This window comes from Maribacter arenosus (assembly GCF_014610845.1).
In the GTDB taxonomy this organism is placed as follows: Bacteria; Bacteroidota; Bacteroidia; order Flavobacteriales; family Flavobacteriaceae; genus Maribacter_A; species Maribacter_A arenosus.
Genome location: NZ_JABTCG010000010.1, coordinates 1 through 54,292 on the forward strand (window position 1 = coordinate 1; position 54,292 = coordinate 54,292).

48 protein-coding genes, 2 tRNA genes and 1 rRNA gene are annotated in these 54,292 nt (G+C 39.9%); 19 read left to right on the forward strand and 32 right to left on the reverse strand.

The window, feature by feature from the left end:
* Window positions 1-107 precede the first annotated feature (107 nt).
* Window positions 108-181: transfer RNA gene (locus HPE63_RS17685), tRNA-Arg, on the reverse strand.
* A 66-nt stretch (window positions 182-247) separates the two neighbouring features.
* A tRNA-Met gene (locus HPE63_RS17690) sits at window positions 248-320 on the reverse strand.
* 330 nt (window positions 321-650) lie between these two features.
* Here HPE63_RS17690 and HPE63_RS17695 point away from each other — a divergent pair.
* On the forward strand, window positions 651-2,015 hold the full coding sequence (locus HPE63_RS17695) for an alanine/glycine:cation symporter family protein (protein ID WP_188315640.1): 1,365 nt from the start codon (window positions 651-653) through the stop codon (window positions 2,013-2,015).
* On the forward strand, window positions 2,002-2,889 hold the full coding sequence (gene era, locus HPE63_RS17700) for a GTPase Era (RefSeq protein WP_188315641.1): 888 nt from the start codon (window positions 2,002-2,004) through the stop codon (window positions 2,887-2,889). Before HPE63_RS17695 ends, era begins: the two co-directional genes overlap by 14 nt.
* Window positions 2,890-2,893: 4 nt before the next feature.
* On the opposite strand, the gene HPE63_RS17705 is transcribed toward era, so the two are convergent.
* A complete protein-coding gene (locus tag HPE63_RS17705; protein WP_188315642.1) occupies window positions 2,894-3,385 on the reverse strand; it encodes a GTP-binding protein in 492 nt (163 codons plus the stop codon).
* Window positions 3,386-3,675: 290 nt separating this feature from the next.
* On the opposite strand from HPE63_RS17705, the gene der reads away from it, so the two are divergent.
* Entirely contained in the window at window positions 3,676-4,980 is a 1,305-nt protein-coding gene (der, locus tag HPE63_RS17710; protein ID WP_188315643.1) for a ribosome biogenesis GTPase Der, read from the forward strand.
* A gap of 273 nt (window positions 4,981-5,253) precedes the next feature.
* Here the strand turns inward: der and HPE63_RS17715 are convergent, their stop codons facing one another.
* From HPE63_RS17715 to HPE63_RS17735, 5 genes are read right to left on the reverse strand one after another with little or no spacing between them, the layout of a single operon-like run.
* Complete coding sequence (locus HPE63_RS17715; RefSeq protein ID WP_188315644.1) at window positions 5,254-6,045, reverse strand: TPM domain-containing protein; 792 nt, start codon at window positions 6,043-6,045, stop codon at window positions 5,254-5,256.
* Entirely contained in the window at window positions 6,026-6,463 is a 438-nt protein-coding gene (locus HPE63_RS17720) for a TPM domain-containing protein (RefSeq protein WP_188315645.1), read from the reverse strand. Before HPE63_RS17720 ends, HPE63_RS17715 begins: the two co-directional genes overlap by 20 nt.
* A gap of 7 nt (window positions 6,464-6,470) precedes the next feature.
* Window positions 6,471-7,070 carry a LemA family protein gene (locus tag HPE63_RS17725; protein ID WP_188315646.1) on the reverse strand — a complete coding sequence of 200 codons (600 nt, stop codon included), beginning with the start codon at window positions 7,068-7,070 and terminating at the stop codon, window positions 6,471-6,473.
* A 22-nt stretch (window positions 7,071-7,092) separates the two neighbouring features.
* Window positions 7,093-7,422, reverse strand: a complete 330-nt coding sequence (locus HPE63_RS17730) for a MerR family transcriptional regulator (protein WP_188315647.1) — start codon at window positions 7,420-7,422, stop codon at window positions 7,093-7,095.
* Complete coding sequence (locus HPE63_RS17735) at window positions 7,422-8,399, reverse strand: M23 family metallopeptidase (RefSeq protein ID WP_188315648.1); 978 nt, start codon at window positions 8,397-8,399, stop codon at window positions 7,422-7,424. Before HPE63_RS17735 ends, HPE63_RS17730 begins: the two co-directional genes overlap by 1 nt.
* A 104-nt stretch (window positions 8,400-8,503) precedes the next feature.
* On the opposite strand from HPE63_RS17735, the gene alaS reads away from it, so the two are divergent.
* The 3 genes from alaS (at window position 8,504) to HPE63_RS17750 (ending at window position 12,819) form a co-directional block, all read left to right on the forward strand.
* The gene (alaS, locus tag HPE63_RS17740; RefSeq protein WP_188315649.1) at window positions 8,504-11,131 is read left to right on the forward strand and encodes an alanine--tRNA ligase; all 2,628 of its coding nucleotides are present in this window, start codon (window positions 8,504-8,506) and stop codon (window positions 11,129-11,131) included.
* A 4-nt stretch (window positions 11,132-11,135) separates the two neighbouring features.
* A complete protein-coding gene (locus tag HPE63_RS17745; RefSeq protein WP_188315650.1) occupies window positions 11,136-12,098 on the forward strand; it encodes a GSCFA domain-containing protein in 963 nt (320 codons plus the stop codon).
* A gap of 106 nt (window positions 12,099-12,204) precedes the next feature.
* Window positions 12,205-12,819 carry a DUF4230 domain-containing protein gene (locus HPE63_RS17750; RefSeq protein ID WP_188315651.1) on the forward strand — a complete coding sequence of 205 codons (615 nt, stop codon included), beginning with the start codon at window positions 12,205-12,207 and terminating at the stop codon, window positions 12,817-12,819.
* Window positions 12,820-12,847: 28 nt separating this feature from the next.
* On the opposite strand, the gene HPE63_RS17755 is transcribed toward HPE63_RS17750, so the two are convergent.
* From HPE63_RS17755 to HPE63_RS17765, 3 genes are all read right to left on the reverse strand, one after another.
* Window positions 12,848-14,611: an aromatic amino acid hydroxylase gene (locus HPE63_RS17755; RefSeq protein ID WP_188315652.1), complete on the reverse strand. Its 1,764-nt coding sequence runs from the start codon at window positions 14,609-14,611 to the stop codon at window positions 12,848-12,850.
* A gap of 112 nt (window positions 14,612-14,723) precedes the next feature.
* The gene (locus tag HPE63_RS17760; protein WP_188315653.1) at window positions 14,724-15,311 is read right to left on the reverse strand and encodes a DUF4136 domain-containing protein; all 588 of its coding nucleotides are present in this window, start codon (window positions 15,309-15,311) and stop codon (window positions 14,724-14,726) included.
* Between the two features lie 77 nt (window positions 15,312-15,388).
* Window positions 15,389-15,547 carry a DUF5522 domain-containing protein gene (locus HPE63_RS17765; protein ID WP_188315654.1) on the reverse strand — a complete coding sequence of 53 codons (159 nt, stop codon included), beginning with the start codon at window positions 15,545-15,547 and terminating at the stop codon, window positions 15,389-15,391.
* 207 nt (window positions 15,548-15,754) lie between these two features.
* On the opposite strand from HPE63_RS17765, the gene HPE63_RS17770 reads away from it, so the two are divergent.
* From HPE63_RS17770 to hemL, 4 genes are read left to right on the forward strand one after another with little or no spacing between them, the layout of a single operon-like run.
* Window positions 15,755-16,078: a hypothetical protein gene (locus tag HPE63_RS17770; RefSeq protein WP_188315655.1), complete on the forward strand. Its 324-nt coding sequence runs from the start codon at window positions 15,755-15,757 to the stop codon at window positions 16,076-16,078.
* Window positions 16,079-16,095: 17 nt separating this feature from the next.
* Window positions 16,096-17,001: a 1-aminocyclopropane-1-carboxylate deaminase/D-cysteine desulfhydrase gene (locus HPE63_RS17775; RefSeq protein ID WP_188315656.1), complete on the forward strand. Its 906-nt coding sequence runs from the start codon at window positions 16,096-16,098 to the stop codon at window positions 16,999-17,001.
* The gene (locus HPE63_RS17780; RefSeq protein ID WP_188315657.1) at window positions 16,998-17,837 is read left to right on the forward strand and encodes a glucosaminidase domain-containing protein; all 840 of its coding nucleotides are present in this window, start codon (window positions 16,998-17,000) and stop codon (window positions 17,835-17,837) included. The genes HPE63_RS17775 and HPE63_RS17780 overlap by 4 nt, the downstream gene beginning before the upstream one ends.
* Window positions 17,838-19,127 (forward strand): glutamate-1-semialdehyde 2,1-aminomutase, encoded by a 1,290-nt coding sequence (gene hemL / locus HPE63_RS17785; RefSeq protein ID WP_188315658.1) that lies wholly within the window; start codon window positions 17,838-17,840, stop codon window positions 19,125-19,127.
* 33 nt (window positions 19,128-19,160) lie between these two features.
* Here hemL and HPE63_RS17790 read toward each other — a convergent pair whose 3' ends face one another.
* Window positions 19,161-19,607, reverse strand: coding sequence for a hypothetical protein (locus tag HPE63_RS17790; protein ID WP_188315659.1), 447 nt, complete (start codon window positions 19,605-19,607; stop codon window positions 19,161-19,163).
* An 896-nt stretch (window positions 19,608-20,503) separates the two neighbouring features.
* Between HPE63_RS17790 and HPE63_RS17795 the strand changes: the two genes are divergently transcribed.
* Window positions 20,504-20,914, forward strand: coding sequence for a hypothetical protein (locus HPE63_RS17795; RefSeq protein WP_188315660.1), 411 nt, complete (start codon window positions 20,504-20,506; stop codon window positions 20,912-20,914).
* 55 nt (window positions 20,915-20,969) lie between these two features.
* Here the strand turns inward: HPE63_RS17795 and HPE63_RS17800 are convergent, their stop codons facing one another.
* Entirely contained in the window at window positions 20,970-22,400 is a 1,431-nt protein-coding gene (locus tag HPE63_RS17800; RefSeq protein WP_188315661.1) for an SLC13 family permease, read from the reverse strand.
* A 186-nt stretch (window positions 22,401-22,586) separates the two neighbouring features.
* Window positions 22,587-24,278, reverse strand: coding sequence for a lysine--tRNA ligase (gene lysS / locus HPE63_RS17805; RefSeq protein ID WP_188315662.1), 1,692 nt, complete (start codon window positions 24,276-24,278; stop codon window positions 22,587-22,589).
* A 250-nt stretch (window positions 24,279-24,528) separates the two neighbouring features.
* On the opposite strand from lysS, the gene HPE63_RS17810 reads away from it, so the two are divergent.
* From HPE63_RS17810 to lipB, 4 genes are all read left to right on the forward strand, one after another.
* Window positions 24,529-25,425, forward strand: a complete 897-nt coding sequence (locus tag HPE63_RS17810) for a hypothetical protein (protein WP_188315663.1) — start codon at window positions 24,529-24,531, stop codon at window positions 25,423-25,425.
* 161 nt (window positions 25,426-25,586) lie between these two features.
* Window positions 25,587-25,742, forward strand: coding sequence for a YqaE/Pmp3 family membrane protein (locus tag HPE63_RS17815; protein WP_188315664.1), 156 nt, complete (start codon window positions 25,587-25,589; stop codon window positions 25,740-25,742).
* A 7-nt stretch (window positions 25,743-25,749) separates the two neighbouring features.
* On the forward strand, window positions 25,750-26,487 hold the full coding sequence (locus tag HPE63_RS17820; protein WP_188315665.1) for a hypothetical protein: 738 nt from the start codon (window positions 25,750-25,752) through the stop codon (window positions 26,485-26,487).
* Window positions 26,488-26,519: 32 nt separating this feature from the next.
* Window positions 26,520-27,221 carry a lipoyl(octanoyl) transferase LipB gene (gene lipB / locus HPE63_RS17825; RefSeq protein WP_188315666.1) on the forward strand — a complete coding sequence of 234 codons (702 nt, stop codon included), beginning with the start codon at window positions 26,520-26,522 and terminating at the stop codon, window positions 27,219-27,221.
* Window positions 27,222-27,270: 49 nt separating this feature from the next.
* Here the strand turns inward: lipB and HPE63_RS17830 are convergent, their stop codons facing one another.
* The 5 genes from HPE63_RS17830 to HPE63_RS17850 all read right to left on the reverse strand — a co-directional run bounded on the left by HPE63_RS17830 (window position 27,271) and on the right by HPE63_RS17850 (window position 32,707).
* Window positions 27,271-27,876, reverse strand: coding sequence for a collagen-like protein (locus HPE63_RS17830; protein WP_188315667.1), 606 nt, complete (start codon window positions 27,874-27,876; stop codon window positions 27,271-27,273).
* 112 nt (window positions 27,877-27,988) lie between these two features.
* Window positions 27,989-28,627 (reverse strand): collagen-like protein, encoded by a 639-nt coding sequence (locus HPE63_RS17835; protein WP_188315668.1) that lies wholly within the window; start codon window positions 28,625-28,627, stop codon window positions 27,989-27,991.
* 127 nt (window positions 28,628-28,754) lie between these two features.
* Entirely contained in the window at window positions 28,755-30,263 is a 1,509-nt protein-coding gene (locus HPE63_RS17840; RefSeq protein ID WP_188315669.1) for a leucine-rich repeat domain-containing protein, read from the reverse strand.
* A 117-nt stretch (window positions 30,264-30,380) separates the two neighbouring features.
* On the reverse strand, window positions 30,381-31,430 hold the full coding sequence (locus HPE63_RS17845; protein ID WP_188315670.1) for a Kelch repeat-containing protein: 1,050 nt from the start codon (window positions 31,428-31,430) through the stop codon (window positions 30,381-30,383).
* A 143-nt stretch (window positions 31,431-31,573) separates the two neighbouring features.
* On the reverse strand, window positions 31,574-32,707 hold the full coding sequence (locus tag HPE63_RS17850; protein WP_188315671.1) for a collagen-like triple helix repeat-containing protein: 1,134 nt from the start codon (window positions 32,705-32,707) through the stop codon (window positions 31,574-31,576).
* 234 nt (window positions 32,708-32,941) lie between these two features.
* On the opposite strand from HPE63_RS17850, the gene HPE63_RS17855 reads away from it, so the two are divergent.
* The gene (locus HPE63_RS17855) at window positions 32,942-33,511 is read left to right on the forward strand and encodes an RNA polymerase sigma factor (RefSeq protein WP_188315672.1); all 570 of its coding nucleotides are present in this window, start codon (window positions 32,942-32,944) and stop codon (window positions 33,509-33,511) included.
* A gap of 3 nt (window positions 33,512-33,514) precedes the next feature.
* Window positions 33,515-34,249, forward strand: coding sequence for a tetratricopeptide repeat protein (locus tag HPE63_RS17860; protein WP_188315673.1), 735 nt, complete (start codon window positions 33,515-33,517; stop codon window positions 34,247-34,249).
* Here the strand turns inward: HPE63_RS17860 and HPE63_RS17865 are convergent.
* The 13 genes from HPE63_RS17865 to HPE63_RS17925 all read right to left on the reverse strand — a co-directional run bounded on the left by HPE63_RS17865 (window position 34,246) and on the right by HPE63_RS17925 (window position 51,246).
* Complete coding sequence (locus HPE63_RS17865) at window positions 34,246-37,008, reverse strand: CHAT domain-containing protein (RefSeq protein WP_188315674.1); 2,763 nt, start codon at window positions 37,006-37,008, stop codon at window positions 34,246-34,248. The genes HPE63_RS17860 and HPE63_RS17865 overlap by 4 nt on opposite strands.
* Window positions 37,009-37,109: 101 nt before the next feature.
* Window positions 37,110-37,715, reverse strand: coding sequence for a hypothetical protein (locus tag HPE63_RS17870; protein WP_188315675.1), 606 nt, complete (start codon window positions 37,713-37,715; stop codon window positions 37,110-37,112).
* 161 nt (window positions 37,716-37,876) lie between these two features.
* Complete coding sequence (locus HPE63_RS17875; protein WP_188315676.1) at window positions 37,877-38,320, reverse strand: hypothetical protein; 444 nt, start codon at window positions 38,318-38,320, stop codon at window positions 37,877-37,879.
* A 52-nt stretch (window positions 38,321-38,372) separates the two neighbouring features.
* Window positions 38,373-40,025, reverse strand: coding sequence for an OmpA family protein (locus HPE63_RS17880; RefSeq protein ID WP_188315677.1), 1,653 nt, complete (start codon window positions 40,023-40,025; stop codon window positions 38,373-38,375).
* Window positions 40,025-42,244: a hypothetical protein gene (locus tag HPE63_RS17885; protein ID WP_188315678.1), complete on the reverse strand. Its 2,220-nt coding sequence runs from the start codon at window positions 42,242-42,244 to the stop codon at window positions 40,025-40,027. Before HPE63_RS17885 ends, HPE63_RS17880 begins: the two co-directional genes overlap by 1 nt.
* Before the next feature lie 179 nt (window positions 42,245-42,423).
* Window positions 42,424-43,041, reverse strand: coding sequence for a hypothetical protein (locus HPE63_RS17890; RefSeq protein ID WP_188315679.1), 618 nt, complete (start codon window positions 43,039-43,041; stop codon window positions 42,424-42,426).
* A gap of 25 nt (window positions 43,042-43,066) precedes the next feature.
* Entirely contained in the window at window positions 43,067-43,414 is a 348-nt protein-coding gene (locus HPE63_RS17895) for a hypothetical protein (RefSeq protein ID WP_188315680.1), read from the reverse strand.
* Window positions 43,415-43,479: 65 nt separating this feature from the next.
* The gene (locus tag HPE63_RS17900) at window positions 43,480-43,914 is read right to left on the reverse strand and encodes a hypothetical protein (RefSeq protein WP_188315681.1); all 435 of its coding nucleotides are present in this window, start codon (window positions 43,912-43,914) and stop codon (window positions 43,480-43,482) included.
* A 206-nt stretch (window positions 43,915-44,120) separates the two neighbouring features.
* Window positions 44,121-45,656, reverse strand: coding sequence for a DUF11 domain-containing protein (locus HPE63_RS17905; protein ID WP_188315682.1), 1,536 nt, complete (start codon window positions 45,654-45,656; stop codon window positions 44,121-44,123).
* Between the two features lie 197 nt (window positions 45,657-45,853).
* Window positions 45,854-46,525 (reverse strand): TapB family protein, encoded by a 672-nt coding sequence (locus HPE63_RS17910; RefSeq protein ID WP_188315683.1) that lies wholly within the window; start codon window positions 46,523-46,525, stop codon window positions 45,854-45,856.
* A 39-nt stretch (window positions 46,526-46,564) separates the two neighbouring features.
* Window positions 46,565-47,893, reverse strand: coding sequence for an OmpA family protein (locus HPE63_RS17915; protein WP_188315684.1), 1,329 nt, complete (start codon window positions 47,891-47,893; stop codon window positions 46,565-46,567).
* A gap of 264 nt (window positions 47,894-48,157) precedes the next feature.
* Window positions 48,158-50,620, reverse strand: coding sequence for a ribonuclease HII (locus HPE63_RS17920; RefSeq protein ID WP_188315685.1), 2,463 nt, complete (start codon window positions 50,618-50,620; stop codon window positions 48,158-48,160).
* Between the two features lie 29 nt (window positions 50,621-50,649).
* The gene (locus tag HPE63_RS17925; RefSeq protein WP_188315686.1) at window positions 50,650-51,246 is read right to left on the reverse strand and encodes a ribonuclease HII; all 597 of its coding nucleotides are present in this window, start codon (window positions 51,244-51,246) and stop codon (window positions 50,650-50,652) included.
* A 151-nt stretch (window positions 51,247-51,397) separates the two neighbouring features.
* On the opposite strand from HPE63_RS17925, the gene HPE63_RS17930 reads away from it, so the two are divergent.
* Both HPE63_RS17930 and HPE63_RS17935 read left to right on the forward strand, forming a co-directional pair.
* Window positions 51,398-53,386 carry a putative porin gene (locus HPE63_RS17930; RefSeq protein ID WP_188315687.1) on the forward strand — a complete coding sequence of 663 codons (1,989 nt, stop codon included), beginning with the start codon at window positions 51,398-51,400 and terminating at the stop codon, window positions 53,384-53,386.
* A 532-nt stretch (window positions 53,387-53,918) separates the two neighbouring features.
* A 16S ribosomal RNA gene (locus HPE63_RS17935) occupies window positions 53,919-54,292 on the forward strand; the annotation flags it as partial.

The window sequence follows — 54,292 nt, forward strand, 5'->3', positions numbered from 1 at the left end:
GGCACTCCGTGCTGAAAATCAACAAAAGAAAACTTCACATTCAAAAAAACAAAAGCAAGCTATGTTTTTTAGCCTGCTTCGTTTTCAACTTTTTGTTGATTTATTCGTGATCGCGACAGGATTCGAACCTGTGACCGTCTGCTTAGAAGGCAGATGCTCTATCCAGCTGAGCTACGCGACCATATTTACCGAGTATTTTGGCCTTAAACAAAAAAGCTTCAAGTTTCCTTGAGGCTTCTTTATGTAGTAGCGGGGACTGGACTCGAACCAGCGACCTTCGGGTTATGAGCCCGACGAGCTACCTACTGCTCTACCCCGCGATGTATCGTAAAAGTACTACTAAAAGCACTATATTTTAATTTTTTCCCTCAATCCAAGTAGGTACCCTGTCCTGAGCTTAGTCGAAGGGTACTGCTCTACCCCGCGATGTATCGTAAAAGTACTACTAAAAGCACTATATTTTAATTTTTTCCCTCAATCCAAGTAGGTACCCTGTCCTGAGCTTAGTCGAAGGGTACTGCTCTACCCCGCGATGTGGACGGCAAATATACAACGGTTTTTTAGATCTATCAAAACTTGGGCAAAGATTATTTTTTCTTCTCAACTCTCATAAAATACTTAAAATCCATACCTTCGGATTTTAATAGCGCATGGAGCTTATCAATGATTTTATCGCCAAGATGTTGCCTTATACAGAATGGCCCATGTTCATTTTGCTGATTCTTGGCGGACTTTTTTTAGTCTTTTATTCTAGATTCTTACCCTATCGGTTTTTTGGGCACGCCATAGCTATAACTGCTGGTAAGTACGATAATGCGACTGCCAAAGGCGATGTTAGCTCTTTCCAGGCGCTTTCTGCTGCTGTTGCGGCAACGGTCGGGTTAGGTAATATATCGGGTGTGGCCATAGCCATACATGACGGTGGACCAGGGGTTGTTTTTTGGATTTGGATGACCGCCTTAATTGGTATGTGTATTAAATTCTATTCGTGCAGCTTGGCTATAATGTTTAGGAGTACCGATGCCAATGGTAACCTCCAAGGGGGTCCTATGTACTATATAACTCAGGGTTTGGGCGAAAAGGCCAGGCCATTGGCTATTTTTTTCGCTATTTGCGGATTATTTGGCTTTCTGGGGGTGTTTACGGCCAATCAGTTCACAGAAACATTTATGAACGTGGTAACGCCTTCTGAGACCATTTATGAAATGAGCGATAGTAATTGGAAATGGACTATAGGCCTTGTATTGGCAGTAGTTACCTCATTGGTTATTTTTGGAGGACTGACTAAAATTGCTAAAGTGGCTTCTGCTATCGTACCTTTTATGGTGGCTATTTATTTTGTCGCTGTAATTGTGGTCATGGCCCTGAATACTTCAGAGATTATACCTTCCCTCAAGATGATTGTCACCGAAGCATGGAATTTTAATACGGTCGTTACTGGTGGTTTTTGGGGCTTGGTGATTATTGGCGTACGCAGGGCCATGTTTTCCAATGAGGCCGGTCTTGGTAGTGCACCTATGTATCACGGACAAAGCAAGACCGATAATCCTATCAAGGAAGGTTTGGTTGCTATGCTAGGCCCTTTTATTGATACAATTATGGTCTGTACCTTTACAGCAGTGGTTATTATTCTTAGTGGTGCATATCTCGAAGATGGAAGTGGTATCGTAATGACCTTGTCGGCTTTTGAAAAGACACTTTTCGGCTATGGGGATGATTTATTGATGCTGATTGTTACCGCTTTTGCCTTATCTACCTTATTTACCTATTCGTATTATGGTGTAAAGTGTCTTTCGTTCTTGACCAATGCGAAAGTGGGTAAGCTTTATAATTGGTACTTTGTGATCATGATAGTTTTTGCTGCCGTTGCCTCATTGGAATTAGTTAAGAACCTGATCGATCTTTCTTATGCATTAATGGTGATTCCAAATATGATCGCAGTACTTTTATTGGCGCCCAAAGTAAATAAGGCGGCGAAGGAATATTTTAAAAGTTTGAAGAATGGTAGAGCATAAAGCCGGATTCGTCAATATTATCGGAAATCCCAATGTGGGAAAGTCTACATTGATGAACGCCCTTGTAGGGGAAAGGCTCTCTATAATTACCTCAAAGGCGCAAACCACACGACATCGTATTCTCGGTATTGTCAATGGGGATGATTTTCAGGTGATTTTATCAGATACCCCCGGTATAATTAAACCGGCATATGAGTTGCAATCCTCTATGATGGACTTTGTTAAATCTGCCTTTGAGGATGCCGATGTACTTTTGTATATGGTTGAGATAGGTGAAAAGGCTCTCAAGGATGAGCAGTTTTTCGAGAAGATAAAGAATAGTAAAATTCCCGTACTCTTATTATTGAATAAGATTGACGCTTCTACCCAAGAACAATTGGAAGAACAGGTCCAATACTGGCAAAAACAATTGCCTATGGTTGAAATACACCCGATTTCGGCCTTGAATAATTTTAATATAAAAGGGGTGTTCGAACGTATTTTAGAATTGCTTCCAGTCTCACCTCCCTACTATCCCAAAGATCAATTGACCGATAAGCCTGAACGTTTTTTCGTCAATGAAACCATACGTGAAAAAATACTACTTTTTTACAAAAAGGAAATTCCGTATTCCGTTGAAATCGAGACCGAGGAGTTTTTTGAAGACCCGGAAATAATCAGAATGCGAGCCGTAATTATGGTGGAACGCGATTCCCAAAAAGGGATTATCATAGGTCATAAAGGCAGTGCCTTAAAACGAGTTGGCGTTGAGGCCCGCAAGGATTTGGAGAAATTCTTTGGCAAACAGGTGCATCTCGAATTGTATGTTAAGGTGAACAAGAATTGGAGGAGCGATGCCCGTCAATTAAAACGTTTTGGGTATAATAAAAAATAGTGGTTTACCTACCCAACCTTTTATTCATGAACTGGTTCAACTCATGCATTTGTGGCTTTCCTTTACTTCTTCCGGCGCGTCCAAAAGCATAAAGAACAAACCATAGAATCACCATAAAAACCATTAATCCAACTTGTAGGCCATAATCCCTGCCTAATGCAACCGAGGAGTAGGCCCAGACGCCCAGCCCAATAAAAATTGTGGCCACCCCAAAATGAAGAAACATAAAAAAGGACCATAATGTAGGATTTGGGCCAAACAATCCGTAAAGCTGACTACCTCCTTCATCAAGATCATTAATTTCCAAATGTAATTGGGGCGACCAAAAATGAACCTCCTCTTTATTGAATTTTATGAATACATGATCATCAATTCGTTTGACTTCAAAAGGAGGCTGATCTACACCTTCGAACGATTTTAGAACCAGATCTTTGGTTTGATCCAATTGTAGTTGAAACCTAGGGCGTAATACTATCTCATTGGGTAAAAGACTCATTAATCTTCGGTTTTGATGGAATTATAATAAATATAGCAAAACATTTTAGTCATCTAGTATCTTTTTTATGTTCGAAACATTGATCAGGTGTTCAATTTCATCGAAGAAAGGCCAATAAACCTTATTTATCATTACAAAGACCTTTGATATTTCCAATGGTAAAATCCATGGCCAGCAATTTTTAGGTAAGGTCTTTTCTCCACTAAGACAAGAGCAACTTCCGTTTTTAGATCTTCGGTATCCTTATTGGCAGTTTAAATAGTACTACCTTTGCGGCAAAATTTAGACGTATGGGTGCTATTGTGGCTATTGTTGGAAGACCTAATGTAGGGAAATCGACCTTGTTTAATCGAATGATCCAGAGGAGGGAAGCCATTGTAGATGCCGTAAGTGGGGTGACCCGTGACCGGCATTATGGTAAGAGTGATTGGAATGGCAAGGAGTTTTCTTTGATCGACACGGGCGGATATGTTCTAGGCAGCGACGATGTCTTTGAGCAACAAATCGATAAGCAGGTCGAATTGGCCATTGAAGAGGCGGATGCCTTGATATTTATGGTAGATGTTGAGACCGGTATTACCGGTATGGATGAGGACGTGGCCAAATTATTGCGCAGGGTAAACAAACCCGTGTTTTTGGCCGTGAACAAGGTAGATAATGCCAAACGGGCAGAGGATGCAGTAGAATTTTATGGATTGGGATTAGGGGAGTATTACCCTTTGTCAAGTATCAATGGAAGTGGTACCGGCGAGTTGTTGGATGCCTTGGTTGCCGTATTGCCTGAAAATGAAGAGGAAGAGAGTGATCTGCCACGGTTTGCGGTTGTGGGCAGACCCAATGCAGGGAAATCTTCTTTTATCAATGCGCTGATCGGTAAGGAAAGATATATCGTAACCGATATTGCCGGGACGACCCGTGATAGTATTGACACCAAATACAATCTTTTTGGTTTCGAGTTCAATCTGGTGGATACTGCCGGGATAAGACGAAAAGCGAAGGTCAAGGAAAACCTTGAGTTTTACTCGGTTATGCGTTCCGTTCGCGCTATCGAGCATAGTGATGTTTGTCTTATATTGTTAGATGCTTCTAGGGGTTTTGATGGGCAAGTGGCGAATATATTTTGGCTGGCACATCGAAATAACAAAGGTATTGTGATCTTGGTGAACAAATGGGATTTGGTCAAGGATAAGGAAACCAATACCATGAAGCATTTTACTCAAAAAATAAAGGAAGCCATAGAGCCTTTTACAGATGTCCCCATTCTTTTTATCTCGGTTTTGAACAAGCAACGTATTTATAAGGCCATAGAAACGGCTGTTGAGGTCTATAAAAATCGAAGTAAAAAAATAGTGACTAGAAAATTCAACGATATTATGCTTCCGATCATTGAATCAAATCCCCCGCCTGCCTATAAAGGTAAATATGTGAAAATCAAGTTTTGTACACAATTGCCAACACCATATCCTCAATTTGCATTTTTCTGTAACCTGCCACAATACGTGCGGGAACCCTACAAACGATTTCTCGAAAATAAACTTAGGGAGAATTTTGACTTTACCGGAGTACCGATTACAATTTTTATGCGGAAGAAGTAATTTAGTAGACAGTAGACAGTAGACAGTAGACAGTAGACAGTAGACAGTAGACAGTAGACAGTAGACAGTAGACAGTAGACAGTAGACAGTAGACAGTAGACAGTAGACAGTAGACAGTGGTCGGAAAAGAGTAGTAGGTAATTAATGGTTCAGGGTTGTTGACCCCTTTTGTTAAGCTTACAATCGGTTTGCCAAAACCCAGATTCCCGTATTTTAGAACAGCTAATAGCTAAGATTTAACGCCTAGCAGCAAGTATCCATCAGCATCAAAAACTACCATCCGCCGGAAGCACCGCCTCCACCAAAGCCACCTCCGCCAAAGCCACCACTAAAGCCTCCACCTCCACCGAAACCACCACTGGAACGACCTCCTCGGCCAAAGCCCCCACGACCCATATTACTTAGTATGATAACATCCCAAAGATCTAGACCTGACTTTTTACCACCCCCTTTGCCACCCCCGTTTCTTCGGTTGCGACTTGAAAGTATGATCATAATGACAATAAAAATGATTATGGGCAAAAATGTTTCAAAAGGAAAACCTGTATTGTCATTAAATGTCCGTTCTTCTTGGAACTCACCACTCAAAACTTGAAAAATGGCATCCGCCCCGTTATTCAATCCAGCATAATAATCGTCTTCTTTAAATTTTGGAATGATGACATTTTCGATAATCCTCCTTGACATGGCATCTGTTAAGGTAGCTTCGACCCCATAGCCCGTATTGATGGCAATTCTACGATCATCCTTGGCCAAAAGCACTAAAATACCATTGTCTTTTTCAGCCTGTCCTATTCCCCATTTTTTACCCCATTGCGCACCTAAATACGTAATGGCCTCGCCTTCGGTGGAACTGATAATGGCTATTACGATTTGTGTGGAAGTACTATCAGAATACCGGATTAGTTTTTGCTCCAAACCTTGTTTCTGACTTTCGGTCAACAGGTTGATGTAGTCATAAACACTGGTTTGCACCGCCGGCTTTTCCGGAATCTGGAATTGGGCGTACGTACTTGTACACCAAAGTAGAATCCCTAGGAGTAAACTAATTTTTAGATATCTCATTGCTAAGTTCATTTACATCGCCATGGCGCCATGGAAAATGGGCTTCCAATTCCTTGCCGGCTTTCAATATGCCCTCGATGAGACCTTGTTTAAACTCCCCTTTTTTAAAATGTGATTCTATGGTATCCCTTGTAGTATCCCAAAATTTTTCAGGAACCACCTTGTCAATACCACGATCACCGTAGATGCAAAATTTTTTATCATTTACGGCAACATAGATGAGTACCCCGTTTTCTTCCTTGGTATTATCCATCTTGAGTAGATGGAATACTTCCTTGGCCCTCTCAAGAAGTGCCTTTCTTGTATGTGCCTCTAAATGAACACGAATCTCACCTGAAGTATTCTTTTCGGCATCGAGGATAGCCTGGATAATTTCCTGTTCTTCCTTTGTGGTCAAAAAATCTTCTACCCTCGACATGATATGATCACTCGAAGTTAAACTCTACATCCGGGGCCTGTTCCGACCCTGGATCTGCCTTATATCGTGCCATTTCTTTAAACCCGAACAATCCTGCCAAGAGCTTACCTGGAAACTTTGTGGTATGAATATCGTACTCATTGACTTTTTCGTTGAAATTATTTCGTTCAACATTAATCCTGTTCTCGGTGCCTTCCAGTTGGGATTGCAATTCCAAGAAGTTTTGGTTTGCCTTCAGTTCTGGATATCGTTCAACCACGACCATTAATTTACTTAATGCGCCAGTGAGTCCACTTTGGGCCTCTTGGAAAGCGGCCATATTATCGGCAGTAAGATTATTGGCATCGATTGTTGTTGAAGTGGCTTTTGCCCGTGCTTCGATAACATCGGTCAATGTACCCCGTTCAAAATCGGCGGCGCCCTGCACCGTTTTGACCAAATTGCCAATCAGGTCGTTTCTACGTTGATAGGCACTTTCTACATTCGACCAGGCGGTTTTTGCTTTCGCTTCATACTCAACCGCAGTGTTGTTAAAGCCTACGGCCCATTGATATAATCCAAAAACGATTACCGCCAATATGATCAATGTAATCAACCATTTTTTCATGATAGTGTGTGTTAGAAGTTATTTATAGTTGTTCTTTTATCTTAACAAGCTCATTCTTGATATATTCCAATTTTTGAATGATATCAAAATTCGATAAGGTCTTCTGCTTTTCTTCTCTTAAGTGTATTTTGGCACCTTCTAGCGTAAAGCCTCTTTCTTTTACCAAATGGTAGATCAACTGAAGGTTTTTTATATCCTGTGGAGTGAATTTGCGATTGCCTTTCGCATTTTTCTTAGGTTTCAAAGCGTCAAACTCCTTTTCCCAAAAGCGGATTAAAGAGGTGTTTACCCCAAATGCCCTGGCGACTTCGCCAATGCCATAATATCGCTTTTCAGGTAAATCTATTTGCATTAATCCAGGGATTGATTTTCTTGGTTGGCATATTTGAGCATGTTCTCAAATTCTTCCGCTGTTAAACTGCCATAATAGAAGTTTATCGGGTTGATCCTGTCCTCGTCTTTCCATACTTCATAATGTAGATGGGGAGCCTCGGAACGGCCCGTATTACCTACGAAACCAATAAGGTCGCCCCGTTTTACTTTTTGACCTTTCTTCACATTGTAATTGCTTAAATGGGCATATAGGCTCATATAGCCATAACCATGATCGATACGAATATGCTTGCCATAACCTGAAGCATTATTGTCCGCTCTAGTGACCTCACCATCACCGGAAGCATATATGGGCGTACCTTTCGGCGCGGTGAAATCCATACCCCAATGCTTTTTCCGAGCCTTGGTGAAAGGATCGGAGCGCCACCCATAACCTGAGGCCATTCGGGTTAGTTCTTCATTGTTTATAGGCTGTATAGCCGGTATGGCAGCCAATAATTTTTCCTTCTCCTCGGCCAATTTGGTAATTTCATCCAAGGATTTGGACTGTATTGCCATTTGTTTTTTGATAATGTCGAGTCGCTTGGTCGTGGCGATCACCATTTCCGAATTATTGAAGCCTTCCAAGGCCTTATATCTATTTATCCCTCCAAATCCTGCACGACGTTGTTCTTCAGGAATGGGATTTGCTTCAAAATACAACCTGTAAATATTGTTATCACGATCTTCAACATTGGCCAAAACATCCTCGATTTGCTCCATTTTTTTATTGAGAAGCTCAAATTGTAATTCATAGTTCTTTACCTCGCGTTGCAAGGAAAGCTCTTTCGGGGTGTTTATTAAGTTGGTGTTCAAAAGAAGGATCAACGAAAGTAATCCAAAAAGAAATGAGCCTAAAAAGAAGAATGCAATGTTGCGGTATCGCCTAGATTTTTTCGGCTCTATCTTCCGGTATGAAAGTGTGTCCGGATCGTAATAGTACTTTACTTTAGACATGAATGGATTTTATCCTATTTTTGTGCTTTCGTTTTAACATAACAAACAAATATAAAAATTGTTTTGCACAATTTGTTAAAATTAATAAAACCTTACCATTTTAGATGAATTCCAAGGAAATCAGGACCCAATTTTTAAACTTTTTCAAGGAAAAGAAACATAAGATCGTACCCTCTGCGCCAATGGTCATTAAAGATGACCCTACGTTGATGTTTACCAATGCGGGAATGAACCAATTCAAGGAGTACTTTTTGGGCAATAGTATAGTTAAGAATAAACGTGTGGCAGATACCCAAAAGTGTCTCCGGGTTAGTGGTAAGCATAACGACCTTGAAGAAGTGGGCAAGGATACCTATCACCATACCATGTTCGAAATGCTTGGCAATTGGAGTTTTGGGGATTATTTCAAAAAAGAGGCCATTGAGTGGGCCTGGGAATTATTGACCGATAGATTAAAGATCGATCAGGAAAGTCTTTATGTTTCGGTATTTGAAGGTAGCAGTGATGCCGATAATCTCGAAAGGGATGAGGAAGCTTATAATTTATGGAGTTCCATAGTTCCCAAAAACCGGATTATTTTAGGCAACAAGAAAGATAATTTCTGGGAAATGGGCGATCAAGGCCCTTGTGGGCCCTGTTCGGAAATCCATGTGGATATTCGGTCGGCAGAGGAAAAAGCCAAGATTCCCGGGGCAACTTTAGTAAATAAAGATCATCCATTGGTTGTCGAGATATGGAATCTCGTTTTTATGCAGTACAATCGCAAGGCAGACGGAAGCTTGGAGTCACTACCTGAAAAGCATGTGGATACCGGGATGGGATTTGAACGGTTATGCATGGTGTTACAAGGGGTTCAATCGAACTATGACACAGATGTCTTTACTCCGATAATTCGGGAGATCGAGGCCATAACAGGAAGGGATTATGGCGTTTCCGAAGATTCGGGAGAGCAAACAGATATTGCAATTCGGGTCATTGCAGACCATATACGTGCCGTAGCATTTTCAATAGCGGATGGTCAATTGCCCAGCAATACGGGAGCAGGTTATGTGATTCGCCGCATTCTAAGGCGGGCCATTCGCTACGGGTTCACTTTTCTCGATATGAAGGAGCCTTTTATGCACCGTTTGGTAAAAGTCCTTACCAATACCATGGGTGAAGCCTTTCCGGAGTTGAAAAAGCAACGTCAATTGATCGAGAATGTGGTCAAGGAAGAAGAACATTCTTTTCTGCACACCCTTGAACAGGGGTTGGTTTTGTTGGATAATGTAATGAAACAGACCAAAGGCAAGGAAGTGTCTGGTAGAAAAGCTTTTGAATTGTATGACACCTATGGTTTCCCAATAGATCTTACCGCCTTGATTCTTGAGGAGAAGGGTTTTACACTTGATGGAAAAGGGTTTCAAGAGGCTATGCAGGAACAGAAAAATCGATCTCGTTCAGCTTCTGAAATGGCCAAGGAGGATTGGGAGATTATCTCTACGGATAAGGAACAGGAGTTCGTGGGTTATGATGTTTTGGAGACCGCTGTAAAAGTGGTAAAATACCGCAAGGTAACCTCAAAGAAAGAAGGGGAGCAGTATCAAATGGTATTTAATTTAACACCTTTTTATCCTGAAGGCGGTGGGCAAGTAGGTGATAAGGGTTATTTGGAAGCCCCAAATGGGGATGTGGTCTATATTTTGGATACCAAAAAGGAAAATAACGAGATAGTACATTTTGCTAAAAACTTGCCTAAAAACATCACTGATACGTTCAAGGCGGTGGTCGACAAAAAACAACGACAGCGAACGGCAGCCAATCATACGGCTACCCATTTGTTGCATCAGGCCTTGCGGGAGGTATTAGGGCCTCATGTTGAACAAAAAGGCTCTGCCGTGCATTCAAAATATCTGCGTTTCGATTTTTCACACTTTGCTAAACTGACCGTTGAAGAACTACATGAAGTTGAAAATTTTGTGAATGCTAGGATTGAAGGGCATCTGCCTTTACAGGAGAATCGGAATGTGCCCATGGAAATAGCCATGAAAGAAGGGGCCATGGCCTTATTTGGCGAGAAATATGGGGATTCCGTACGTACTATCCGCTTTGGCAAGTCTATAGAATTATGTGGAGGTACCCATGTTGAAAACACAGGGGATATCTGGCATTTTAAAATAAGGTCCGAAGGAGCCGTTGCAGCCGGAATACGCAGAATTGAGGCCATCACTTTGGATGCGGTCAAGGATTTCTATTATCAAAATAACCGAAGGCTATACGAAATCAAGGATTTACTGAACAATGCACAGGATCCGGTAAAAGCCGTGGAGGCCCTGCAACTGGAAAATGCCAAATTAAGGAAAGAGGTCGAAGCGTTGTTGAAGGACAAGGCCAAAAATCTCAAGGGTGAATTATTTGGAGAATTGGAAGAAATCGATGGGGTCCGATTTTTGGCCAAAAAAGTGGATTTGGATGCATCAGGCATCAAAGACCTTTCCTTTGAAATGGGAAATGGCATTGATAATCTATTCTTGTTGTTCGGCACAACACAAGGGGGCAAGGCACTGCTATCCTGTTATATTTCAAAAGAATTGGTAGCCTCCAAAAACCTGAATGCCGGGACCATTGTCCGTGAGTTGGGTAAATTCATCCAGGGTGGTGGGGGCGGACAACCATTTTTCGCCACAGCAGGTGGTAAAAATCCGGACGGGATTGATGAAGCACTGGCAAAAGCCAGGGATTATCTAAGTTGAATCCATGAAACTCCAGACCCAAATACCGCTACAAAAAGCACATCGTCAAATTGACTATACGAGTCAAATTTTGCTGCTTGGGTCTTGTTTTGTTGAGAATATAGGAAGAAAGTTAAACCACTTCAAATTTCCGTCCCTCCAAAACCCATTTGGTATTCTATTTCACACGATTGCGATAGAAAACCTTGTTTCAAAGGCTGTTCGACAGGAATCCTACTCCGAAGCGGATGTCTTTTTCCTTAACGATCGTTGGCATTGTTTTGATGCGCATTCCGATTTGAGTAATGCGTCCCAAAAACATTTACTTAAAAACCTTAATGACGGACTGGGTGCGACCCGTGAACAACTATCCAAATCTACCCATATAATTATTACTTTGGGAACATCATGGGTCTATAGGAATATAACGAACGGCAATATAGTTGCCAATTGCCACAAGGTGCCACAAAAAAAGTTTTCCAAAGAATTATTATCTATTGATGAAATTACGGATAGTTTACAAAAAACGATGGATTACATTCGATCGGTCAATGAAAATACCCAAGTCATTTTTACCGTTTCCCCTGTACGCCATTTAAAGGACGGATTCATTGAAAATCAAAGAAGCAAGGCACATCTGATAAGTGCAATTCATCAAATCATCGAAAGTCCGAAACTTGGACCCCACACCTCATACTTTTTTTCTTATGAAGTCATGATGGATGAACTAAGGGATTACCGTTTTTACAAGTCGGATATGGTGCATCCCAATGGTTTGGCCGTGGATTATATCTGGGAGAAATTCAAGGAAGTATGGATTTCTAAAGAATGCTATGGGACTATGGATCAAGTTGAAGCCATTCAAAAAGGATTGGAGCACAAACCTTTTAATCCGGATTCAAAAGAACATAAAGTATTTTTGAAATCACTGAACTCCAAAATTACGTATCTTCAACAGGCGTATCCTTTTATGGAATTCAAGTCATGAATGTGTTGTTTTAAAGGGGGGTCAGACCTATATGGGGCGCCTATAAGATAATGTCGACTCCGTAGGTTTATATTTATTATATATCCAATTATTCAATGAACTTTATATGAAACGAATATTAATAGGTGTGATCGGTACGCTCGTAGTCGTTCTGGTCGTCCAATGGTATTGGACCAATAAAAATGAGAAATCGATTCTTGAGGAGAATTCCATGCTCATCGAACAACAGATAGAAAATGTTTCTAAATTGATCGTTTCCGAAGGGCATTTTGCGGAAGTATATAATTATAGGGATTCACAGGCACTTTTTGGTCCATTTTTGATAGCAAGTAAAAAAGCCTTGGTGGTTGTGAATGCGGAGGTTACCGTGGCATATGACTTAAGTAAAATTGTATTTGAGGTTGATAAGGAGAACAAAACCTTACAAATAGTAAGTATTCCGGAACCTGAAATAAAGATCAATCCAGATTTTGAATATTATGATGTTACGGCAGATTACCTTAATCAGTTCAATGCACAGGATTATAATAAGATCAAGAAAAATGTAAAGGCCTCCTTATTGCGAAAAGTGGAGGGGTCATCCTTAAAAGGAAATGCCCAAAATAGATTGATCAGTGAGCTGCAGAAATTTTATATCCTTACAAATTCAATGGGATGGACCCTCCAATACCAAGGTCAACCCATATCTGGAAATCTTGCTGAACGACTATTCAACGATTGATGTGAAACTTCAGGTAAAGTAGGGTTGTCTAGTGTACCAAACTTCTGGAGGCCAGATTTGAACCATCATCTATAAGATGGCCTACTTCCGGATTATTTTCTTTAACCACTTCCAAATGGGCTTTTATTTCAGAAGCAAAATCCTGTTCCTTTTGGTTTTGGTAGCCCTTCATGGCCAACTCATATAATTCAACGCATAAAAGCCAATCTTCGGGAAACTGGATAGCTACCTCCCGAAATACTTTATTTCGGGATATGGTGGTATTTTTGCCTTCCCTGAAATCCCTGATTTGTTGATATAATTGTTCTAATTTGCTACGTCGTGCATCTTTTGGCCGTTTAATAGTGGTTTCGGTGATCTTATGTGATACCAATTCAAAACTGTTTAGATCCGCAGGCCCATTAAAAGCTGAAACTATCTTTTGACCAATGGCCATATTATAAAGCCCGTCTTCAGATTCAAAGAGAATCGTATCCTTGTGGGTAACCATGCAATTTCTGAAGGTCACAAGTATGATTTCGCCCTTTAGGTTGCGGGTGCCTGTAAGAATTTCGCCCTTGATGGTAATACCGCCTTCAAATTCCAAGGAAATGGTTTTTCCTTCATAGATATTGTATGCTTTTAAGTCCCGTGGACTCATATCTTCAATAGCGAGATTGATCCCTTTTAACTTGCCTATGGGAGAACCAAAGCCATTGTGATGATGTGCAGTGCTATGCCCAACGAGTTCTTTCTCGCGATAGGCAAGTGCCGTAGGACCTTCGGTTTGGAAAAATACCGGCATATTATCATGGGCTATTACCTTTTTGAAATTTCCGGAAATCTGTAATCCCGTACTTAGTTCAATGGTGCCCAATTCTTTCGATTCGATGAGCTTATTAATTCCGGTCAATCCCCCTTGGCGGAGGGCCATGGTATTCGCAAATTCTTCCAGGACCTGGCTCAAAAAGGCGAAATCAGGGGTTACGAATAATTGGGGTTGTGGTTTTGTAATGTCGAATGCGGTACGTGCCGCTTCAATTGAATAGGGGATTTTTTTTACTTTATCGGTCATGCACCAAGCACTTTCCCCAATCGAAGATAAAAGTCCGGCTCCATAAATCTTCGGATTTTCGATTGTACCTATTAAGCCGTATTCCACCGTCCACCAATGTAAATTCCTAATGAGGGCAATCTCACTGGGTGCTCCCATGTTCTGTTGCAGTTCCTCAATGTGACGCTCCGCTATTTTAATCTCACTCTCAGGTGTTCCCGAAGCTTCTTTGATTATGGAAAGATGGCGTACCGCTTCGTAAAGTTCATAATCTTTTGCATTCGAAATAGCCTTACTTCCTATTTCACCGAAACGCCTAAGATATTCAGCGTATTCAGGATTGGCGATAATAGGGGCATGTCCGGCTCCTTCATGGATGATATCCGGGGCGGGGGTATATTCAATATGTTCCAATTGGCGAATATCCGAAGCTATGACCAACACATTATAAGCCTGGAACTCCATAAAAGCCGAAGGAGGTATAAAGCCATCAACGGCAACCGCGGCCCAACCAATATCCTTAAGGATCCGGTTCATACCATACATGTTCGGGATGTGTTCTATTGAAATACCCGTTTTTTTCAATCCTTCCAGGTAGGACTCATGTGCAACGGTGCTGAGGTAGTCGATATTTTTTCGCATTACATAGCGCCATACAGCTTGGTCGATGGCCGTGTATTCCCCATAATCCTGGGGCTTTATATACTGCCGCAAATGATCGGGGAGTTTGTCCAATATGGGGTTGCTCTCGTATACCACCTTGTCTGAAATTTAGTTTTGACTTAAAGTTACGAAAATGAACGTATGTGTAAAATTTACGGTAGCATATTAAAAAACCGCCCTGAGGACAAGGTCAGGGCGGTTTTTTAAATTATTTGGAAGTAGTTTGTACAGAAGAAGTATTCCCTGGCGGGTATTGAGACATTATTTCTGAAACAAACTCCCTTATACGTTGTTCTTTCTTTTCAATATTTTTAGTGTTGTTCAACGTGCCGACACCTTTTCCTTGCCATACAAGTTCTTTATTTTTGGCATCGATCAAATCAATATAGAGTGAACCTTGGGTGCGTGTACTAACTGCGGGACTGTTCCATCCCCAACCAGGACCATAACCACCCCAATACCAAGGACTCCAACCCCAGCCAAAACCACCGCCCCAGTAGTTATTGTACACATCGACTTGCTCACGTTCCTTAGTGAAGATACTGACTAAAATGTCCGGGTTTTCAGATTTCACCATACCCCTGGAGCTCAATTCCGCATCAATGGACTTTAAGATTCTCTTTTTATCCAAATCGGATATATGGGCTTTATCGATGCCTGTTTTATAAAAGGCATAGGTCGTATAACTATTGAAGTCGGCTTCTTTATCATAATCTGATAACACACGAACCGAAACGCAGGAACTTAAAAAAACCAATGCCATCAGTGGCAGAGCGATAATTTTCATTGTTTTCATAGCTTAATGTTTTTGGAATTAATGCAATTAGTCTTGTAAAAAATAAAGCTCAAAAATCGTGCCGAACGTCTTACATTTTATTGTGAATTGGTCTTGCTGTTATATCCGTAAGGACAGTGCCGACATCCACTCTCACAACAATAACCCCGTTTCAAATGATATTGTTTTGTAAATACCTTGTAACCTTCTTCAGACAGGTAATAATCTCCTTTTTCGGGCTTGATTAATTTATTCATATAAGAAGGAATGGTTTTTGTTCCAGACAATAAAATTAATGGTTTTATGTTGATAAGCCTTTTAGTTTAAGATAAATGGCCAATAATTATCAGGTTTTCGCCAAAAAATGTTCATTAATCGAATTTGTTGGTAACAAAACCTAATTCGTAAAACCAGTTTAATTTTAACAATTATCTTTGAATAGAGGCGTTTTAAATCCAAAAAGTATGATTCTGGTGTTCAAACATTTTTTCTATAAGAATTACGTAGGTTTATCCTTGTGGCCTTTCATATTTCTTAAGAATGATACCTTAAAAAAGGATAAATACCTTATTAACCACGAGCGTATCCATCTTCAGCAACAGAAGGAATTATTGATCATCCCATTTTATATTTTATATATCTCCGAATGGCTTCTTCGATCGTTATATTATTTCGATAGTTATAAGGCGTACCAAAATCTGAGTTTTGAACGCGAAGCCTATATCAACGAAAAAAACTTGGAATACATTACAGAACGTTCGACTTTCAGCTTTATTAAATATCTTTGAAGCCGAATTGCTGACGGGTGCACACTGAAAATCAAGAAGTAGACCTTCCAATATTAAAAGAAAAAAAAGTATCGCTCTATATAAAAAGAGAGGATAGCATACACCCTTTGATCTCGGGAAATAAGTATCGTAAGCTCAAGTACAATACGCTTAAGGCCAAAAGTGAGCAGTATGATACCCTATTGACTTTCGGAGGGGCATATTCCAATCATATAGCCGCTACTGCCTGTGCCGCAAATGAAAATGGACTACGCAGTGTGGGTATCATACGTGGCGAGGAGTTGGCTTTTAAATGGCACGAAAACCCCACTTTGTCGTTGGCCTTCGAATTGGGAATGGAGCTCAACTTCGTTTCAAGGAATGATTATAGAAAAAAACATACGGAACACTGTTTGGAGTGCCTAAAATCTGAATTCGGCCGTTTTTACCTGTTGCCTGAAGGGGGTACCAACGATTTGGCGGTAAAAGGATGCGAAGAGATTTTGACAGGGACGGACAGTGCCTTTGACATTATCTGCAGTTGTGTGGGTACGGGGGGGACAATCGCTGGTATCATCAATACAGCTGGACCAAAACAACAGGTCTTGGGATTCCCTGCCTTGAAAGAAAATTTTTTAAAGGAAGATATTCGTAAATTTGCAGCGAATGGAAATTGGGATTTAATAAGGGACTATCATTTTGGAGGATATGCCAAGGTGTCAACAGCACTGATACATTTTATAAATGAGTTCAAAAAGAAAACCCGAATTCCATTGGATCCCGTATACACCGGAAAAATGTTGTATGGCATAATCGATATGGTGAAAAGGGATCGTTTTGTACCGGGCACAAAAATACTAGCTGTTCATACCGGGGGATTGCAAGGAATTTCGGGGATGAACGCCAAATTGAAAAAGAAGAATCTACCATTGATCGAACTATGATAAAAAGACTCGTTTTAATCACGGTTTTAGGCACTTTTCTAATGGGTTGCAAAGCCAAGAAGCAAACTACCTATTCGAGTAGGTCTAACCAAGAAACTACGGCTACCAAAGAAAAAACCAAAGGCAAATACGATTCAAGAGGACTTTATCCACTTCCAGAGGATACGGGAAAATTCCATAGATTCTCGATTGCCTCGGTTGAGGAATACATACAGACCTTTTCGGATATTGCCCAATATGAAATGAGGGCCTATGGTATTCCCGCAAGTATTACCTTGGCCCAAGGCCTGTTGGAAAGCGGATTGGGTAAAGGGGAATTAGCAGTTAAGACCAATAATCATTTTGGGATAAAATGCCATACGGGTTGGCAAGGTGATTATGATTTTCACGATGATGATGAAAAAGGGGAGTGTTTCAGAAAATACAACCACCCGATGTATTCTTATCGGGATCATAGTGAGTTTTTATCGAGCCGTGCCCGGTATTCATTTTTGTTTGATTATGGAAGTACCGATTACAGACGATGGGCCAAAGGACTTCGTGAAGCGGGTTATGCCACCGACAAAAGATATCCCCAAAAGCTGATTTACCTTATTGAAGAACATCGACTGCATAAATTTGATTCGGATGTTCAACAAAACAGCGGAATAGCCATCGCGGAACCCAAACAATATGAGAATAAGGTTCATGTGGTACAGAGAGGGGATACGCTTTATTCCATTTCAAGAAGGTATTTTATCTCTGTTGATGAGCTTAAACGAATGAATAATTTAAATTCCAATAATTTGGCGATAGGGCAGAAGATTGCCGTGAAGTCCGAATTAACAAAGAAATAGATGATCTATAAAAGAAGCAGTGCCTTATTTGTCGAGGCCAAGAAATATATTCCGGGAGGCGTAAATTCCCCTGTTCGAGCCTTCAAAGCAGTAGGTGGGGATCCCATATTTGTAAAAAAGGCCAAAGGAGCTTATCTATATGATGTAGACGGTAACAAATTGATAGATTACATCGCTTCATGGGGCCCTCTTATTTTAGGACATGCCTATGAGCCGGTCATCAATGCCGTAATAGAAAGGGCCAAGAAAGGAACCTCGTTCGGTATGCCGACCGAGATTGAGACCGAATTGGCGAAATTGGCGGTATCCATGGTTCCGAACATAGATAAAATACGTTTTGTAAACAGTGGAACGGAAGCCTGTATGAGTGCCGTACGTTTGGCACGTGGCTACACAGGTAAGGATAAGATCATAAAATTCGCAGGTTGCTATCATGGCCATTCCGATTCCTTTTTAATCCAGGCCGGTAGTGGGGCCGTTACCTTTGGTAGCCCAAATAGCCCTGGTGTTACCCAAGGTACAGCGAAGGATACTTTATTGGCCGGATATAATGATCTGGAGAGTGTACGGGAACTGACTGTAGCCAACAAGGGTGAAATTGCGGCAGTGATCATAGAGCCGGTAGCAGGGAATATGGGTTGTATAATCCCACAGGAAGATTTTATCAAGGGCCTACGTGCACTATGTACACAAGAAAACATTTTATTGATTTTTGATGAGGTAATGACGGGTTTTCGATTGGGAAAAGGTGGGGCTCAAGAAGCCTTGGGTATAGCTGCCGATATTGTCACCTTTGGAAAGGTCATTGGCGGGGGTCTGCCCGTGGGTGCCTTTGCCGCTCGTGAAGATATTATGGACCATTTGGCACCTGATGGCCCTGTGTATCAAGCAGGGACATTAAGCGGGAATCCCTTGGCCATGAGCGCCGGTTTGGCTATGTTGACTGAACTGGACAAAAATCCGGGAATTTTTAGAAGCTTGGCAGAAAAAACTTCGTATCTGCATGAGGGCTTGGAAGACGTTTTGGTCAAAAATGATATTCCCCATCAAATAAACCGGTTTGGAAGTATGGTTTCGATTCACTTTACCGACGAACCCGTTATAGATTTTAAAACTTCAGCAAAAGGAAATAATGATACATTTAAAAAATATTTCCATGGAATGTTGGATCATGGGATTTATTTACCACCTAGTGCTTTTGAAAGTTACTTCTTGAATGATGCCCTAAGTTATGCCGATTTGGATAAAACTATTTTGACATTACAGCATATAGCGGCTGACCTAAAATAAAAAAGGCGCGATAAGCGCCTTTTTTGTTTCTATTTATCCTTGTTTTTTTCCTTTGGAGCGATTTCCTTTGTCTTTACGATGCTCCCCTCTTTTTTTATGGTGCATTTCCCATTTCGCAAATTGTTCCTCGTTTAGGATTTTTTTAAGTTCGGCCTTATGGGCTATCGCAGCATCCAAACGTTCTTGTTTCATTGCAAAACGCTCATCACTCGTTAGCGCTTTTGCTTCTCCTGATTCTTTTTGGGCCTTGCGTGCTTCCATTTGAGCTTTCCGTTTTTTGGCATTTTCCAAGTTCAAAGCTTGGACTTTTGTTTGCTGGGCTTGGGTCAAATCAAGGTCCAAGGTCATTTTTTTGGTTTGAAGTGTTGCCATTTGTTCGGCAGACATATTTTTATACTCCCCCCTTTGACCTCTTTCACCTTTTTGAGCCATGGCGGTAAACCCAGCCATAAGTACGACTAATAAAATTACTTTTTTCATGTTATTTGTTTTATGATTTTGGTACTAAGACACAAGATTGACATCAAGGTTTAGTGACGGTATTTGATTTAAGTTTAGTTTAACAATATTCAACACAAAAAAGGGCAAGAAATAGATTCCTTGCCCTTTTTTAAAACCTTTCGATTTTATTTTGAACTTTTAATACAGATTTTAATATTGAATAGTTTAATTCTATTTGAAACTCGACTTAATGGTTATAGTGAAAGTATACTTTAAAAATAAACATTAAGATCAAGTAGGTACCTAAGGCTATGAAATAAGTCATACTATTTGGGGGTTTTTGATTACGTTATCAAAGATAGCAACAGAAGTACTATGAAATTCCCGATTGTTGCCAACTCAACATTTTATATGGTGAAATATCCTATTTATGATGTTTAAGGTTTTCGGATATCGGATTTATATGCTTTTGGTCGCAGGGCTTACCTTTTTAGGTAAAACTTCTGCGTACGTGGCAACTAAAAACTAGGAAATTTGGAGGATGGTGTAACATTATAGGAAAATTACAGTCATATAAGTAGAGAATTTTCATTTTTCAATTTTCGAATTAGTCTATAAATAAAGCTGTTGCTATGCAATGGCTTTATTTTATTCGTGTATTTCCCATGTATTTCACCGATAAAAGGCACTTCTAACGGTAGTTAACATAAATATAACACTAAATAGTCGATTTACTTCCTTCCTAAATTTCAGCTTTAAAATTTGCCTCGCAGATAAACCAGACAACCTAATAATGCTAAGTTGATAATTTAGTAAGACAGTTTTTGTCGAATTGATTTTCACCGACCAGTGAATACCCCTTAACCGAACATCCCAATACAATAATAACTGCTCGAATGTGTTATACCTTTGCTTAGAAATTAACCTTTAGCGTTATGAATAGAAAAACAATTTTACTAGGTTTTATAGCAGGTCTACTGTTTGTGAACGGGATGTTCGCAAATGACCCAAGAATAGAAAATGATGATTTAGATTTAAATACCATTGAGTACGTCGAAGATGACATAGACTTTGACCTTGGTTTTAATACGGCGGATTATCTTCCAGAAGATTTTGATCCCAATCAAGTTTATTTCAACATTAATTCTATTGATTATATAAAAGAGGAATGGGTATTACAAATAGATACGAAAAAATATCTGCCCAAAGGATTTGATCCGTATGCCTACCCTTCGGATGTAGAGAGTATTAATTATATCGATGAAAATGATGCGTTCGAATTTAATTTGGATTCGACGTCAATTTTCGTTAACGGTTTCAACTCAAATACAAATCTTTCAAAATAGAAATTTAATTATCCGATTCACTTATAAACCCCCGTTCTAAACGGGGGTTTCGTTTTTAAAATAAGAGTGGAACAATAAATTGAAATAGTATCACCAACAAGGCAACGGAAATCAAATTCAAAATAAGGCCCACTCGGGCCATTTGATGCACTTTTATATACCCACTGGCAAATACAATAGCATTAGGCGGCGTAGCCATGGGAAGCATAAAAGCACAGCTACTGGCTATGGTCACGGGAATCAGTAAATAAAGAATGGGTATCTCCAAACCAATGGCAATACCCGCCACAACAGGAGCTAAAACAGCTACCAATGCCACATTGCTCATCAATTCGGTCATAAATAACATTAAGATGATCAAAAGGATGGCCGTAACTAAAATACTGATCTCACTTGACGCAATGCCATTAGCTACAAGATCCACAATTCCACTAACATTCATACCTTTTGCCAAAGCCAATCCACCACCAAAAAGAATGAGAATACCCCATGCCAATTTATGGGTGTCACCCCAATGGATCAAGAAATCGCCTTTTTTGAGGTTATAGGGTATTGTGAACAGAGAAATTGCCGCTAACATGCTTATTATCGTATCAGATAATCCCAAATCCGGTAGTATCTTATTGATGAGGGTTCTGAAAATCCAAAGAAAGACAGTTACTCCAAAAATGATAAGAACCATTTTTTCCTTTCCGCCCATGGGGCCTAATTTTGTAAGTTCATCCTTTATGACATTCTTTGATGCAGCGAACTTTAATTGCCCGCTAGGGAACATCCATTTTACTAGGACCAAATAACTGATGACTATCATTACCGCTGAGAATGGAACACCGATCACCATCCATTTTAAAAAGGAGATTTCAATATTATATTCATTTTCCAACAATCCTATCATCACAGAATTTGGCGGCGTACCTATTACTGTTGCAATTCCCCCTGCGTTGGCTGAAAATGCTATACCCAACATGACACTCAGTGCAAAGTTGCTATCTTTCTTGGTAAAGCCATCTTCGTCGTATAAGAGCAAATCAATAACCGACATCGCAATGGGTAACATGACTACGGTACTTGCTGTATTGCTGATCCACATACTCAATGCTGCAGTAGCGATCATAAAGCCTAGGACTACTTTGTCAGGTGTTGTTCCCGTAATATTGATAATGGTTAAGGCAATACGTTTATGCAGATTCACTTTTTCAAGCGCCAAGGCCATTACAAAACCTCCAAAGAATAGGAAGATTATCGGACTACCGTAGTTAGCCCCTACTTCTGCAATGGGTAGGATATCCAAAAGAGGAAAAAGTAGCAAGGGCAATAAAGCCGTCACCGAAATGGATACCGCTTCGGTAATCCACCAAATAATCATCCATATGGCAATGGCTATGACCGCATCCCCTTTCTCCGAAATTAGGGCACTTGGTAGATTGCTGATTATCAGGAATAAAATTGGCCCAAGGAATAGCCCCAATTTTCTGCTTAGGTTCATTGGATGTTGATTAGAACCCCTAAACTATACTTTTTCTTTTAATTATGGCGTGGGTTAATTGAAATACAAGATTCCAGGTGAAATCAAGAACACCAAGAAAATAAAGCCAACCATGATTTGTAAAGCTTTAAACAGATTATCAATGGCTAAACCTCTTTGGAGAATGTATAACCGTTTAGATGCGGGTTAGGATGTGAGTTGCACTGTTTTGGAGTCACCCACGACCTCAACCTTAAGTAAATCATGTCTAGAAAGGGCTTTCATTGATTTATCCCATTTCTTTCCGCTTAGCCCAGCTTTGTTTTTTAGGTCTTCCAAGGCCATTTGGCCATTCGATTTCAATAAATCCAAAATCATTTTCTCTTCCTCTGATAATTCAACCTGTTTTTTCTCAGGTCGCATTTGTGGGAAGAACAATACTTCTTGGATCGAAGAGTTATTGGTCAAAAGCATCACCAAACGGTCAATACCAATGCCAATTCCTGAAGTGGGGGGCATACCATATTCCAAGGCCCTTAAGAAATCCTGGTCTATGAACATGGCTTCATCATCCCCTTTTTCCGAAAGTTTTAACTGCTCCTCGAAACGTTCGCGTTGTTCTATGGGATCGTTAAGCTCTGAATAGGCATTTGCAATTTCCTTACCATTGACTATTAGTTCAAAACGCTCGGTCAATGCTGGGTTTGTGCGGTGTTCTTTCGTTAACGGACTCATCTCTTTAGGATAGTCAATAATAAAGGTAGGTTGAACGTAATGGTGTTCGCATTTTTCCCCAAAAATCTCATCGATTAATTTTCCGATGCCCATGGTTTCATCTACCTCAATACCTAATTTTTTGGCGGTTTCACGTAATTTTTCCTCGTCCATCCCAGCGACTTCTACCCCAGTATGGATTTTTATGGCCTCCAAAATAGGTACTCGAGCGTAAGGTGCCTTAAACTCAATTTCGTTCTTACCGACGGTCACTTTGGAGCTACCATTGGCGTCAATGGCCACTTTTTCCAAAAGTTGTTCTGTAGTTTCCATCATCCAATTGTAGTCTTTATAGGCCACATAGAGTTCCATAACGGTAAATTCAGGATTATGGGTACGGTCCATGCCCTCGTTTCTAAAATCCTTTGAAAACTCATATACGCCATCAAAACCACCAACAATCAATCTTTTCAGATAAAGCTCGTTGGCAATTCTTAGATATAATGGCATGTTCAATGCATTATGGTGAGTTAAGAAAGGACGGGCGGCAGCCCCACCAGGGATGGGTTGTAAAATAGGGGTCTCGACCTCTAAATAGCCTTTTTTATTGTAGAATTCCCGTATGCTATTCGTGATTTTTGTACGCTTGATAAACGTTTCCTTTACCGACGGATTCACCACCAAATCAACATAGCGTTGACGATACCGGAGTTCAGGATCATTGAATTCGTCATGCACATTCCCTTCAGCATCTTTTTTTGGCAAGGGTAGCGGGCGTAATGCCTTGCTAAGCATGGTAAAGTCTTTGACCATAACGGTCTTTTCACCGACTTGAGTGGTGAACAATTCACCTTCAACACCAATGATATCCCCTATGTCCAACAATTTTTTATAGATTTCGTTGTACTTGGATTTATCCTCATCAGGGCAAATGACATCGCGATTAAAATACAATTGAATTCTTCCTGCACTGTCCTGAAGCTCGGCAAAAGATGCTTTCCCCTGAATCCTACGGGACATCAATCTGCCAGAAATAACAACTTTCTTCCCTTCAACGTATTCATTTTTGATACTTTTTGAAGTCCCATCCACGGGATAGAGGGCTGCCGGATAAGGGTTGATTCCCATTTCCCTCAACTTGGTTAATTTTTCGCGACGTATAATTTCTTGTTCTGAAAGCTGCATTAGGATTTTTTTTAAAGCCCAAATTTACATTTTTTAATAAAGAGGAAAGATACTTTTTGATTATTACCCTTAATTCGAGTGATCCTTTTGGTTAACATGACAAAAATCATAGATTCATCAGTCCTTCTATAGTTGTTTTGTAAGGTCAAAGACGGCCTCTATTTCTTTGGGTTCCATACTTTAGTTTCTGAAGCTTATAATTTGACAGGTAGTAGGTTCTAGTTGTACTAATAATTAAATCTCTAATAAAATGAAATCTATTTTAATAAGCATTCTAACAGTATTATGTTTTGGCTTTGGTGTAAAAGGTCAAGAATTGTCACCTTACATTAAGATCGGGGAGACCAGTGAGACCATTCAACAGGCTTCTGATAACGTTGTTAAAGTTTTAAAGGAAAATTCCTATTCAATATTGGGCTCCTATAATCCTATGAACAATAGTGGTTATAAAGTCGTCGTATTTACAAATAACGATTTAAGAAACACGGTGGTCAAAATTAAGGATAGAGGTGCATTGGCTGCTGCATTCAAAGTTGGTTTTGTCAGTAAAAATGGAAAAATCACTATTTCGTATACCAACCCGGATTATATTTTAAGAGCTTATTTAGGGGATAATTACGGGACTTACAAAAGTACTTTCGAAAAGTTCAGCGCCGATTTGAAAACGGCTTTTTCTTCAATTGGTGATGAATTCAAACCTTTTGGTGGAACCGTTGAAGCTAATAAATTAAAAAAATACCACTATAAGATTATGATGCCCTATTTTTCGGATCCTGTTGAATTGAATGAGTTTTCTTCTTTTGAAGAAGGTTTGGCGATAATCGAAGGTAATCTGAAATCGAAAAAAGGCAATACGGTTCAAGTCTATAAATTGGTTTATCCGGATAAAGAGGTTGCCGTTTTTGGCGTGGGATTAAGTAGCAAGGAAGATGGGGAATCACATTTTTTACCAAAAATCGGGACCGATCATGTAGCAGCATTACCTTATGAACTAATATTACAGGGAAACAAGGCAACAATGCTGCATGGTAAATATAGAATAGCCTTGCATTGGCCAGATTTGACCATGGGTACATTTATGAAGATCATGAGTACACCTGGCGATATTGAGGATGCTCTAGAAGGGCTCTGTATAAACGAAAATTAATTTTATACTATTTTAAAAATCCCCCATGTCTTGTTGTAAGACGCATTATTTTTTTAAAGAAAAGGGCCTTCAATATTGAAGGCCCTTTTCAATACTAAGAATTGTAACAAATTGGATAATTTAGCGTCATATTATTACATCAATCAATAAATCCTACTACAATGAGTTTTATTCGTGTGCTTTTGGCAATTATCTTCCCTCCCTTGTCCGTCATCGGAAAAGGTTGTGGGTCGTTCCTAATTGTCTTACTTTTGACGTTTTGCGGCTGGGTACCGGGCGTTATTGCGGCCTTGGTCATCCTCAACAATCCTAATTAAGTATAATATGTTCAAATTACGTTATTGGTCATTACTACTCGTTGTGGCCCTAGTAGCTTCATGCAATTTTACAGAGGAAATTTATCTTAATGATGATGGTTCAGGGAAACTGTCGATCAATTTCGATGGTTCGGAAATGATGGATATGGCTGGGGATGAAATGATGAAAAGTGGGGAGAAGGCCATAGATTCGGTTATTTCGTTCAAGGCATTTTTAGAGGAAAAAAAGGATAGTATTGCAACATTATCTGCCGCTGAACAAGCTAAATTGAAAAAACTTGAACCTTTTAAGCTTCATATGGTTATGAACCCAGAAACCAAGGAGATGAAGTTCGATATGTTCAGTGAGTTCAAGAATATAACAGAAGTAAGTGATGCCTTTAATACCTTTCAAGAAGCCAGTAGTATTGGTCCAGGAGGTAATAACCAAGCCACACCTGCCGGAATGGGGAATCAGAGTACCGAAGTGGAATATTCCTTTACAGCGAACACTTTCAAACGAACGGCTAAAATTATCGATAGTCTTTTACAACAACAAAGCGTGGATAGTTTAGCTGGGGCCGAAATGTTTCTTTCAGGCTCCATGTATAAGTTAAAATACCACTTCCCTAGAAGAGTAAAATCTTCGTCTATTGAAGCGGCTACCTATAGTGCAGATGGTAAGACCTTATTTTATGAAATCGATTTTCTTTCCTATATGAAAAATCCGGATACCTTGAATATCGAGGTTGAGTTGGAAGACTAACCGTCTATAATGGACTTTGTATCTTAGATGTGATGAACAAGAAGGTTGAACTACAGGATTTAGGTCTAAAGGACTATAAGGAAACCTGGGATTTTCAAGAGGAATTATTCCAGAAAACCTTAGCCATCAAGATCAAGAATAGACGGGAAGAAACACAAGTTTTAACACCAAATCATTTTCTTTTGGTAGAACATCCCCATGTATATACGTTGGGAAAAAGCGGGGATATTGACAATCTGTTGGTCGATGAAAAAGTCTTGGCCGAAAAAGGAGCGAAATTCTACAAAATAAATAGGGGAGGGGATATCACCTATCACGGACCTGGACAAATCGTAGGGTATCCTATATTGGATTTGGACAATTTTTTTACCGACATTCATAAATACCTTCGACTGTTGGAGGAAATGGTCATTCTGACTTTGGCCGAATACGGGGTAAAAGCAGAACGCTCCAAAGGGGAAACTGGGGTCTGGTTGGATGTAGGCACCCCGTTTGCCCGAAAAATCTGTGCCATGGGTGTACGCGCCAGCCGGTGGGTAACCATGCATGGTTTTGCCATGAACGTGAATGCCGATCTGGGGTATTTTGATCTGATGATCCCTTGCGGTATCAAAGGCAAGGCGGTCACCTCTTTAAATGTAGAATTGGGGAAAAAAGAAGTTCCCATGGCCCAAGTCAAAGAGAAATTATTGAAACACTTCTCACAGCTATTTGAAGCGGAGATCATAAACTAAAAAACCGAGGCTTAAACCTCGGTTTTTTGTTTTCAATATAACGGGAGTGTTAATAGTCAAGTCCAAAATAATCCATAACGGCGTAGTAGTCATTAATATCGACTCCTGCTGATTTCAATGACTCACGAATACTTTCTTTTCCGCTTTTACCTGTAGTTGTATTGGTCGATTCGGCAATAACGATTTTAAGTTTTCCCAATTCTACACTAGTTACATCCATGAATGTCTGTGTACCAACCTGATAAAAATGAACCCAATATTTTCCTACTGCAATATCAACGGCAATATCATAGAATCCACCAGTGCCATTCGGCCAGACACTTGCAGGCACTGGGTAATAGGTGCCACTACCTGCCCCATTTTGTAGATAGCCGATGATAAGATCATTATCGATGACCTCTTGAGTGAGTTCGGGTAAATCTACAGGAATGGAGTTTCCAGATTCGGAGGAAAGGTCAAATACATAGGTATTAACATTGGCATTGCCATCTTCGCCATTCTGGCCATCGGCCCCATCTTGTCCGGCCGGTCCTTGTACACCCTGTGGGCCTATGGCACCATCCATACCATCTTCCCCGTCTTTGGAACAGGAGAAAGCCATAATTAGCATTAGGGTCATCAATACATACTTTGTTTTGGTCATTACATTTTTCATGATTAAGAATTTTAAGTTTATTATGTTCTTATTTATAGCCTTTAATGAAAAAGGTTAACATTTAAATATGAAAAATCGAGGTGTGAGGGGCTCGGTTTATTGATTATTACGCTTAATGGTTAAGATTAAAATAGTCCATTACCTCTTCATAACTCATTTTCGAAAAGTCGATTCTAGATTTACCTGAAATATTGGAAGGAATCGCAATATATCTGAATATATTCCCCGTAGTAGAAAATGACCATGTATCAGCGGGTCCTTCCTGTCGATATCTGATTTTCAGATTCGTGGGAGAGAAATAATAGGTGTAAATATGCTCGGTAGTTCCACCACTAATAGTCACAGGTAATTGTGCACTATGATCTGAAGGCCAAACCTCTGAAACGAAATTTGAAAATTTACCATATACCAGTAGCGTTCCATTTTCGTATAACCCAGCATCAATACCAGTTATATCCTTATCAAATTCGGCATATTTTGTATACCCATTGACTACAAAAGTTTGCCCAACAGGACCAAACCAATCAGAAGCGATTACATTGGCATTGCCGTCTTCCCCATCTTGTCCATCAACCCCATCAACTCCGTCAATACCATCTGTTCCATCGGACCCATCTATCCCTGGGGGTCCTTGAACCCCATCAATGCCATCGAGCCCATTCGCACCGTCAGCCCCATCTTTTGAGCAAGATGTAAACGCAAGTGCACATATTACTAAACCCAAGGCTAAAAATTTTAATGTAGTTTTCATAATTTCTTGTTTTTATATCATTTGCCTTTTAATGGTTTTGGGTTTAAAAGGTTAACAATGGTGCATAAAAAAAACCGAAGTAGGTACCTCGGTTTAAATGCTATTTAATAGGTGTGTCCTTATTTCGCTAATCGCAGCTAACACCTTCGTCTTTGTAAATTAGGGTGCCATGATCAGTTTCCAGGTCACAAACAACTTGAGGGATTGAGGTAAAACTATTAGTACGCAAATCCAACTCATCCAAGTTTATTAGTTCTCCAATGGAAAAGGGAAGGGTGCTAATGTTATTGTTTGATATATTTAATTCTATCAATGTAGTAAGTTGTCCTATTTTATTGGTTAGCGATGAGAAATTGTTACTGCCTATAGAGAAATACTCAATACTTTCTAAATCCCAAATTGATTCGGGAAGATTGGTCAATTCATTGTCAGTAGCATAGAAATATTGCAGGTTTGTTAGCTGACCTATTTCTTGTGGTAGGGTTTCAATTTTGTTGGAACTGAAATTTAAATAGGTCAATTGGGCCAAGTTCCCAGTTTCAGCCGGAAAGGACTGCAAATTATTGTTGGAGATATTAAGTTGTCTTAAATTTATTAGGGCGCCAACTTCGCTCGGTATGTAGGTTAAATTATTGTTGTTTAAACTTAAATTCCGAAGCTCCGTAAGTGTCCAAAATGCTGCTGGTAATGCCTCAAGCATATTATTGTCCACATAAAAACTTGATAAGTAGGTTAGTGATCCTATCTCTTCAGGAATAAAATCAATATTGTTATTGGAGAGTTTTAGGAAGCTCAAGTACTTAAGTTCACCTAAGGCTGCGGGTATTACCTTTATGCCCTTTCCAGAAAGGTCTACCCAATGTATTTCTCCAGTTTCCCAGGTATTTACGCCCTCCAAAGTACTTAAATCCGGGGTGTTTAAGTCCCATCCCAAGGTATTTTCGGGATTCGTACTTAAGATATCCTCCAACACCTTTTTTTGTTTGGTAGCAAGGTTGGTTAGATGGACCTCGTAGATATTGGAAGAACCGTCCTCAGCGGTTATAGTGTAGTTCACTTTTTCCGTGAAATTTTGGACTCCATTAAGGTCTATTGTGGCTCCAGGGGATAGTCCAATACTGGGGGTTATGGAGGACAGGTCTACATTATTGGGAATAGTTGCGGTAATCAATTTTAAATCTTCTTCAATCGTACAAACTACAATGGCCGTAAGTGATGGGTTGTCGGTAGGTGTAAAATTGAAATATGTTATTTTCTTTTCAGTGCTTTTGGTAATTAGGACCGTTACTTCATAAGCTGCCGTAGTTTTATCCTCAGCGGTAACCGTGTAAATTACAGTGTTACCAAAATCTTGGCTTGCCTTCGGGTCTATGGATGCCTTTAATGATACTTGAATACTGGGGACAAGACCATTTAAGTCAGTGCCAATTGGAGCCATTGCGACTATGGTTCTTGTGTCCTGATCAATAGTGCCGATAATATCCTGGGTCAAAGAAGGATTTTCAGTTTTTAATATTTTGAAGGCTGTTATTTGTTTGGCATCACTTAAATAAATGGTGCTGTCATCATCTTTCTGGCAGCCTATTGTTATTGTAAGTAGTATTAAAATTCCCAAGATTGAATTATAGATTTTCATGGTCGTATATTTATATGAATTATAAACTTTAATGGAAAATCAATTGATAGGTTAACATTTGTACATAAAAAAACCACGGTACTAGCCGTGGTTTTTTATTTTATGATGTGTTTATTTCTAATCTACACTCCAAATATTATTGCTTAGAATACTTACCATGGAGCCATCGAGCCTATATCCACCGAATACCCAGAGTTTGTCGTCGTAAACTAAGCTCTCATGACTTTGTAGGCCTTTGTAGAAGGGTGGTTTTCCGTCATACTTTGACCAATATTTCATATTTGTGGAGTACCAAATATCCCCATAAAAAGTACGTGAACCCGAGGTATCCCAACTTTCTCCTCCCACAACCCAGACCTTTCCATCAAATACAGTGGCCGTATGGTTAATTCGAGCGTCAAAAATAGCGTCGGCCGGTCTCTTTTGATACCAATAGCTTCCGTCCGGACTTGCCCATACTTCATTTGTCAATTCACCTCCGCGGATTAACCCACCATAGACATAGATAAACCCATTAAAAACAGCTGTTTTATAATGACTCCTAACAGGGAAGGCATTGTCTGTTTCCATGCGCCAGTTGCTTCCATCCGAAGTAGACCAAACTTCCTGATTCGTGCGGCCATTCCCGCGAAAAACGTATATTCTATCATTAAATACTACGGAACTGTTTTGATCAATGTCCAGTAGGGGATTCAAATAATTTATGCGGTTCCAATGAATACCATCTTTTGTATTCCAAATATCGCTCAATACCTCCCCGTCATTGTTGATGCCACCGATCAGCCACATTTTATTTTTGAATACGATCAGGGAATGATTCCTGCGTTCATCGAAGAGGTTTGAAGTAACGAGTTTCCAGTCTATACCATTGGGACTTCTCCATACCTCTGAATTCGAGGTCCATGGTGGGGTGTTACCATTATCCCCACCCACTAGCCAAAGGTAGCCATTGAAAAAGGTCATGGCCTGCCCTGCAAATCCCCCCATTTTACTAGTTGAACTTTCAAGATTGAAATTTAATGAGATACTTGGGTACAGTGAGGTTCTTCCGGTGACTGCCTTATTATCAGGTAGATCATTGATCGGTTCAAGAAATAGTTCTTCTTTTTGACAAGACCATATCGTAAATGTCAAAATGGTCAATGTAATTAATTTTGATAGTTTCATAGGTAGTGGATTTTAACTGTTTTTCTTTTATACTTAATGCTGGTTCCAAATGAAGGTTAACACTATCATTCATTTTTTTAATAAGATTTCAAAAAGGAAAAATCCCTTACTTTGAAATTGGCAAGGGATTTGACTTTGTATTATTAGGGCAAGTCAACTTTTAGAAGTTTATGGGTATTTCCTTCCCAAGATTCAGCACTTAACCAAAAATTGGTGCCATCATGGGTAACTCCATCAATGCTATGACCTTTGACCTCATAGGTTTCCAGAGCTTTAAATTCGGGTGTGGTCTGGCATTTGTGTATATAATTTCTTTCTGTGATATAGAGGTAGCCATTTCTATAATCAAGTCCGCCAGGCTGTATATCAAGAGGAATGGTTTCTAAAATTTCACCGGGAGATAAGGATCCATTTGATTTATATTGGTATAATGATTCCGCACTTGAGCTGGAAACCCAAAGTAATCCGGGTTCGATTGAAGCAATACCCCGAATCCAACTTCCAAGATTTTCAGAAGTGTAATACAAACTGTTAGAGGAATAGATATAGGAGTAGAAATTGGAACTACCATTACTGCTCTGGAACAACTGTCTTGTAGGTGCGTCCGATTTTTCAATTTCAACGGCGTACGCAGCACGGGTGGTAGGAATGTTATCGACAATTGAAAAATCATCGGGGTTGATCCGTAAAATATCACCTTCATTTTCATTGAACCCCAAAAGATATTCGCCATCAAAGGTTATATCTACATCCCTTTCCCAAGGTACTACCCCCTCAGCTAGAATGGTCAGGGATTTGACCCATTCAGAAGGGTTTGGTCCATTTTCAATTTTTTGCAGCACTGTAGGTTCGGCTTCTCCCGGAGGAAATATGGTCAATATGTCATTATCCAATATATAATTGTTAATGGAGACTCCATAAGATTCGCCACTCATTGTAATCTGCTCTGAAGTTACCGTTATATTGGTAGTATATGCCCTTTTAAAGCCCATTTGATCCTCGGATAGAATATTTAGGGTGTTGTCCTCATTTATATAAAGTAATTTAGATGCATCAACACCTAATTGTCCCTCGATAACTTCCCATTGTCCAAATACTGCCATCTCTTCAACCTGGGCATTATCCCCGGGATCTCCTTTTGGCCCTTGTTCGCCCTGTGGGCCTTGGGCACCAATGGCTCCGTCCAGGCCATCTTCACCATCTTTGGCGCATGAGGCCCCTAGTACCATTGCCAATACTACGACTATGTTCATTGATTTGTAAAATAAATTTTTCATACTATTTTGTTTTAAAGGTATATTCCTTTATAGTTCAGATTGGGATAGGTTAACACGCCGATTACGTTTTTTTTGAAAAAAGCCAAAATCAAATATTCTAGAAAAGTTATTGTAATACGATTACTACAGAAACCCGACATAACTACAATTGTCATAAAAGAAGTGGGCATAAGGGCATAAAAATGTTAAATTAGCTTAGTGAGTAGTTAACCTTTTTCATCCTGAACCATTAAAGTGCAAGAAGAGCAAATACAAATAACGCTGGAAGAACTCAAGAAAGGTTCCGATAAGGTATTGCGGAAGGTGTATGAGGAAAATCGAGATAAGTTTTTGAATTTTGCCCGCAGATACAATTTATCTGACGAAGAATATATTGATGTCTACCAAGATGCTTATATTATATTCTATGACAACATTATGACCGGAAAGATCGAAAGCTTCACTAGCAGTGTTTCTACCTATCTTTTTAGCATTGGCAAATACTTGATTTTTGACAGGATGAAGAAAAACAAGAAAAAAACGAGTTCTGAATTCAATCTATCCTTGGTAGGCAAAGAAGATGAATTTATTACGGGCATTGAGCTTAATGAACCGGAAATGAGCCATGAACAAAAGTTGTTACAAAAGTATTTTGGAACGCTTGGAAAACAATGTCAAGAACTATTGACCCTTTTTTACTATCGCGGATTTACCATACAGGAGATTATGGAGGCTGAAAATTATAATAGTGAAAATGTGGTTAAAAGTGCCAAGTCGCGCTGCATGAAAACGCTGAAAGAACGTATCCAAGCACAAAAGGATTGATTCATGGATAAGGAAGAATTATTATATAAGTTTTTTTCAAACCAACTCACAAGTGAGGAGGAAAAAACGTTCCAAGAATTGTTGGAGACCGATAAGGAGTTCAAAGCCCAATTCGAATTTGAAAACGATTTAAAGCGTGTTATTAAAAAAAATGAGAAGGAAAATCTAAAGCATAAATTGATTGGTTTTGAAAAGGAGATCAACGCGAAGGACAAAAATAACCCTTCAAAATGGACCTTTAAGAATTGGTCGATTGCGGCTTCCATAGCGTTGTTAGTTGGTTTGGGATGGATTGCCTACAACACTTTTTCTGGACCGGATTACAACAAATTGTATGCGACCAATTTTGAAGCTTACCCTAATACGGTTTACACGATCACTAGAAGTGATGGTGACCAATCCCTAGAAAGGGATGCTTTTGCAGCCTACGAGGCCAGTAATTATGAAAAAGCGGTCACTGCTTTTTTGGAACTAAAAATCGAGGGCAGCTCTACCCATACCGACTTTTACCTGGCACAATCTTATCTGTATTTAGGAAAGGATCAAGAGGCTATCGAAGCATTGAAAAGCACTATTTTAAACGACGCGGAATTTAAAGCCGAAGCCCATTGGTATCTGTCCTTGGCCTATCTTAAAAGTAAGAATAAGGAAAAGGCCATAGCTACCTTAAAGGGCCTTATTGAAAATTTCGATTACAATAAGGAAAGGGCACAGGCGCTTCTCAAAGCATTGGACTAGGTATTTCTTTTTCGGATTTTGAGGTAGAAAAATATACCCACAAGCAGAACAATTACACCAATCAATAGCCAGGACCAATTATAGGTAGATGATAGGGGAGCGGTATTTCCTGAAATCACAAAACCGGACCAATAATACGGATGTGAAAAACTGTTTTGTCGGTTGACGTTTAAAAATTCGACCTGTGCTTTTTGTAAAGCTACATCCTTGGCATCTCCCTTGGAAAGATTTTTATAGAAACCATGCATTAAATCGGTAGTACTGGCATCGTTGATCTTCCACAAAGTACTGGCAATGCTCGCCGCCCCGCTATAAAAGAATCCTCTTGCCAAGCTCATAAAACCTTCGCCCCGTTTAAGATCCCCTATACCACTTTCACACGCACTCAAGGTTACTAAATCGGCATCTACTTTCAGGTTGTACAGGTCGGCAACATAGAGCAGGTTTTCCATTGCGTTTTCGCTCTGTGAAAAGGCCAAATAGGAATATTCCGGAGCCCTGTCGTCAAAAATGGCATGTGTGGCCAAATGAACGATCCCAAAAGAGGATAGATGGGATTTAAAGTTTAAGAGGGACGCCTCTTTATCGATAAAGGAACGGCCGTTGAAAGAAGTCAATATCTGCGCCACTTCTTTTTTATTGTTTGGCAAAGGCAGTAATTTTCCCCGGTCCGCATTGCTCACATTTACGGTACCATCAAAACTTGGGGCAAAGGCCAAAACAGTATGTTGCTTTGGCTGCCGTTGTCGTAATTCCGAAAGCAGTGTGGCCGAATTGACATAGCTGATGGCATGTTTTTCGGCCAAATAGCTAACGTCTTCGGGTGACGTGTTCAAAGCGGCGAAAGGGATATAGTTCAAGAGGCCATCGGTAATGATGATAAGTTTCCTTTGGTCTTCAGATGTTAAGATGGGTTCTAGCAAGCGCGCATATAATTCATAGGTGGCACTGCCCAATGCTGCTACATTTGATTTTGGATTGGAAAGCATTCGATGAATCGATTTGAGCTTATTTTCAAAGGCTGCATCAATCTCTATTTTTTCAATTCGCGATGCATTTTTGTCGACAACTAATGTATAAATGGCTTCATTTCCATAAAAATAGCTGATGAGCAATTCGTCCCTATCTAGCGTTTTTTTAAAATCATCTAAATCGGTCGTATTGCGACCGTATCTTAAACGATAATATTCAGGATACGTTTTGGACATCGATTCCATAAGGTTTCTCTGTTGCTCTGTTAAATCAAAAATTGTACTCCTAAGTGGCTCTTTTTCATTGGACTCGATTAGCAATTCCTTTTTCAATGTGGTAATCTCAGAACGGAGTATGCGTTCTTTCTCCAAAAGCGAATCGGGTACCTGCGCAAATTTGTCAGCTTTAGCGGCCATTAGGGCTTCTAACAACAAGACCGATTTGCTTTTTTCCATAAAAAAAAAGGCTTTTGTAACATGTTCTGCTTTGCCAGTTTTTTTGAATAATGAATAATTGGCCTCAAGGGCTGATTCAAACAAGGGAAAAGTCTTTTCTATCAGGTTGATCTTATCTGAACTATATTGGTAATCGGATTTAAGACTGTCTAATGTGCTAACTGCTAATAATGACACCGTGTTAACCTCATTGTGTTTTTTCATATTGAGCAATGAGTTCGTTTTTAGGGCCATTAACTCCAGATAGGTCGTGCCAAATTTACTTGGTAAGATTTCCAGTCCTTGATCAGCCGCCATAAGTGCGTTTTTAAAATCTTTGGCAAAAACCAGAATATTTCCTCTTTCAAGATATATGTTGGCCAATGTCTCACTGTTCGTTTGTTCAGTGTGCTCAAGATAGGCATCAAAGGCAGAGTCAATTTCGCTCAAGGCACCTTCTATATTATTGCTTTCGTACTCCAACTTAGCACTTGTTCGGTGAAACAATTCTTTAAAGTGTGGGCTTCTATCCAAATGTATTTCCATTAATGCCAAATAGTAGCGTGCACTGTCTTTCTTTGAAAGTACCAAATAGTTATCAGCCAAGTTATTGGCAACATTTATGATTCTGTTCGGGTTGTTGTTTAGCTTTAAGGCATCTGTGAGTGTCATTTTCAAATAGGAGTTGGCCTGCTTATAATCTCCTTGTTCGGTAAGAACTTCTGCCAACAATGCATAGTTGATATTTAAACTGTTGAGATTTTCAGGAGTTACCTTCTTTATCAATGTTATTATTCTAAGGTAGTAGTCCTTTGCCAGGTCGAACTTGTCCTCTAACTGATATATTTTAGCCAAGAAACTTATCGAATTAGAAAGTAGTTCAAAATGATCCGTTGTAAGTGATTCAGGCGAGTAATTTTGATAAGAGTTCTTTATTTCATTGAAATAGGACTTTGCCCTGTTATTGTTTCCTAGTTTAAAATAATAATTACCCTTATCGGCTCGTATTGAATTACGGTATAAAAGTGCATCTTCTAGGTTTTGCAAGAATGAGGATTCTTCCTTTGCAATTTGATCAATTTTTTGAAGATTTTTCCGAATGCCGTTAAGGTCATAAAAATATCCCAGATGCCGGTTTGAAGTGATTAGCATGTCAAGAACGGTCAGGGTATCCTTTTCGTCCAAAGCTAGTTGTTCTATTTTTTTGAAATAGTATTGTCCGGAGTCTTTTTGTACGCCATAATGGGTATAACCTTTTTCCAAGAGCATATTGATCTTGTTTTTATACGCGTTTTGCTGACCTAGCGTGGCAAAAAAAGACAATAATATAGGGATGATAAGTAAGCGCCTCATAATAGTAAGTGCGACTTAGATCTTTAATCATTGAATTAGTATGAAGTTAAATTCAACGATTTTTCTAAGTCGCACTTAAGATAAATAAAATACTTCTCTATCTATTTAACTAAATAGTTTCTTTCTTCTATTCCTTGAGAATTAAAGGCCTGCACTTGAATAGCAGCAACTGAACCTTGTTGACCATTTATCATAAGCTTGCTGAAATTGATTTGGCCTGCACTATCAGGCAGAGTGCTCAAGTCATCAATTGTTCCTCCACCAATTGTGTTACCATTATCATCCAAGAATATAATACGTATTTTTTCAACAGAAACGTCTGTAAGAATATATTCCAATCCCGAGAAATCACAGTTGCGCGGTCTGGGACAGGGAGGGGGTGGTGGTGGAAGTCTAAGACCAACTTGTTCCAATGAAAATACGCCTTGTAGTTCATCATTTAGCATGATACGTTGCTCTTTTGCAGCTTCAAGATCAGTCTGGGTGTTCTGGTCGCCTTGGTTGTTGTTAATGATATCTTCGAGTTCTTGAATTTTTATATCCAAAATTTCAATTTCATCATCGAGATATATACTATAAAGGTCACCTTCATAGACGTAGTTTTTTTCGGTAAAATTAATGTCATGACCGCCATGACCATGGAAGTCTTTTATACATGAAGAAACTAAAAATGTTAAGAGGACTCCAAATAATAATTTTGTTTTCATAATTCAAGTTTTAATGGTTAATATTAATGATTAAGTTTTTAGCTATTGATTATTATATTTTTTAATGTTGAATAATTAAGATAGTGATATGTTCTTCGTTGTGACCTAGGTTTAAGTGATGGCATGGCCATGTCTACATCTTAAAAATGACTGTTTGGTATTCATGGTTTGGTGCTGATTTTTTCTTTTTCAACTTTAATCGTTATAAAATATTTCCCTTTCTTACGGTATTCTGTTTTTTGATTATAAGATACCCCTTTTAAATATATTTTATAGTCTAAATAGGTAGCTGTATCGGTCAAGGGTATTTCGTTTCTGCGGAATAAGTCGCCATGGCTAAGCATAAATGATCTGGCTTTATCGACTTTTAATTCAATGGTGGCGCGTCCTGCCCAAATACAAGTTGCTCTAGGGGGGCATCTTGATTCTTCGATTAAATCGGCGAATTGAAATACCAATATAGTTCCCTTATCATTAAGCGTAGCCAGGCTATCGAAGGGAATACTGACTTCTTCACCGAGCTTAAAACTTTGGTTCTCTTTTTTGCTTGTTGGCACCGAAATAGTAAAAACAACCATGCTTAAAAGAAAGTAACTGAGTTTCATAATTTTCATTTTTTAGCGTGTACTCCCAACTGAAGTATAAGCAATACATTAATTAATAAGGCGTCACCAAAATCTCTACCCTTCTGTTTTTTGCCCTATTTTTCTCGGAATCGTTTTCTACCAATGGTTTTTCTTCCCCATGGCCCCGCTCTTTCCATTTAAAATTCTGGCTTGGCAAAAGTTTCTTTAATTCCGCAGAAACGCTTTTGGCGCGAGCCAGGGACAGTTTTTTATTGCTTTCTGCACTGCCCACATTATCGGTATGACCTTCGACGATGACATTGCCTTTTTTAAGCACGGAAATGCTTTCTACCAATTTTTTCAATGCTTCCATACCTTCAGGCTTTAATTCCGATTTGCCGGTATCAAAAAGTACCTGACTGTCCAGATTCAAGCGTACGGCCGATCCGATAGCTGCAATGGCATCCACGTCTGCCCCGGGGATTCCACTTGAAGTCTCAAGGTCAGTCAACCTAACATAATAGTAAAGTTCATCACGCTCTACAAAATCATGGATATCGACCTCGGCGACCCCTCCTGATATTTTGCCGACAGTGATCCAAGTTTTGCCATCTTTAGAAATGTCAAGATTGGTGGGTTCAATTTGCCCCAGTTCAAATATATAGAGATCTGGGCCGTTCACATCGACCAAGGCATTGTCTTCGAACTTTACCACGAGCCTTCCTTTTAGTCCCATGCTGTGGACATTCATTGCTGAATTCATCCCCGTAGTATAGGCATCGGGTTCGCCTAGACTGAAGGTAGCGGTTTTTTTATTTTCGGGATGATACATATCAATAACCTGATCGGCAAAGGAGAGTTTACCCAGGGGTAAATACACAGCCTTTCCCCTGTTGCCAAAGTAGGTCATGCCTACTTCATCTCCAAAATAAAGGTCTGGATTCATTTTTTCAAAGGATTGCTTTGCGTTGGTAACTTCCTGTTTCTTGGTTGCCCAGCGTTTTTTGATCCTTTCAAATTCATTGCCCTGCATTTGGGCATACTTATACGTGATCTTATTTTCGGCCGCCATTTTTTCGAGGTCGCTACTTTCTATCATCTGTTGCAATTTGTCCAGTTCCGCTGTGTTGTGTAGATTGCTGTTGGCTTTTGTAAAGGCCCGCATCATCTCCATTTCTTCATCGGTCATCTTCCCTTTTGGGGGCAATTCTTTTTTTGGACTGGCTTTCTTTGTAGTTTCCGTCATCTTGTCGATGGTTTCCTGGTCTATATCCAGCACCTGAAAACTATTCTGACCGGTTATGGAATCTACTTTCTTTAGTTTGCCTATGGTGGCCTCTACCCCCGATTCGGCATTGAGTTTTTGAAAAGCGGCGGTAAGGTCGTCCATGTTGCCGCTCAATCTTCTATGGCGTTTTTCCTCTGCTTTGCCTTCCATTTTTTCCCGTTGAATGGCCTCGGCCATCAAGGCCTCCAGCATCTTTACCATACCCGATGAATCGGCGGGCATATTTTCCATTTCCTTTAATTTTTGCAGGTATTCCGCCTTTAGCTCTTCATCGGCACCGACAGATTCCAGGAATGCCTCGGTGGTTTCGCCAAAGGTATTTGGCGCTTGTCTTGGTGTGGTCGTTTCTTCGGTCACCTTGGTAGTTGTATCCGTAACGTCTTTGCCCTGCTCCTTGGGATCGGGTTTGCATGAGGAAAGTAATAAGGCCAGGCAAAATAGTATTCGATATTTCATTATTTGTTCCTTTTATATTTATCCTTCATAAATGAATAATAGATAAAACCGGCATTGCTATACCAATTTTCAAAACCGAGCATGGTCTCGCATCTATCTATTTCAAGGAGGATTTCATAGAGATCGGCTATCATTTCTTCATATTTTTGTTCATAAGTGATATCAAATCTCTGCATTGCCTTAAGAACTTTAATTTTCTCATTCTGCCAAGTCAGACCAACCACCCCATGGATGGATGAAACATCATCACCATATTTTATTTTATAATCTGTATAACGGTCCAAGTTTGCTGTAATTATTCGCAATTGTTCCAGCAGGAATCTTCTTTCGTCTAATTGGGCATAGGCTTTTTTTAAGCACTCACAACCTGCCTTTTTATTGGCATCATTCCTGTCCCTTGGTCCTCTTGAACTTCCCGGGCCTCCAGAACCCGGACCATTCCCATCTCCTGGGTTTCCCGGTCCTCCTGCTTCTCCGGGACCAGGACCCTTGCCCTCTTCAGGGTTTCTTGATCCTCCTGAACCGCCAGTATTACTAGGGTTGTTGTTGGACATGGAAGAGGAGCCGGCTGCGCCTCCATTTCCTGAACTGCTAAAGTCATTGTCTATTTCGTTTGTTGTCGCGTTTTGAGATTGCTCTTTCGGCTCCCCGGGCCTTGAAGATCCTTCAGAAGATCCACCGGTAAATGGGTTTTGTAATGGTGCATTGGCATCAATTTTTCTTGGATCTATTTTTGATGGTGCATTAGGATAATCACCAGCATCTATAAGGGTTCCATTTTTATCGTACAGTGGTTGTTTTATGGATTGTGGTCCTTGCTGTTGCTGCCCTTGCATAACAGGCCGCATTATTGGTAAACCTGTGTTGAGGTCAATTTTTCGTGGCGCATCAGGAAATTCCTCGGGATATTTTAAATGCCCATTACGATCATAAGTCGGATTTGATTGGCTGGAATTAGCACCATTATCTATATAGGGATTTTTGGCATTCCCTTTACCAGAGGTGCTAATATGGGTTGGTGCTTTGGGAAAGTCCCCAGCATTTATTAAATTTCCATTTTGGTCGTAACGAGGTAGCTGTAAGCTTTCCTTTTCGGAGGATGGCATTTCTCCCGGTCCATTATCAGGTTTGTCATTGGAATTATCTCCAGCCGCATCCATAGGTTGGAATTCATCCTGATTTTTTGACCCTTCGTTGGATTCATTTCTAGAATTAGGATTATCATTCCCATTCCGATCATTACCATTACCAGAGGAATTGTTTTCATTTGGATCTCTATTTGTATATGAGCTTAGGCAAGAGGAAGGTAATCTGGGTTGACCAGCAGGATCCATATCGACGTCCGAACCTTTTTCCATTTCATCCAGATAATTTTTCATATCATCCATTCCTTGTTGAAGTGCATTCAATGCACTGGCATAATCATCCATTTTGAAGATTACCTCCATAAATTCATCGCTATTTTTCATTGCATTCACTATGGCTTGTTGAAAACCCGCGGAATTTGATCTTCTGGCATTGCTATAAATCACTGTTTGGCTTAAAAAAAATATGATTAATAGCAGAGTACTTTTGTTGGATTTCTTTTTTATTAAAATAAAGAGCAATAAAATGGCTATTATTGCCAGTAATCCTACTATGTAGTATAGCATATTATGATTTTCCTGACTTCCATTACTTTCAACCAATTCAGCGCCATCACTTGATTTTAATGAGGTATTTGCAATTGAATTTGTGTTATCTACTGCATAAAAGATATCTGATTTTGGCATCAATGCACCACTTGTCCATACAGCTAGATTAAATGGCACATTGACTTCCGAACTGGTGAGTATTATGCCGAATTTTTCAGCGGTATCAAATGAGATTTGATAAATACCATTTGAGGTCTTGCCACTTCTTTTAACATCCTTCCAGTTGTTTTTTACGATGTCTATTTTTATTTCTTGACCTGGATCTTCGGTTATTACCGTCACCATAATTCGCTCAACAACTTTTGATATTTCAGCCTTGAATCTTAGACTATCCGGCTCTGTTTCCCCCTCCATATAGGCAGAAATGACTTTTTCATTTTGGGGATCGGGCGAGAAGATTAAGTTATAGGTGTTTTTCTTTACATCTAACTCAGGAATAATTATTTTGTCATTTTGAGAAAAAGCGCTTGATGAAAACACAAAAACCAGTACCGTGCCAATCCAAAATTTTATGATCTCTTTCATAGTAAATTGATTTATCATATATGTTTTTTCAATAAATAAATTGTAGATCCAATCATTATTTTACCTGGTTTGATTTTTTGCTGTTATGTTCATTGATAAAGAAATGTTAGGATCTGGTTTATTAAGTACCACCACCGGCAAAAGTGCAGGGGTTTTTTCTCAATACAGTCTTTAAAGTTCTATTTCTTGAGCATTTTTTTTAGGTCGTCCGTATCGGAGTAGGGCACCTCCGAAAAGTTAAGATCGGAAACGGTGATCAATAGATCCTGCGGGTTGCCCAATTTGTCTTTTTCAAAGTCGTTCTGTACCGTGAAAACGGCTTTGCCGGCCGCTACCCGTTCATCTTCGTCCAGGGATACGGTGCCTGACATACTGGCTTCGGGATTTCTATCCAATCGGTTGGCCGCTTGGTTGTAGAAGTTGGTGAACAAATTGCCGTCCTTATCGGGGCGTTTTAGCTCTGCCAGGACACGGGTAAGGGTATTGGTGTCCACATCATATTCGAGCTGTACGGCCTCACTGCCTTTTATAAGTTTTTTTTCAAAAGTAATCGTGGCCGTGCGCACCTTGGTTGAGCTATTGCGCGATACCAAGCCGCTTGCTGAGGTATACCCCCAATCTTCCCCGTTGATCCTGCACAAAAAGGTGGTGTTATCGGCGTTTTTGGCCGTTGTCTTTTCCTTGTTTTCCAAGGAGATTTCTGTTGCGCTTTCCGCAGTGTCCTGTGCTTTTTTAGGGGTCTCCCCACAGGAGATTAAAAGGGCTAGGAAGAAGATACTGCCAACGAATTTTTTCATGGGAAATTTTTTAAATGAACGTCGATTATTTTATACTATCTTTTTTTGTTTTGAGCAGCAGTTCTTGGGACATGGCCGTCTGCAGGGAATCCTTACCCTGGGCATCCAACGCTTGGGAATAGCGATGATAGGCATCCCTTAAATCTTGTTTATCGGCCTCGGGCATATCGCTTTTGTTCACCAGATCCATATAGTTGTTCACCTCTCCATTGCCACCTGTTAGCTCCTCGCCAAAAATGTCCCCTAAGGTGCTTGCCTGCAGATCCAAAAAGTTATTGGTGACTGGGGATTCCGGTTTGGGATCGGTCTGTGCCTGAGCGAATGTAAGGCCGCCTAAAAAGATTAATACTAGCAGTGTTTTTAATGTTTTCATAGTTCTCGTTTTAAGATTTTTACGTGTTGTTACCCTTTAATGGAAAGCAATGAAAAAGGTTAACATTAGTTTTGTTCTGCCATCGATTTGGCCATGGCTTCATTCAGTTTTTCATTGAAGATAAGTTTCAGGGAATCTTTTTTTCTAGGATCTAGACTAAGCTCATAAAGTTTATATTGATCCAGAATGGTTTTTTTGATATCGGGCGGAAAATTCGCTTGTTCTACGAGATCAAGATAGCTGTCCACATCTTTCAGTGCCCTCCCTTCTTCGGTATCCACATTCCCTAAAACCTTAGAGAGTATTTTAGCCTGTTCATCCAAAAGGTTCATCTGTTTCATGGTATCTTTATTGGTTATTGCTTCCTCAACTTTGGGTACTTCTGCCTCTTCTGGTTTTTTTGCATTGGTATTTCCACAACCTGTAAGGACAATAGAAAGGACAGAGGCAACTAATATTATTTTTAAAGTGTACATGGTATATTTTTCTTTTGTTTGCATTTCTATGTTATCGCTGTAAAAAGGTTAACATTAACTAACCCTTTTTATAGGGTATGTGAAATCGATCTACACAATATTCCATTTTATTTTCAATACGCGTCTTACTTTACCTTTTACATCCTATAAAAGTTGTGTTCTCTTCCTATAATGCTATGAGCGAAAAAATATTTTCCCGACAATTATGATTAAAATAATAAGCATTTCTTCTAATAACCCTCGTTTCTCATACACTCTGCAAATGAATCTTCCATGCCCATGGCGACCATCTGTTCGCAAATTACCTGCGATTTTTCTTTGCGTAAGTCTTCCAGCTGGGCATTTTTGACATCAATACAACGGGCATTCATACAGCGTTTCTTTTCCCTTTCTACGGTTTGCCTTCGTATATCGATACTTCGTAACCTGGCTTCTAATTCATCCATTTTTGCGAAGGCCGCCGTACCGTAATCGCCACCTATGGTCAGCGGATTGTACCCGGCACCATCAAAGGTGATGCCCATAGGTTTGATTGAGAGCAACTCGGTTTCCATAACATCACCACTACCTTCACCACCGATATTAACCCTGTTATAAACCACCAAACGATTGCATTTTGCCTCGCGGGCATCTTTAAGCACCCCTACCATAAAGCCCATCATAATACAGGAAGTTTTTATGGGCGTGGGGGTGGAGTCAAAATAAATGTTCCATGTGTTTTCAATGCCCGTAGGTCCTTCGATTAACTTTCCTTTGTAGCCTTGGACCATCCCATCCCATTGTACGTGTGTGGGAAGGGGGTCGGCATGCTCGGCCAACGCTTCGGAAGAACTAAAAAACTGCATCATGTTTAAATAGTCGCTACCCCACTTCCCTTCGGCCGTCTGAATGCTTTCCCTTGTAACGGCAACATTCCGGTCTTCCTCGGCATCATATCCATAGACTACCATTTGCCCGTTGGCCAGCCAAATGGCCCCATCAACCCTACCAAATCGATCGGAATACCTAAAATTAGTCTTGAAAAAACCAAAGGGCCCTCCTGGGAATAGCATACTCCCGTCTGCCGAATTAACGTAATACTCCAATTTTAATTGGGTGGGATTACCACGGGAGTATTCCGGACTAAATCCATCCATGTCCGACATCTGAAAGTCTAGCAATGCCTCTATCTTATAATCAAACTTGAAAACCCCGTTTATTTCATCAACCGGATTGGCAGGCATGCTGCTTTCCGCATCCACGGGAGCAAGACATTCGCCACTTGCCGAGGACGTACCGCTGCCACTTCCAACAATGACAGACTGCCCGTCACCATCGTCCTCATCGTCCGGGTCGTCCGTTACATTTCCGTCCCCATCGGTGTCAACCCCATTGTTAGGCACACTATCATAATCCAAGAGATTACTTGATATGACCTCCGCCAGATTGGTATGGTCCCCAGAGGCTTTTACTGCAGCCGATATGGTCAAGATAGCAATTGCACCATCTCCCAATGCCCCAATATTCCATACACCGCTGATTTCATTGTAGTTACCCGCGGCCGTATTGGCACCCTCAAAGTCATATCCCGAGGGCAATCTGTCCATAACCTGTACCCCGGTAGCCATATCGGGACCGTCATTGGTAACAATAATAGTAAAGGTTACCGTTTGTCCTATGTCAACTAAATTGTCATCTACACTAAGATCCAAACTTAAATCCGCCGATTGTGAAATAACCCCAATAGACCAGAGAAGACAACATAAGAAATGTCCAAGTTTCTTCATGATTTCCTATTTTTAGTAATGGCTTCTATATTCTTAGAACTATGGCCATATCAATTAACTAAATCATATCTATCTAATAAATCAATTCATAGGATAAATGGTCGATACCACATAGGTAACCATCCAAGTACCATAAGTCAAATGCCAAAAAATTCATCAAACCCCATTCTCGGGCGAACTTTAAGGGATATGTTTAGCTATTCCGTAAAGCTTGTCAGTACACTTTTCCCAATTAGCGCTCCTTTTTTATTATAGGTTTCAGACTTTACCATACCAAAACCTTCCGAAAGCCAAAGCTTATTGCTATTGGTCATTTTAAAGCCCATTTTGGCCTCACTGTCATAGGTGATCACATAACAATCGAAAGTACCGGCCGGCGTCGTAACGGATTCATTGCCTTGAACTTTCCGATTATAAAAATTCATATTCATTTTCATATTCATTGGAGGCATTTTAACGGTCATCAACACATCGGCATCGGGTAATGACTGGCCCACACTAAGATTATTCGGATATAAAAGGTCTGTACCGCTCATTTCTACCTCCATATCCTCGTATTGCCCCAATATCTCTGGAGACATCATAGAGCTGAAATCAATGGTGACCCCATCATTGGTGCAAGTGACCCCATATTCTGAACTGGTTATCATTTTTCCTTTGTCGTCATGCATTTCGTAGAACATGGTAGCGGTATTTCCACTAACTTCCTTAACAACGTAATCTATTACCGCAGATGCCCTATCTTTTTTGTCATAATTGGTAATTTGAAATTTGGTGCCCTCATCCATCGGAAAGTATTTGCTGCAATCCTGTGAAACGACAGTAGTAGTGATGCAAAATAGGGCAAATACAAGAGTTGTTGTTTTCATAATGTTATAGTTAAAGTGTTATTGATTATCGATTAATTCTTATTGTTTTATAAACTCTACCCTTCTGTTTTGGGCCTTGCCATCAGGGGTGCCGTTATCACCTACCGGTTCCGATTCCCCTTTGCCTTCGGTTGAAAGCCGAACACCGTCAATATTGTACACATTTACCAGGGCATTCTTAACGGCTTCAGCGCGTTCTTTAGACAATCTCATATTAGATTCATCAGACCCATCGGCATCTGTATGCCCTACAATCTTAAGATTCATCCCTGCCTCCTGTTGCAGTACCTGCGATATTTGCAAGATAATCCCCATCGATTGGGGTTGGATATTGGCGGAACCTGAATCAAAGAGGATGCCATTGGTGGAAACCGATCCTTCGGAAATTAGTTTTCTTCGCAAGTCTACCCCTCCTTCTGCGACTTTTAAGTTTTTAATGAACATTCGCTCCTTGCTATCCTTAAAATAAAGCAATTCAAATTTCAGGGTGGTCATCCTCGGGTTTTGCGGAACGAACCTGGGAATATCTATATATTTGTTTTCGTTTACCCATAGCCGGAAGCGCTCTTTGTTTACCGCCACCGAGATATGCGGTTGTGCTAGCACGTCTTGCCGAATATCTCCCTGTATCGTATTACTGATATCGCCTGGCCGATTATGTACCAGGAAACCGACGGGATGGTACTGGCAAAATGGGATATAAGCCCTGGCATAATTCCCCCATTTAAACGACTTGTCATCTGACAGAACCACAGCGAGTCTGGCAGTGGAAGCCGTCTTGGGGTCGAGCCCGGTGGCCATGATATCAAATTCAATCGTGTATTCTTCAGGGAGGGTTGGCACGTCTGGGATGTAAAAGGTAGAATGCCCTGCGATGATTTCAAACCACTTTTCAGTGCTGTTGTTTATGGTAACCACTTCGCCAGAACCATTCGTATTCCATTTGGAGGGGAAATCACCGATAAAATCGTTGGAGAAATCATCAAAGAAAATAATGTTGTCACCCGGCACAAAGTCAAACTTACTATATACCTGTATGCTTTTAGGGCCGCCTGAAACCGTAGGGGTTGCAGTGGGATTGGTTCCTTGACCACTTGTGCCAGTAGGGGATGGTGTCTGTGGTGGGGTAGGTGTGCTTATTTGTGGATCTGTTGGATTCTGCTTGGAGCCTGGTTCTAAAATGCTATCTAATACCTGATCCGTTTTTTTTGAGGTTTCCCTATCTACCCTTCGTTCTACCGTACGTTCTGCAGCTCTTTCTGCCCTTTTACCAAGCTTTTTCAAGAGTTGCCCGTTTGCGTTTAGGGTAAAAGCAAAAATAAAGAGTAGGGACGTAAAAAATCGAATTAAAGTGTTTGAAGTTTTCATGATCAATCTTTCAAGTGTTAATTAAATGATGGAAATTATCTAAATGATATGGCCAAAAGCCGGCATTTGTTTCCAATACTTACTACCATTTTAATGGTTTTACAGAATAAAGGTTAACATATTGCCTTAAATTCAGATCTAACGCATTTGTGTTATTGTATACAATATAATAATGCTAATTACCATTTAGAAATAGAATGATGTATCTGACAGGCAGTTCTGTGTGTATGGTAATTTATTGAGTATATGTGGTAAACCGGCCAATTAATTCAATTGGTACACAATAATCGAATTCTTCTGGTCTTGGGCGACCACTTCAAGCTTTCTATCATTCTCCATATCGGTTAAATCAATGGGAGAAGAACCGAAAACGGGAAAATCGGATATGGGTACGGCCTGACTGTCGAACAAATAGACCTTTTGATTTTGGATATCGGTGACTCCCACATATATCTTATCGTAGATATAAAATATTTTGGGTTTGGAATACACCCCGAAGTCGAGGGTTACCCTTTTTCCCCTTATGCTCAATATATTATCGTTCATATAAACAAATGTATTGCTAGTGGCATCGATACCGTGGTCTTGGTTCAATCGCAGTGCGGTGGTATTCATATTGCCGTTCGTGGCAATTTGGTAGAAGACCCCTTTTTTATCGGTCAATACGAACTTGTTCTTGTATAATAACACATCATTCATCGAGAAATCAATAGTCCCTTTCACCTTTGTTCTTACATTGCCCACTCTATTAAGGATTTTTAAATTCCCATTGTCCAGCATGAAGACCAAATAATCCTTTCCGGAAATCGCCATATGCTTAGGGGCTCTCAAAATTGAACTTTCGGCTTGGGTGTATTTAAAGCCTTTGACAATGGCTCCTTTGTTGTTGTACATATTTACTTTATTCCCTTGGGTTACCACAAAGCGATAATCCTTTCTTTTTTCGTAATCAAAGACAGCCAACCCGTTAAGATTTCCCCCTTCGAACTTTTTAGTAAAGGGCGGTACTTCTTTTCCGTTCCGGTCCAAGATCAAAAATTGATTGTTGGTCGTAAAAGCAAGCTGCAACCTTCGGTTTTTATAAAGATCGACTTGATGTATTTTTCCCTGGACCTGACCTTCCAATTGTTTTTTCCAAAGTACTTTCCCATTAGTTGATATCAAATAGAGGTTGTTGTCCTGGTCTTGTACAACAATCTCTTTTTTATTGGTTCTATGATTGGTGACGAATTGTGGATGGGTGGCCAAATCGGCATCCAATGGTACGGTGAAGAGGGTAGAAACCGTATTTATTTTTGATTTTCTGCCTGTTTGCTGAATGACCACATTGGTGTGAAAAAAACCTTGATCGGCCACGACCTGGGCGGCAAAGGTATTTTTATCGAAGTTGGCCTTTTTGAAATCGGCCATTATCCCATTCGAAAAATCTTCTTCCATGATGTTGCCCAAGCCTTTTGAATCGGAAACAAAAAGTATGGATGATTCTTCTGCGAGTGCATCCATGGCCGAAGCAAAAACATCGGTTTTCACAAAGGTAGATCCGCTCTTATAGCTGTTGATGATCGATTGTACGGACTCTTTTTTTTCGGCAAAAACAAATGCATTTTCTAATATCGTACAGAAATTTGCATTAAAATTATGGAGAAGGGGATTTAAATAAAGATTTAAAAAATGGGGCTGACTTAATGCCATTATCTGATTACCTTGATACTCCGTTTCCGATTTTTTGATACCCGTAAGGTACTCTGAAAGTTTTTCAGCACCATAGGTATTCAGTAGCACGGTTTTCTCCCCATTCCGATAAATAAAACCAACCTCTTCGAGTGTATTCAATAAAGAATCTTTTGGTGCATCTTGGGTTAAATATTCCTGTTGGTTTAAAGCGAATGTTCTGTAGTCATCAAACGTATAGGACAAAATTGCATCGGCGTCCCTAGGGGCGAATGTAGGGGTGGTATTCGCCAAAGGATTGGTGTTCTTGAATAAGTTCAAATAGTTCGTAACGGAATCTTTGGCCAAAGAAATCCCGTTCAAATGTAGATGGTTCTGATTGGCATCAATATCAAGAAGCATCCAATCGGAAAAACTAGATAGTTTCAATCCAGAATTCCCTTTCAACAAGGATTTCGACAAAGATGCGCTTTTGTCGAGATCGATCAATAAAGAGGCATTTTTGGTCGAACTTGCAATTTCATATAGTTTCTCCAGTTCAATAGACGGATGGGTTTGCCCATAATATTTTATAAGATTTTCTAAAATTACTTTTGAAGAAGTCAATATTACCTTGCTATCCAAGAACAGGCTATATACAACCTTTTCATCTACATTATATGTATTGATTTTTTTTCCTTCAACTGAAATCGATTCCTTTCTAACGTTAGGAACGCTGTCTAACGTAAACATGCTGGTAGAATCGATGGTCACAAAGGTGAATTCATGTGCATCCTTACCAACTTCGGAAAAAGCCAAAATCGATTCGGTTTCAGTCGTAATTTTGTCTAAAAGTTTCAGTTCATCCAAAACCGATTTGTAGGCACCAAAAGATTCCAATTGGGTAAGAAAATCATTGCTGTTCAAATCACTTCTAAAACCATTTAGATTATTGATTTTAACAACGATACTGGCGTTTTGGGGAATGAAATCGAGTAGGGAAGAAGCCTTTTTTTGCTGTTGGGAACAGCCAACGATCAATAAAAATAAAAGGCCAATAATAAATCTGGAATTCATTAATAATGATTTGCGGTAAAGTTAGTTTATTAAAGTTTCAGTGTCAACTGTTCTGGCAATTGTCTAAAGCTTTTTCTGTGGTATTTTGTAATTCCGTATTCGCGGATGGCTTCTCTATGTTCTAGGGTAGGGTACCCTTTGTTTTTCTTCCAATTGTACATGGGAAATTCTTCGTGCAATTCGGCCATATAAGCGTCACGATAGGTTTTAGCCAAAACGGATGCGGCCGCAATACTCATATATTTACCATCACCTTTCACTATACATTCAAAAGGCACGTTCTTATATGGTTTAAACCGATTCCCGTCAACGATGATATATTTTAGGTTCCCGATCAGCTGATCAATGGCCTTATGCATGGCCAATATCGAGGCATTTAGGATGTTTATTTTATCGATTTCCTCTGGATAGATATGCGCCACACCAAAACATAAGGCACTTTCCTCGATTATCGGTTTCAAATTATCCCTTTTAGATTCTGAGAGTTGTTTGGAGTCGTTGAGGAGGGGGTTCTTGAAATGTTCGGGTAAGATTAGCGCTGCCGCGGTAACCGGCCCGGCAAGACATCCGCGCCCCGCTTCATCGGTTCCCACCTCATCGAATGAATGGTAAAATCTTTTAAGCATCCTTGGTCGATCTCATGGTAAACAAAGTTAATTTTTTCGGTTTAAATCATGGGTGAATACGTCGTAAAGTATCGCCTTATTGTTATTTGTTGTAAAAACTTTCACATTTTATTCTAAACAAAAAAATTAACTTTGCGCTGTAAGCTATCATATGAAATACGTTTTCTTACTGCTATTTGTATTTTGTTGCCCATTGCTCAATGCACAGGTAGATTCTATTCCGTCCCGGAAAAAAATCGATTCCACCAGATTTAAAATGATGGCCAAAAAGAAATTGCCTTCAGAGGCTGTTCAGGAAATCACCATTAAGGATTATAAGATCATCTCTTTTGAAAGGGATACAACCTACCTCGATACCACCCTAACGATACAAAAAGAATACAAATACAATTATTTAAGAAAGGATGACTTTGAACTAATCCCTTTTGCCAATGTAGGCCAACCCTACAACAAATTGGGGGTTGATTTTGAAAGAAGACAAATGTTTCCCAGATTGGGGGCAAGGGCCAAGCACGACAACTATTTCGAGGTTGAGGATATTGACTATTATAATGTAGCCACTCCAATGTCCGATTTGTTTTTTAAGACCACTTTTGAACAGGGACAACTGTTAGATGCCCTGCTTACCTTAAATACATCAAAACGTTTTAATGTTTCCTTGGCATTCAAAGGGTTTAGATCTCTGGGAAAATATCAATTAAATCAGGCTGAATCCGGTAATTTTAGATCTACCGCAAATTATGTAACCGAAAATGGGCGCTATAGTCTAAGATCCCATATCGCCGCTCAAGATGTGGAAACCGAGGAAAATGGAGGATTGATCAGTAAGGTAGAACAGTTTGAGTCTGGTGACCCCGACTTTACGGATAGGTCCCGTGTAGATACCCGTTTCTCATCATCCGATATGGGAGAGAATAAGATTTTGGGCAAGCGGTATTTTTTAGAGCATCAATATAAGATGCTCAGAACACAGAAAGATTCGAGTATGGTGGAAAAGACGTCTTTGGCGATTGGGCACATCTTTAACTATGAAACCAAGTACTATCAGTTTAAACAGGATGCTTCAAATGAATATTTTGGTGCTACTTTCGATTCTCCCATTAATGACAAGGCACATCTTAAAACGATGTATAATGAGTTTTATGCCGAGTTTTATAATGCCACTTTAGGCAGATTGCAGGGTAATATAAGCCTGTATAATTATAACTATTATTTCAATAGTTTGTTGGTAACTGCCAATGGACAACAGATTCAAAGTCAATTAAAAGGTGATGAAATAAGTCTTGGCGCCAAATATTCCAAACATATTGGCGGATTTCTGGTGAAAGGGGATGCCAAATACAATCTTTCCGGGGATTTAACCAGCAATATTTTAGATGCTTCGGCGAGTTACAGGTTCAATGAGAATAACAACGTAGAGTTTTCATTACACTCATCGGCACGAATGCCAGACTTCAATTTCCTATTATACCAAAGCGACTATGAGAATTATAACTGGCAGAACACTTCTAATTTTGAGAACCAAAAAGTTAATAGCCTACAATTTCAGCTTTTTTCAAAAAAATGGGGTAATCTATCAGCAAAATATAGCAGTATAGATAACTATACCTATTTTAGTGAGGATCCAACACAGGAGTTGGTCGAAAATCAAGAACAGGCAACCATCAGGCCATTTCAGGAAACCAATAGTGTAGGTTATATTAAGGTAAAGTATAATAAGGAGTTTAAATTGGGTGGTTTCGCATTGAACAATACCGTAATGTATCAAAATGTATCCCAAAGCAATGAGGTGCTCAACGTACCGCAATTGGTGACAAGGAATACCCTATACTTTTCCTCTGATGTTTTTAAAAAGGCGATGTATCTACAGACGGGTATTACCTTTAAGTATTTCACTTCTTATACTATGGATGCCTACAATCCGCTGCTAGGGGAGTTCTATAGCCAGAATACCGAAAAACTTGGAGGCTTCCCTATGCTAGACTTCTTTATTAATGCCAGGGTACAACAAACTCGTATCTATTTAAAAGCAGAACATTTCAATTCTTCATTTTCGGGCTATAATTTTTATGCCGCCCCTAACTATCCTTATCGTGACTTTGTAATTCGATTTGGATTGGTCTGGAATTTCTTCTCCTAAGAATCTCCTTTTTAGTTACCTTGGGCTACAAGGGGCCATACTGGATGGCTTGAACTATTCAATACACATTAAGGAGGTTATTTCTTAGACCGTAAATAGCGCCAATTTGGGGGTCTGCCACCAAGGTGGCACCGGGCTTTCACCACTCGCTTTTTATAAGATGAAAAAATAGAAAGGCTATCTTATAAAAGAGCTCAAACAAAAGGTTCAATCCCTGACCCGATTTTTTTTTCACCGTCTGGGTTCTTGCTATTCAGGGGGTTATGAAAACTTTAGCAAAAAGGTTGCAAAAAAATCGATTTAGGTATTGTGTAAAGAAAAAAACCATCTTATATTTGCACCCGCTTTGGGGCCATGGTCTTGGGGTTCGATCGCCGGGGGATTTATCCCGGTAGTCGTTTGAAGTTCATTGGAATATTGTAAAGACAGCGTATTTGGTGCATATTTCGTGCATCATATATATAAGAATTTGAATCGAGAGACGGGGCCGGGAAGGCTATTTCGGTCGTTGGTGGAATATATTTAAGAATCAACGATGAAGAGTTTGATCCTGGCTCAGGATGAACGCTAGCGGCAGGCCTAACACATGCAAGTCGAGGGGCAGCATGGATTGCTTGCAATCCGATGGCGACCGGCGCACGGGTGCGCACCGCGTATGGAACCTGCCTTTTGCAGGGGAATAGCCCAGGGAAACTTGGATTAATGCCCCGTAGTACCATTATGCAGCATTGCATTTTGGTTAAAGCCTTCGGGCGGCAAGAGATGGCCATGCGTCCCATTAGCTTGATGGTAAGGTAACGGCTTACCATGGCTACGATGGGTAGGGGCCCTGAGAGGGGGATCCCCCACACTGGTACTGAGACACGGACCAGACTCCTACGGGAGGCAGCAGTGAGGAATATTGGA

Excerpts from the sequence above, each read along its gene's own strand:
- HPE63_RS17695 (WP_188315640.1), top strand. The coding sequence starts at position 651 with ATGGAGCTTATCAATGATTTTATCGCCAAGATGTTGCCTTATACAGAA.
- era (WP_188315641.1), top strand. The coding sequence starts at position 2,002 with ATGGTAGAGCATAAAGCCGGATTCGTCAATATTATCGGAAATCCCAAT.
- HPE63_RS17705 (WP_188315642.1), bottom strand. The coding sequence starts at position 3,385 with ATGAGTCTTTTACCCAATGAGATAGTATTACGCCCTAGGTTTCAACTA.
- der (WP_188315643.1), top strand. The coding sequence starts at position 3,676 with ATGGGTGCTATTGTGGCTATTGTTGGAAGACCTAATGTAGGGAAATCG.
- HPE63_RS17715 (WP_188315644.1), bottom strand. The coding sequence starts at position 6,045 with ATGAGATATCTAAAAATTAGTTTACTCCTAGGGATTCTACTTTGGTGT.
- HPE63_RS17720 (WP_188315645.1), bottom strand. The coding sequence starts at position 6,463 with ATGTCGAGGGTAGAAGATTTTTTGACCACAAAGGAAGAACAGGAAATT.
- HPE63_RS17725 (WP_188315646.1), bottom strand. The coding sequence starts at position 7,070 with ATGAAAAAATGGTTGATTACATTGATCATATTGGCGGTAATCGTTTTT.
- HPE63_RS17730 (WP_188315647.1), bottom strand. The coding sequence starts at position 7,422 with ATGCAAATAGATTTACCTGAAAAGCGATATTATGGCATTGGCGAAGTC.
- HPE63_RS17735 (WP_188315648.1), bottom strand. The coding sequence starts at position 8,399 with ATGTCTAAAGTAAAGTACTATTACGATCCGGACACACTTTCATACCGG.
- alaS (WP_188315649.1), top strand. The coding sequence starts at position 8,504 with ATGAATTCCAAGGAAATCAGGACCCAATTTTTAAACTTTTTCAAGGAA.
- HPE63_RS17745 (WP_188315650.1), top strand. The coding sequence starts at position 11,136 with ATGAAACTCCAGACCCAAATACCGCTACAAAAAGCACATCGTCAAATT.
- HPE63_RS17750 (WP_188315651.1), top strand. The coding sequence starts at position 12,205 with ATGAAACGAATATTAATAGGTGTGATCGGTACGCTCGTAGTCGTTCTG.
- HPE63_RS17760 (WP_188315653.1), bottom strand. The coding sequence starts at position 15,311 with ATGAAAACAATGAAAATTATCGCTCTGCCACTGATGGCATTGGTTTTT.
- HPE63_RS17765 (WP_188315654.1), bottom strand. The coding sequence starts at position 15,547 with ATGAATAAATTAATCAAGCCCGAAAAAGGAGATTATTACCTGTCTGAA.
- HPE63_RS17770 (WP_188315655.1), top strand. The coding sequence starts at position 15,755 with ATGATTCTGGTGTTCAAACATTTTTTCTATAAGAATTACGTAGGTTTA.
- HPE63_RS17780 (WP_188315657.1), top strand. The coding sequence starts at position 16,998 with ATGATAAAAAGACTCGTTTTAATCACGGTTTTAGGCACTTTTCTAATG.
- hemL (WP_188315658.1), top strand. The coding sequence starts at position 17,838 with ATGATCTATAAAAGAAGCAGTGCCTTATTTGTCGAGGCCAAGAAATAT.
- HPE63_RS17790 (WP_188315659.1), bottom strand. The coding sequence starts at position 19,607 with ATGAAAAAAGTAATTTTATTAGTCGTACTTATGGCTGGGTTTACCGCC.
- HPE63_RS17795 (WP_188315660.1), top strand. The coding sequence starts at position 20,504 with ATGAATAGAAAAACAATTTTACTAGGTTTTATAGCAGGTCTACTGTTT.
- HPE63_RS17800 (WP_188315661.1), bottom strand. The coding sequence starts at position 22,400 with ATGAACCTAAGCAGAAAATTGGGGCTATTCCTTGGGCCAATTTTATTC.
- lysS (WP_188315662.1), bottom strand. The coding sequence starts at position 24,278 with ATGCAGCTTTCAGAACAAGAAATTATACGTCGCGAAAAATTAACCAAG.
- HPE63_RS17810 (WP_188315663.1), top strand. The coding sequence starts at position 24,529 with ATGAAATCTATTTTAATAAGCATTCTAACAGTATTATGTTTTGGCTTT.
- HPE63_RS17815 (WP_188315664.1), top strand. The coding sequence starts at position 25,587 with ATGAGTTTTATTCGTGTGCTTTTGGCAATTATCTTCCCTCCCTTGTCC.
- HPE63_RS17820 (WP_188315665.1), top strand. The coding sequence starts at position 25,750 with ATGTTCAAATTACGTTATTGGTCATTACTACTCGTTGTGGCCCTAGTA.
- lipB (WP_188315666.1), top strand. The coding sequence starts at position 26,520 with ATGAACAAGAAGGTTGAACTACAGGATTTAGGTCTAAAGGACTATAAG.
- HPE63_RS17830 (WP_188315667.1), bottom strand. The coding sequence starts at position 27,876 with ATGAAAAATGTAATGACCAAAACAAAGTATGTATTGATGACCCTAATG.
- HPE63_RS17835 (WP_188315668.1), bottom strand. The coding sequence starts at position 28,627 with ATGAAAACTACATTAAAATTTTTAGCCTTGGGTTTAGTAATATGTGCA.
- HPE63_RS17840 (WP_188315669.1), bottom strand. The coding sequence starts at position 30,263 with ATGAAAATCTATAATTCAATCTTGGGAATTTTAATACTACTTACAATA.
- HPE63_RS17845 (WP_188315670.1), bottom strand. The coding sequence starts at position 31,430 with ATGAAACTATCAAAATTAATTACATTGACCATTTTGACATTTACGATA.
- HPE63_RS17850 (WP_188315671.1), bottom strand. The coding sequence starts at position 32,707 with ATGAAAAATTTATTTTACAAATCAATGAACATAGTCGTAGTATTGGCA.
- HPE63_RS17860 (WP_188315673.1), top strand. The coding sequence starts at position 33,515 with ATGGATAAGGAAGAATTATTATATAAGTTTTTTTCAAACCAACTCACA.
- HPE63_RS17865 (WP_188315674.1), bottom strand. The coding sequence starts at position 37,008 with ATGAGGCGCTTACTTATCATCCCTATATTATTGTCTTTTTTTGCCACG.
- HPE63_RS17870 (WP_188315675.1), bottom strand. The coding sequence starts at position 37,715 with ATGAAAACAAAATTATTATTTGGAGTCCTCTTAACATTTTTAGTTTCT.
- HPE63_RS17875 (WP_188315676.1), bottom strand. The coding sequence starts at position 38,320 with ATGAAACTCAGTTACTTTCTTTTAAGCATGGTTGTTTTTACTATTTCG.
- HPE63_RS17880 (WP_188315677.1), bottom strand. The coding sequence starts at position 40,025 with ATGAAATATCGAATACTATTTTGCCTGGCCTTATTACTTTCCTCATGC.
- HPE63_RS17885 (WP_188315678.1), bottom strand. The coding sequence starts at position 42,244 with ATGAAAGAGATCATAAAATTTTGGATTGGCACGGTACTGGTTTTTGTG.
- HPE63_RS17890 (WP_188315679.1), bottom strand. The coding sequence starts at position 43,041 with ATGAAAAAATTCGTTGGCAGTATCTTCTTCCTAGCCCTTTTAATCTCC.
- HPE63_RS17895 (WP_188315680.1), bottom strand. The coding sequence starts at position 43,414 with ATGAAAACATTAAAAACACTGCTAGTATTAATCTTTTTAGGCGGCCTT.
- HPE63_RS17900 (WP_188315681.1), bottom strand. The coding sequence starts at position 43,914 with ATGCAAACAAAAGAAAAATATACCATGTACACTTTAAAAATAATATTA.
- HPE63_RS17905 (WP_188315682.1), bottom strand. The coding sequence starts at position 45,656 with ATGAAGAAACTTGGACATTTCTTATGTTGTCTTCTCTGGTCTATTGGG.
- HPE63_RS17910 (WP_188315683.1), bottom strand. The coding sequence starts at position 46,525 with ATGAAAACAACAACTCTTGTATTTGCCCTATTTTGCATCACTACTACT.
- HPE63_RS17915 (WP_188315684.1), bottom strand. The coding sequence starts at position 47,893 with ATGAAAACTTCAAACACTTTAATTCGATTTTTTACGTCCCTACTCTTT.
- HPE63_RS17920 (WP_188315685.1), bottom strand. The coding sequence starts at position 50,620 with ATGAATTCCAGATTTATTATTGGCCTTTTATTTTTATTGATCGTTGGC.
- HPE63_RS17925 (WP_188315686.1), bottom strand. The coding sequence starts at position 51,246 with ATGCTTAAAAGATTTTACCATTCATTCGATGAGGTGGGAACCGATGAA.
- HPE63_RS17930 (WP_188315687.1), top strand. The coding sequence starts at position 51,398 with ATGAAATACGTTTTCTTACTGCTATTTGTATTTTGTTGCCCATTGCTC.